Origin of the sequence: Streptomyces sp. NPDC048111 (assembly GCF_043202815.1) — a bacterium.
GTDB lineage: Bacteria > Actinomycetota > Actinomycetes > Streptomycetales > Streptomycetaceae > Streptomyces.
The window spans coordinates 1-55,365 of the sequence record NZ_JBIDBD010000002.1 but is presented as its reverse complement, the minus strand read 5'-3'; the positions used below and the strand labels follow the sequence as shown (position 1 = coordinate 55,365).

55 protein-coding genes (1 of these 55 only partly in view) are annotated in these 55,365 nt (G+C 72.6%); 31 read left to right on the top strand and 24 right to left on the bottom strand.

The annotated features are described in order from the left end of the window. On the top strand, window positions 1–1,082 hold the 3' portion of the coding sequence (locus tag ACGF3I_RS04985; protein ID WP_393129178.1) for an ABC-F family ATP-binding cassette domain-containing protein. The gene continues 523 nt to the left of window position 1, outside the view; 1,082 of the gene's 1,605 nt are visible here — the last part of the coding sequence; its start codon lies beyond the left edge, outside the window; the stop codon is at window positions 1,080–1,082. A gap of 62 nt (window positions 1,083–1,144) precedes the next feature. Here the strand turns inward: ACGF3I_RS04985 and ACGF3I_RS04980 are convergent, their stop codons facing one another. Next, complete coding sequence (locus ACGF3I_RS04980) at window positions 1,145–2,866, bottom strand: FAD-dependent monooxygenase (RefSeq protein WP_393129177.1); 1,722 nt, start codon at window positions 2,864–2,866, stop codon at window positions 1,145–1,147. 221 nt (window positions 2,867–3,087) lie between these two features. Here ACGF3I_RS04980 and ACGF3I_RS04975 point away from each other — a divergent pair, with 221 nt between their 5' ends. Both ACGF3I_RS04975 and ACGF3I_RS04970 read left to right on the top strand, forming a co-directional pair. Continuing rightward, window positions 3,088–5,454 carry an Orn/Lys/Arg decarboxylase N-terminal domain-containing protein gene (locus ACGF3I_RS04975; RefSeq protein ID WP_393129176.1) on the top strand — a complete coding sequence of 789 codons (2,367 nt, stop codon included), beginning with the start codon at window positions 3,088–3,090 and terminating at the stop codon, window positions 5,452–5,454. A 186-nt stretch (window positions 5,455–5,640) separates the two neighbouring features. After that, on the top strand, window positions 5,641–5,979 hold the full coding sequence (locus ACGF3I_RS04970) for an SCO0607 family lipoprotein (protein WP_393129175.1): 339 nt from the start codon (window positions 5,641–5,643) through the stop codon (window positions 5,977–5,979). Between the two features lie 78 nt (window positions 5,980–6,057). Here ACGF3I_RS04970 and ACGF3I_RS04965 read toward each other — a convergent pair whose 3' ends face one another. Next, the gene (locus ACGF3I_RS04965; RefSeq protein WP_393129174.1) at window positions 6,058–6,564 is read right to left on the bottom strand and encodes an SRPBCC family protein; all 507 of its coding nucleotides are present in this window, start codon (window positions 6,562–6,564) and stop codon (window positions 6,058–6,060) included. A gap of 188 nt (window positions 6,565–6,752) precedes the next feature. Between ACGF3I_RS04965 and ACGF3I_RS04960 the strand changes: the two genes are divergently transcribed. Together ACGF3I_RS04960 and ACGF3I_RS04955 are read left to right on the top strand one after the other, a co-directional pair. Then, a complete protein-coding gene (locus tag ACGF3I_RS04960) occupies window positions 6,753–7,151 on the top strand; it encodes a nuclear transport factor 2 family protein (RefSeq protein WP_393129173.1) in 399 nt (132 codons plus the stop codon). A 91-nt stretch (window positions 7,152–7,242) separates the two neighbouring features. Then, window positions 7,243–8,772 carry an immunity 49 family protein gene (locus tag ACGF3I_RS04955; RefSeq protein WP_393129172.1) on the top strand — a complete coding sequence of 510 codons (1,530 nt, stop codon included), beginning with the start codon at window positions 7,243–7,245 and terminating at the stop codon, window positions 8,770–8,772. A 21-nt stretch (window positions 8,773–8,793) separates the two neighbouring features. On the opposite strand, the gene ACGF3I_RS04950 is transcribed toward ACGF3I_RS04955, so the two are convergent. Further along, on the bottom strand, window positions 8,794–10,335 hold the full coding sequence (locus tag ACGF3I_RS04950; RefSeq protein WP_393129171.1) for an AMP-binding protein: 1,542 nt from the start codon (window positions 10,333–10,335) through the stop codon (window positions 8,794–8,796). A 351-nt stretch (window positions 10,336–10,686) separates the two neighbouring features. Then, on the bottom strand, window positions 10,687–11,160 hold the full coding sequence (locus ACGF3I_RS04945; RefSeq protein ID WP_393129170.1) for a hemerythrin domain-containing protein: 474 nt from the start codon (window positions 11,158–11,160) through the stop codon (window positions 10,687–10,689). Window positions 11,161–11,358: 198 nt separating this feature from the next. Between ACGF3I_RS04945 and ACGF3I_RS04940 the strand changes: the two genes are divergently transcribed. From ACGF3I_RS04940 to ACGF3I_RS04930, 3 genes are all read left to right on the top strand, one after another. Next, on the top strand, window positions 11,359–11,520 hold the full coding sequence (locus ACGF3I_RS04940; RefSeq protein ID WP_136215384.1) for a hydrophobic protein: 162 nt from the start codon (window positions 11,359–11,361) through the stop codon (window positions 11,518–11,520). 490 nt (window positions 11,521–12,010) lie between these two features. After that, window positions 12,011–12,829: a DUF2382 domain-containing protein gene (locus ACGF3I_RS04935; RefSeq protein ID WP_393129169.1), complete on the top strand. Its 819-nt coding sequence runs from the start codon at window positions 12,011–12,013 to the stop codon at window positions 12,827–12,829. Between the two features lie 211 nt (window positions 12,830–13,040). Further along, window positions 13,041–13,538: a DUF5709 domain-containing protein gene (locus ACGF3I_RS04930; protein WP_393129168.1), complete on the top strand. Its 498-nt coding sequence runs from the start codon at window positions 13,041–13,043 to the stop codon at window positions 13,536–13,538. 82 nt (window positions 13,539–13,620) lie between these two features. On the opposite strand, the gene ACGF3I_RS04925 is transcribed toward ACGF3I_RS04930, so the two are convergent. Further along, window positions 13,621–14,232 (bottom strand): endonuclease, encoded by a 612-nt coding sequence (locus ACGF3I_RS04925; protein WP_393129167.1) that lies wholly within the window; start codon window positions 14,230–14,232, stop codon window positions 13,621–13,623. Window positions 14,233–14,656: 424 nt separating this feature from the next. Between ACGF3I_RS04925 and ACGF3I_RS04920 the strand changes: the two genes are divergently transcribed. Both ACGF3I_RS04920 and ACGF3I_RS04915 read left to right on the top strand, forming a co-directional pair. Further along, window positions 14,657–16,135: a phenylacetate--CoA ligase family protein gene (locus ACGF3I_RS04920; protein WP_393129166.1), complete on the top strand. Its 1,479-nt coding sequence runs from the start codon at window positions 14,657–14,659 to the stop codon at window positions 16,133–16,135. Beyond that, window positions 16,132–17,163 (top strand): hypothetical protein, encoded by a 1,032-nt coding sequence (locus ACGF3I_RS04915; protein ID WP_393129165.1) that lies wholly within the window; start codon window positions 16,132–16,134, stop codon window positions 17,161–17,163. Before ACGF3I_RS04920 ends, ACGF3I_RS04915 begins: the two co-directional genes overlap by 4 nt. Window positions 17,164–17,227: 64 nt before the next feature. Here ACGF3I_RS04915 and ACGF3I_RS04910 read toward each other — a convergent pair whose 3' ends face one another. The 5 genes from ACGF3I_RS04910 to ACGF3I_RS04890 form a co-directional block, all read right to left on the bottom strand. Further along, window positions 17,228–17,620 (bottom strand): nuclear transport factor 2 family protein, encoded by a 393-nt coding sequence (locus ACGF3I_RS04910; RefSeq protein WP_393129164.1) that lies wholly within the window; start codon window positions 17,618–17,620, stop codon window positions 17,228–17,230. A gap of 171 nt (window positions 17,621–17,791) precedes the next feature. Next, complete coding sequence (locus ACGF3I_RS04905) at window positions 17,792–18,487, bottom strand: hypothetical protein (RefSeq protein ID WP_393129163.1); 696 nt, start codon at window positions 18,485–18,487, stop codon at window positions 17,792–17,794. Further along, window positions 18,480–18,986 (bottom strand): SigE family RNA polymerase sigma factor, encoded by a 507-nt coding sequence (locus tag ACGF3I_RS04900; RefSeq protein ID WP_393129162.1) that lies wholly within the window; start codon window positions 18,984–18,986, stop codon window positions 18,480–18,482. The genes ACGF3I_RS04905 and ACGF3I_RS04900 overlap by 8 nt, the downstream gene beginning before the upstream one ends. Before the next feature lie 58 nt (window positions 18,987–19,044). Then, window positions 19,045–20,034, bottom strand: a complete 990-nt coding sequence (locus tag ACGF3I_RS04895) for a L,D-transpeptidase (RefSeq protein WP_393129161.1) — start codon at window positions 20,032–20,034, stop codon at window positions 19,045–19,047. A gap of 219 nt (window positions 20,035–20,253) precedes the next feature. Beyond that, entirely contained in the window at window positions 20,254–21,537 is a 1,284-nt protein-coding gene (locus ACGF3I_RS04890; RefSeq protein WP_393129160.1) for a serine hydrolase domain-containing protein, read from the bottom strand. 453 nt (window positions 21,538–21,990) lie between these two features. Between ACGF3I_RS04890 and ACGF3I_RS04885 the strand changes: the two genes are divergently transcribed. The 4 genes from ACGF3I_RS04885 to ACGF3I_RS04870 all read left to right on the top strand — a co-directional run bounded on the left by ACGF3I_RS04885 (window position 21,991) and on the right by ACGF3I_RS04870 (window position 24,838). Continuing rightward, a complete protein-coding gene (locus ACGF3I_RS04885; protein WP_393129159.1) occupies window positions 21,991–22,470 on the top strand; it encodes a hemerythrin domain-containing protein in 480 nt (159 codons plus the stop codon). Between the two features lie 132 nt (window positions 22,471–22,602). After that, window positions 22,603–23,142, top strand: coding sequence for a hypothetical protein (locus ACGF3I_RS04880; protein ID WP_393129158.1), 540 nt, complete (start codon window positions 22,603–22,605; stop codon window positions 23,140–23,142). Between the two features lie 227 nt (window positions 23,143–23,369). Continuing rightward, window positions 23,370–23,858: a hypothetical protein gene (locus ACGF3I_RS04875; protein ID WP_393129157.1), complete on the top strand. Its 489-nt coding sequence runs from the start codon at window positions 23,370–23,372 to the stop codon at window positions 23,856–23,858. A 173-nt stretch (window positions 23,859–24,031) separates the two neighbouring features. Further along, entirely contained in the window at window positions 24,032–24,838 is an 807-nt protein-coding gene (locus ACGF3I_RS04870) for a VOC family protein (protein ID WP_393129156.1), read from the top strand. A gap of 105 nt (window positions 24,839–24,943) precedes the next feature. On the opposite strand, the gene ACGF3I_RS04865 is transcribed toward ACGF3I_RS04870, so the two are convergent. Next, window positions 24,944–26,779 carry an RICIN domain-containing protein gene (locus tag ACGF3I_RS04865; protein WP_393129155.1) on the bottom strand — a complete coding sequence of 612 codons (1,836 nt, stop codon included), beginning with the start codon at window positions 26,777–26,779 and terminating at the stop codon, window positions 24,944–24,946. A 318-nt stretch (window positions 26,780–27,097) separates the two neighbouring features. On the opposite strand from ACGF3I_RS04865, the gene ACGF3I_RS04860 reads away from it, so the two are divergent. Both ACGF3I_RS04860 and ACGF3I_RS04855 read left to right on the top strand, forming a co-directional pair. Continuing rightward, window positions 27,098–28,354 carry an ROK family protein gene (locus tag ACGF3I_RS04860; protein WP_393129154.1) on the top strand — a complete coding sequence of 419 codons (1,257 nt, stop codon included), beginning with the start codon at window positions 27,098–27,100 and terminating at the stop codon, window positions 28,352–28,354. 183 nt (window positions 28,355–28,537) lie between these two features. Further along, window positions 28,538–29,596 carry an alpha/beta hydrolase gene (locus ACGF3I_RS04855; protein WP_393129153.1) on the top strand — a complete coding sequence of 353 codons (1,059 nt, stop codon included), beginning with the start codon at window positions 28,538–28,540 and terminating at the stop codon, window positions 29,594–29,596. 108 nt (window positions 29,597–29,704) lie between these two features. On the opposite strand, the gene ACGF3I_RS04850 is transcribed toward ACGF3I_RS04855, so the two are convergent. Next, the gene (locus tag ACGF3I_RS04850) at window positions 29,705–30,892 is read right to left on the bottom strand and encodes a low temperature requirement protein A (RefSeq protein WP_393129152.1); all 1,188 of its coding nucleotides are present in this window, start codon (window positions 30,890–30,892) and stop codon (window positions 29,705–29,707) included. Window positions 30,893–31,041: 149 nt separating this feature from the next. Between ACGF3I_RS04850 and ACGF3I_RS04845 the strand changes: the two genes are divergently transcribed. Continuing rightward, window positions 31,042–31,551, top strand: coding sequence for a DUF664 domain-containing protein (locus tag ACGF3I_RS04845; RefSeq protein WP_393129151.1), 510 nt, complete (start codon window positions 31,042–31,044; stop codon window positions 31,549–31,551). A gap of 132 nt (window positions 31,552–31,683) precedes the next feature. Then, window positions 31,684–32,619 carry a YihY/virulence factor BrkB family protein gene (locus ACGF3I_RS04840; RefSeq protein WP_393129150.1) on the top strand — a complete coding sequence of 312 codons (936 nt, stop codon included), beginning with the start codon at window positions 31,684–31,686 and terminating at the stop codon, window positions 32,617–32,619. A 213-nt stretch (window positions 32,620–32,832) separates the two neighbouring features. On the opposite strand, the gene ACGF3I_RS04835 is transcribed toward ACGF3I_RS04840, so the two are convergent. Then, a complete protein-coding gene (locus ACGF3I_RS04835; protein ID WP_393129149.1) occupies window positions 32,833–33,093 on the bottom strand; it encodes a DUF3253 domain-containing protein in 261 nt (86 codons plus the stop codon). Window positions 33,094–33,144: 51 nt separating this feature from the next. Next, a complete protein-coding gene (locus tag ACGF3I_RS04830) occupies window positions 33,145–33,792 on the bottom strand; it encodes a type III effector protein (RefSeq protein WP_393129148.1) in 648 nt (215 codons plus the stop codon). Between the two features lie 126 nt (window positions 33,793–33,918). On the opposite strand from ACGF3I_RS04830, the gene ACGF3I_RS04825 reads away from it, so the two are divergent. Together ACGF3I_RS04825 and ACGF3I_RS04820 are read left to right on the top strand one after the other, a co-directional pair. Beyond that, a complete protein-coding gene (locus tag ACGF3I_RS04825) occupies window positions 33,919–34,353 on the top strand; it encodes an Hsp20/alpha crystallin family protein (protein WP_393129147.1) in 435 nt (144 codons plus the stop codon). 111 nt (window positions 34,354–34,464) lie between these two features. Further along, window positions 34,465–34,860 (top strand): DUF2267 domain-containing protein, encoded by a 396-nt coding sequence (locus tag ACGF3I_RS04820; protein ID WP_393129705.1) that lies wholly within the window; start codon window positions 34,465–34,467, stop codon window positions 34,858–34,860. Window positions 34,861–35,239: 379 nt separating this feature from the next. Here the strand turns inward: ACGF3I_RS04820 and ACGF3I_RS04815 are convergent, their stop codons facing one another. Then, a complete protein-coding gene (locus tag ACGF3I_RS04815) occupies window positions 35,240–35,635 on the bottom strand; it encodes a cupin domain-containing protein (RefSeq protein ID WP_393129146.1) in 396 nt (131 codons plus the stop codon). A gap of 181 nt (window positions 35,636–35,816) precedes the next feature. Here ACGF3I_RS04815 and ACGF3I_RS04810 point away from each other — a divergent pair, with 181 nt between their 5' ends. From ACGF3I_RS04810 to ACGF3I_RS04795, 4 genes are all read left to right on the top strand, one after another. Continuing rightward, a complete protein-coding gene (locus ACGF3I_RS04810) occupies window positions 35,817–36,755 on the top strand; it encodes a GlxA family transcriptional regulator (protein ID WP_393129704.1) in 939 nt (312 codons plus the stop codon). A 361-nt stretch (window positions 36,756–37,116) separates the two neighbouring features. Further along, entirely contained in the window at window positions 37,117–37,437 is a 321-nt protein-coding gene (locus ACGF3I_RS04805; RefSeq protein WP_393129145.1) for an STAS domain-containing protein, read from the top strand. A gap of 11 nt (window positions 37,438–37,448) precedes the next feature. Then, complete coding sequence (locus ACGF3I_RS04800; RefSeq protein ID WP_393129144.1) at window positions 37,449–37,808, top strand: hypothetical protein; 360 nt, start codon at window positions 37,449–37,451, stop codon at window positions 37,806–37,808. A gap of 197 nt (window positions 37,809–38,005) precedes the next feature. Further along, entirely contained in the window at window positions 38,006–38,776 is a 771-nt protein-coding gene (locus tag ACGF3I_RS04795; protein WP_393129143.1) for a maleate cis-trans isomerase, read from the top strand. A gap of 16 nt (window positions 38,777–38,792) precedes the next feature. Here ACGF3I_RS04795 and ACGF3I_RS04790 read toward each other — a convergent pair whose 3' ends face one another. Next, window positions 38,793–39,419 (bottom strand): TetR/AcrR family transcriptional regulator, encoded by a 627-nt coding sequence (locus ACGF3I_RS04790; RefSeq protein WP_393129142.1) that lies wholly within the window; start codon window positions 39,417–39,419, stop codon window positions 38,793–38,795. A 150-nt stretch (window positions 39,420–39,569) separates the two neighbouring features. Between ACGF3I_RS04790 and ACGF3I_RS04785 the strand changes: the two genes are divergently transcribed. After that, entirely contained in the window at window positions 39,570–40,508 is a 939-nt protein-coding gene (locus ACGF3I_RS04785; RefSeq protein ID WP_393129141.1) for an alpha/beta fold hydrolase, read from the top strand. A 252-nt stretch (window positions 40,509–40,760) separates the two neighbouring features. On the opposite strand, the gene ACGF3I_RS04780 is transcribed toward ACGF3I_RS04785, so the two are convergent. Next, window positions 40,761–42,059: a phosphatase PAP2 family protein gene (locus tag ACGF3I_RS04780; protein WP_393129703.1), complete on the bottom strand. Its 1,299-nt coding sequence runs from the start codon at window positions 42,057–42,059 to the stop codon at window positions 40,761–40,763. Window positions 42,060–42,621: 562 nt separating this feature from the next. Here ACGF3I_RS04780 and ACGF3I_RS04775 point away from each other — a divergent pair. Together ACGF3I_RS04775 and ACGF3I_RS04770 are read left to right on the top strand one after the other, a co-directional pair. Then, window positions 42,622–42,822, top strand: coding sequence for a DUF6229 family protein (locus tag ACGF3I_RS04775; RefSeq protein WP_393129140.1), 201 nt, complete (start codon window positions 42,622–42,624; stop codon window positions 42,820–42,822). Window positions 42,823–43,058: 236 nt separating this feature from the next. Beyond that, window positions 43,059–45,854 carry a type 2 lanthipeptide synthetase LanM family protein gene (locus ACGF3I_RS04770; RefSeq protein ID WP_393129139.1) on the top strand — a complete coding sequence of 932 codons (2,796 nt, stop codon included), beginning with the start codon at window positions 43,059–43,061 and terminating at the stop codon, window positions 45,852–45,854. Window positions 45,855–45,879: 25 nt separating this feature from the next. On the opposite strand, the gene ACGF3I_RS04765 is transcribed toward ACGF3I_RS04770, so the two are convergent. The 3 genes from ACGF3I_RS04765 to ACGF3I_RS04755 all read right to left on the bottom strand — a co-directional run bounded on the left by ACGF3I_RS04765 (window position 45,880) and on the right by ACGF3I_RS04755 (window position 48,404). After that, window positions 45,880–46,884: a MerR family transcriptional regulator gene (locus ACGF3I_RS04765; RefSeq protein ID WP_393129138.1), complete on the bottom strand. Its 1,005-nt coding sequence runs from the start codon at window positions 46,882–46,884 to the stop codon at window positions 45,880–45,882. A gap of 3 nt (window positions 46,885–46,887) precedes the next feature. Further along, entirely contained in the window at window positions 46,888–47,559 is a 672-nt protein-coding gene (locus tag ACGF3I_RS04760; RefSeq protein WP_393129137.1) for a HEAT repeat domain-containing protein, read from the bottom strand. 77 nt (window positions 47,560–47,636) lie between these two features. Next, window positions 47,637–48,404, bottom strand: a complete 768-nt coding sequence (locus tag ACGF3I_RS04755) for a polysaccharide deacetylase family protein (RefSeq protein WP_393129136.1) — start codon at window positions 48,402–48,404, stop codon at window positions 47,637–47,639. Window positions 48,405–48,736: 332 nt separating this feature from the next. Between ACGF3I_RS04755 and ACGF3I_RS04750 the strand changes: the two genes are divergently transcribed. The 3 genes from ACGF3I_RS04750 to ACGF3I_RS04740 all read left to right on the top strand — a co-directional run bounded on the left by ACGF3I_RS04750 (window position 48,737) and on the right by ACGF3I_RS04740 (window position 50,011). Then, window positions 48,737–48,958, top strand: coding sequence for a hypothetical protein (locus tag ACGF3I_RS04750; protein ID WP_393129135.1), 222 nt, complete (start codon window positions 48,737–48,739; stop codon window positions 48,956–48,958). 19 nt (window positions 48,959–48,977) lie between these two features. Further along, a complete protein-coding gene (locus ACGF3I_RS04745) occupies window positions 48,978–49,445 on the top strand; it encodes a hypothetical protein (RefSeq protein WP_393129134.1) in 468 nt (155 codons plus the stop codon). A gap of 239 nt (window positions 49,446–49,684) precedes the next feature. Continuing rightward, window positions 49,685–50,011, top strand: a complete 327-nt coding sequence (locus ACGF3I_RS04740) for a plasmid stabilization protein (protein WP_393129133.1) — start codon at window positions 49,685–49,687, stop codon at window positions 50,009–50,011. Between the two features lie 82 nt (window positions 50,012–50,093). Here the strand turns inward: ACGF3I_RS04740 and ACGF3I_RS04735 are convergent, their stop codons facing one another. Then, entirely contained in the window at window positions 50,094–51,557 is a 1,464-nt protein-coding gene (locus ACGF3I_RS04735) for an aminotransferase class I/II-fold pyridoxal phosphate-dependent enzyme (protein ID WP_393129132.1), read from the bottom strand. An 88-nt stretch (window positions 51,558–51,645) separates the two neighbouring features. Continuing rightward, entirely contained in the window at window positions 51,646–53,451 is a 1,806-nt protein-coding gene (locus ACGF3I_RS04730) for a glycoside hydrolase family 15 protein (RefSeq protein WP_393129131.1), read from the bottom strand. Window positions 53,452–53,714: 263 nt separating this feature from the next. Between ACGF3I_RS04730 and ACGF3I_RS04725 the strand changes: the two genes are divergently transcribed. After that, entirely contained in the window at window positions 53,715–53,942 is a 228-nt protein-coding gene (locus tag ACGF3I_RS04725) for a DUF6479 family protein (protein ID WP_393129130.1), read from the top strand. A gap of 34 nt (window positions 53,943–53,976) precedes the next feature. Here ACGF3I_RS04725 and ACGF3I_RS04720 read toward each other — a convergent pair whose 3' ends face one another. After that, entirely contained in the window at window positions 53,977–54,549 is a 573-nt protein-coding gene (locus ACGF3I_RS04720; RefSeq protein ID WP_393129129.1) for a dihydrofolate reductase family protein, read from the bottom strand. 269 nt (window positions 54,550–54,818) lie between these two features. Continuing rightward, window positions 54,819–55,190, bottom strand: a complete 372-nt coding sequence (locus ACGF3I_RS04715; protein ID WP_393129128.1) for a winged helix-turn-helix transcriptional regulator — start codon at window positions 55,188–55,190, stop codon at window positions 54,819–54,821. Window positions 55,191–55,365 lie beyond the last annotated feature (175 nt).

The following is a 55,365-nucleotide window of genomic DNA, read 5'->3' as shown; positions in this document are numbered from 1 at the left end:
TCGCCGGGCACGGCGGCACCCTGCTCCTCGACGAGCCCACCAACCACCTGGACGCGGACTCCGTCGCCTGGCTGCGCACCTTCCTGCGGGCGCACCAAGGCGGTCTCGTCGTGATCAGCCACGACACCGCGCTGCTCGACGCCACCGTCAACCGGGTCTTCCACCTCGATGCCACGCGGGCCACCGTCGACATCCACAACACCGGATGGGCCGCGCACCTCATCCAGCGCGACGCCGACGAAAGGCGTCGCCGGCGCGAACGGGCCAACGGCGAACGCAAGGCCGCGACCCTGCACGCCCAGGCCGACCGGATGAAGGCCCGCTCCGCCACCGCGGTGACGGCCCGGAGCATGGCGCGCCGCGCCGACCGCATGCTCGCCGCGCTGGAACCGGCCCGGCGCGCCGAGAAGGTCGCCAGGATCCGGCTGCCCGAGCCGGCACCCTGCGGCCGGACACCGCTCGGCGCCGTCAGCCTGGCCAAGTCGTACGGCGACCACCGGGTACTGACCGGCGTCGACCTCGCGGTGGACCGCGGCAGCCGTCTGGTGGTCCTCGGCCTCAACGGCGCGGGCAAGACCACGCTGCTGCGGCTGCTCGCCGGCCGCGAGCGGCCCGACGCCGGCCGCGTGGTGCACGGACACGGGCTGCGCCTGGGCTACTTCGCGCAGGAGCACGACACCCTCGACCCGGACCGCACGGTCCGCGAGAACCTGTCGGCGACCGCCCCGCACCTGGACGACGGCGAGGCGCGGCGCGTCCTCGGCGCGTTCCTGTTCGCGGGCGACGACGCCGACAAGCGGGCCGCGGTCCTGTCCGGCGGGGAGAAGACCCGTCTCGCACTCGCCTGCCTGGTGCACTCGGGAGCGAACGTGCTGCTGCTCGACGAGCCGACCAACAACCTCGACCCCGCGTCCCGCGACGAGGTCCTTGGCGCCCTGGACGGCTACCCGGGGGCCATCGTGATGGTCACCCACGACGAGGGCGCCCTGGACGCCCTGCGCCCCGACCGCGTCCTGCTGCTGCCGGACGCGGACGACGACCTGTGGAGCGACGAGTACCGGGAGCTGGTGGCCCTCGCCTGACAACTCCCGCCCCGGCCACCGCACTTGAGGCGCGGTGGCCGGGGCCGGGCCGCGTCACCGGGTCAGGCCTGCCCGGACAGCGCCGCCAGATAGCGGGTCAGGCCCTGCGGTGTGTCGGCGAGGCCGAAGCGGGCGCCGAGTTGTCCGTCCGGCCGCACGATGAAACAGGTCGGTCCCTCGGGTCGGTAGAGCCGCGCGAACTCGCCCGCCGCGTCGAGGTATCCCGGCACCGGGAGCGCCGCCGGCACCGCCGTCCCGGCTCCGTCGGCCAGGGCCGCACCCCGGGGAGCGACGACGGCGAGGGTGCGCGGACCGGTCCCTTCGAAGTCCGCGGCGCGAAGGGGGGTCGGGGCCAGGCCGTCCGCAGAGGCGAGCGCCGAGACGGCCTGATCGACGGCCGGGTCGCCCGGGTCCGGAAGATAGAGCAGGGCGACGTGTCCCGGGGTGCCGCGGAGGATGTCCAGCAGCCGGAACGGGTAGGCCGCGAGCGGCGAGGTCAGCCCCGCGCAGTCGGGGGCGCGGTCGCCCGGCTGGGGCGCGTCCCGGGGACCGTGGGCGGGGCCGGCGAGCGGCCCGTCCCGGTAGCCGACCAGGAGCTGGGCCTCGCGCAGGATCTGCGTGCGGGGGCTGTCGGGGTCCGACCCGACGCCGTGCTGGGCGTGCCGCACGGTCCGCCCGACCACCTCCTCGCCCACCGGACGGCGCTCGGCGTCGTATGTGTCGAGCAGGGCGGGGCCCGCCGACCCCCGGACGACCAGGGCGATCTTCCACGCCAGGTTGCAGGCGTCCTGGATGCCGGTGTTCATCCCCTGGGCGCCGGTCGGCGGATGGATGTGGGCCGCGTCGCCGGCGACGAAGACGCGCCCCTCGCCGTACCGGTCGACGATCCGGTGGCTGATGCGGAACGTCGAGGACCAGCGCAGGTGCGAAACCACGGCCGGCGCGGGTGCCAGCCGGTCGACCACCGCCTGGATGTCGGACAGCGAGGGCCCTTCGCCTCCCGTGATGCCGTGGCTCACACCGTCGGCCGGCACGGAGGGCGCGGTGGCGTCCGCCGGGGCGGCGCGGGTGGGCACCGGCATCGACAGGCGGTAGCGGTGGGAGCCGGGCAGCGGGACGCACACCAGCACGTCGTCGACCGAGCCGTCCGCGGCCAGGTGACTCGACCGCACGCTGAAACCGGGCGGCAGGTCCCAGTCCGTCTCGACATCGGCCAGCATGTAACCCAGCGGGAAGGCGCCTCCCTCGAAGGAGAGACCGAGCCCCTTGCGAACGGTGCTGTGCGCACCGTCGCAGCCCACCACATGGCCGACCCGGATCTCCTCGTCGCCGCCCGAGGCGCTATGCAGCTCGGCCGTCACGCCGTCGGCGTCCTGACGGAACGACAGGAGTTCGGTCTCGCGTTCAATGCGCGTGCCCAGGCCCGCCAGGTACTGCTCGAGGAGCCGCTCGGTCTCGTACTGGGGCAGCGCGGCGAAGCCGTACGGCACCTCCGGCGGCACGTCGAGGACGATCCTGGGCCGCTCGTCGCCGTTGACGTAGGTCAGCTGCCCGCGAATCGGCGTCGCCGCCTCGATCACGCTGCGCGCCAGGCCCATCCGGTCCCAGATCTCCAGGGTGCGGGGCTGTATCCCCACCGCCTTCGCGTACGGCAGCCGGGCGGACAGCCGGTCGACGAGGCGGACGCGCACCCCGTGCCGGGCCAGCTCGGCGGCGGCGCTGAGGCCGACGGGACCGGCTCCCACGACCAGTACGTCCGTGGTGGTGCTGCGGGTGTGTGCCACGGGTGCCTCCCGCTGGTGGGCCCCCCGCTGATGGCCCCCGGACCACTCGCTTTCATTGTGACCCGCCCGTCCGTCGGCTGCGAGACGGCGGCGACCGCCCGGGAGACGGCGTGCCGCCGCCTACCCGTCCGGGTGGTTTATCCGCCTTCGTGCGTGTCCCTCCTGTTCGCGCACGATGCTGTGCTGCGTAGACGTGCGGTGCGACACGAAATGGTGAGGTCATGGCGAACGGAAGTGTCCTGCTGGCCCTGCGCGATGACCCGCCCGACGGCGGGGCGGACGCCGAGCAACTACGCAGAATCGGGGCGGAGTTGGAGGCGCGTGGTCTGCATGTGCGCTGGGCGCGCAGCGCCGAGCACGCCTGCGCGGTGCTGCGCACCGAAGCGAGCCTGACCGCCGCGGTGGTGGCCTGGGAACTGCCCGGCCGCGACCGGCGGTCCGACGGCCCGGGCGGCCCCGGCGCCGGGGACGTCGATCCGGCCGGGGCGGCCGTACTGCGGCAGATCTCCCGCCGCTTCAAGGACCTCCCGGTGTTCCTGGTCATGGCGGAGGACTCCCCGCACGGTCTCGACAGCCTTCCGCTGTGGGTCGCGGAGGACGTGGTGGGGTACATCTGGCCCCTGGAGGACACCCCGTCCTTCATCGCCGGACGGGTGGCCCACGCGGCGCGGGCGTACCAGGAAGCGGTGCTCCCCCCGTTCTTCAAGGCGCTCCGGCGGTTCGACGACGCCCACGAGTACTCCTGGCACACCCCCGCGCACTCGGGCGGCGTCGCGTTCCTGAAGTCGCCCGTGGGCCGGGCCTTCTTCGACTACTACGGAGAGCGCCTCTTCCGCACCGATCTGTCCATCTCCGTGGGGGAGTTGGGCTCCCTCTTCGAGCACAACGGCCCGATCGGCGACGCGGAACGCAATGCCGCCCGCATCTTCGGCGCCGACCGCACGTACTTCGTCCTGCACGGCGACTCCACCGCCGACCGCATGGTCGGCCACTACAGCGTCACCACCGACGAGATCGCCCTGGTGGACCGCAACTGCCACAAGTCGGTGCTGCACGGGCTCGTCATCTCCGGCGCGCGGCCGGTGTACCTCGTACCGACCCGCAACGGCTACGGGCTCGCGGGCCCGCTCCCCGCGAGCGAGACCGCGCCGGGGGCGATCGCCGCCCGGATCGCCGCCCACCCCCTCGCGCCGGGCGCGGTCTCACCCGACGCGCAGTACACGGTCATCACCAACTCGACGTACGACGGCCTGTGTTACGACACCGTGCAGACCGCCCGCGCGCTGGCGCCCAGTACGCCCCGGCTCCACTTCGACGAGGCGTGGTTCGCCTACGCGCGCTTCCACCCGCTCTACGCGGGCCGCTACGGAATGGCCGTCGGACCCGACACGTTCGAGGGCGGGGAGCGTCCCACCGTCTTCTCCACCCAGTCCACGCACAAGCTCCTCGCGGCGCTGTCCCAGGCCGCCATGGTGCACGTCAGGTCCTCGCCCCGGGCGCCGGTCGAACACGACCGCTTCAACGAGGCGTTCATGATGCACGGCACCACCTCTGCCCTGTATCCCGCCATCGCCTCGCTCGACGTGGCCGCGGCCATGATGGACGGATCGCAGGGGGAGTGGCTGATCAACGAGGCGGTCGTCGAGGCCGTCCGGTTCCGGCAGGCCGCCGTGCGCACCGGGCGCCGGATCGCGGCCGCCGGTGACCGCCCGGTGTGGTTCTTCGGCGTGTGGCAGCCGGAGTCCGTCACCGACCCCGCCACCGGGGCCCGCGTCCCGCTCGCGGACGCCTCCCCGGCGCTGCTGGTCTCGGACCCCGCCTGCTGGGAGCTGGAGCCGGACGCCGAGTGGCACGGGTTCGCGGGCCTGAGCCGGGGCCAGTGCATGCTCGACCCGATCAAGGTCACACTGACCTGTCCCGGAGTGTCGGCCGCGGGCCGGGCCGAACCGTGGGGCATCCCCGCCCGCGTCCTCACGTCCTACCTCGCCGAGCGGGGCATCGTGGTGGAGAAGACCGACACGTACACCACGCTGATCCTGTTCTCCATGGGCATCACCAAGGGCAAATGGGGCACCCTGATGGACGCCCTGATGGACTTCAAGGCCCTGCACGACGCCGAGACCCCGCTGCGGCAGGTACTCCCCGAGCTGGTCGAGCGCCATCCCCGGCGGTACGGCAGCACCACCCTGCGCGGGCTGTGCCAGGAGATGCACGAACACCTCACCCACGCCGACCTCATCGACGCCCTGGACACCGCCTTCCGCGATCTGCCCACCCCCGTCGTGCCGCCCCAGCGCTGCTACCAGCAGCTGATCCGGGGCGGTACGGAACGGGTGCGCCTGGCCGAGGCGGCGGGCCGGGTGGCTGCCGCCATGGTCACCGTCACGCCGCCCGGCATCCCCGTCCTGATGCCCGGAGAAGCACTCGGTGCCCCGGACGGGCCGGTGCTGCGCTACCTCGGAGCCCTGGAGGCGTTCGACCGGGCCTTCCCCGGCTTCCACAGCGAGGCGCACGGCGTGGTCATCGACCCGGACACCGGCGACTACCTCATCGAGTGCGTACGCCGGGAGACCCCGCCCGCGCGCTGACCGGGCCCGGGCCTTGCCTGCGGCGCGGTGATTCCGGTGGTGCGAAGGTTTTGGCCCAGGACGAAGGGCCCTGCCGACGGGGGAGGCGGCAAGGCCCTTCAAGAATCAACAATACGCTGTCTCGGATGGTGGGCGACACCTGGGGCAGGGTCGCTACAGGCGACCACCACTCACCGGGAGGCCCCGATGCGCCAGCCCCACCATCCCGAGCCCGCGAGCCACACCTCGTCCGGTCCCCGTGGCCGCGGACGTCCGGCAGCCCTGCTGCTGGGCTCGGCGGCCGTCCTCCTCGCCCTCGCCGGCTGCTCCACCCAGGACGCCATCTGCGGCGGCGGGCAGTACCCCGTCCTGAACGTCGGCTCGGCGGGCAAGGCCTGCGTGGACGACGACCAGGAGCCGCCGCAGGGCTATGTCCGCTACCCCAAGGGCAAGGTGCCGGAGCACGTGGGGGACAAGTGGGACACGTACTGGCAGACCCATACGCTCGACAAGAGCGGGCGCACCGTCGGCATCACGGGATCCTGAGCGGCGCCGGGCACCCGAGCACCCGCCGGGGCGGGCGGACACCCACTGAGGCGGGCGAGGCCCGCCGGGGCGGGCGAACTACCGGGCCACGCCCTCCAGTTCACGCTTGAGGTTGCCCAGCGTCCGGTCGATGTTGCGGACCTGGAACGCGGCGAAGGTGCTGCCTCCGGTGGCCACCCGGTCGAAGACCCCCGCCACGAACGCGGGCCACGCCGTGCGGTCGTCGGTCCATGTCTCGGTCACCCGCGTGCCGCCTTCGACCGGCTTGAAGCGGTACTCCCACGTGGCGATCGGCCCGCGTACCGCGGGCCGGCTGAGCCCGATCGCATGGACGCGGAAGGCGAAGTGGGTCCCCGGCTCGGCCGCGGTGACGGTGCACCGGGTCACCCACCGGAACGGACCGCGTTTGTTGCGCCCGACGAACGACGTACCCGCCACGGCGGGGTCGGCGCCGCCGTCACCCGTCGTGCCCAGGTTCTCCGGACTCCAGCGGCCCATGTCGGACGGACGGCTCACCGCCCGGTACGCCTCGTCGGGCGGGACGCCGATGACGATGCTCCTGCTCACCGTGAACACCCGAGTCATGCGGCACTCCTCCACCGGCCCCACCGAAGCTACTGTCGGGTAGGGAGTCTGGCACGGCCGGCCCGGCTTGGCCATGGGCGGGCGGGGGTGGGACGTCGGCCGGGGCCGGTGCCGACCGTCGCGCGGGCCCGGGCGGCCCTCGTGCGGAAGCGGGTGCGACCCCTTGCCCCTCGGCGCATGATGAAGGCATGACCGATCGTGACGACTTCCTGGAGTGGGTCAGGACCGATCTCTACGAAGCGGAGCGCGCCCTGCACGACGGAGACCCCGCCCCCCGCCGCGCGCTCTGGTCGCGCGAGGAGCCGGTGAGCATCCTGGGCGCCTGGCGCAATGTCCACGGCCAGGAAGAGGTGGGCGAGCTCTTCGTCGCGCTGGCGCGGGGCTTCTCCGATCTCGTGTCGTACGCGTTCGAGCTCACGGCCTGTGACGTCATGGGCGACATGGCCTACACGGCCGGCTTCGAGCACATCACCACATCCGTCGACGGAACACCCCGGACCTACACGCTGCGCGCGACCCAGGTGTACCGACGCGAAGACGGCGCGTGGCGCGTGGCCCACCGCCACGGGGACACCGTGGTCGAGTAACTACCCTTGTTGCGCGCCGAGTTGAGGGAGTCATGGCCCTCGATGCAGGGGGCGTGCCCGAACCCGACCTGACGTCTCGTAAAGTTGCCGGATGTCAGCACAGCATGTCAACGAGTCCGGTCGGCAGGGCCCCGTCGAGGGCGAGGAGAGCATCGAGGAGCTGCTGCGCGGCGCGCACGCCCGGCTGCTCCCCGTCGAGTCGATCACCAGCGAGATGGCCGCGGCGCTGACGTACGCCCGCGTGGTGGCCGAGGGGCTCGTGTTCGTCTACGCCCTCGACCGGCCGACCAGTGTCCGCGTACTCACCGACTGGGACGTGGAGCGCGTGGGCATCGAGACCCTCGGCCGGGCGGCCTTCGCCAACCTGATGCGGGTGCCCGTCACCCACGAGGTGGTCCCCGCCGAAGGGGGCGTGCTCCTGCACAGCGTGTACGGCGACTCGCACTTCGTCTCCAGCCAGGCCCTCCACCTGTCCGAGGCCGTCCGCCACCTCACCGGCGCGTCACTCCCGGACGACGGCGCCCTGGTGGTGATGCCGAGCCGGCACCACTTCGTCTACCACCCGATCGTGGACGGCTCCGTGGTCGACGGCCTCAACAGCCTGGCCGCCTACGCGCTGGGTGCCTACGAGGACAGCGGAAAGGGCGCGCTGTCGCCGCGCGTCTACTGGTGGCACCGCGGCGGCCTGGTCTCGCTCTCGGAGATCGACGCCGCCACCCGTACGTTCTCGATCGATCCGCCCGAGCAACTGCTCGACGTGATGCGGGGCCTGCTGCGCCTGGACCGGTCCGGGCGCCTCGCCTCCCGTACCGCATCGCAGACTCCCCGTGCGCCCGAACTCGCGCACACGACCGCCGAGTTGATACCCGGCCTCGCCCAGGACCCGGCCGGGCTCGGCTCGGCGTTCGGCGCGGCCGTCGCGCTGGCCCACGCCCGCTGCGCCGACGACCCCCGCGCCGCGGGCATCGACACCTGGGACGCCTGGGCCACCGCCGTGCAGCTCGGCGCCGCGTGGTTCACCGGCGCGAGGCCCCAGGAGTGCCACCTCGGCGAGGGCCTCGTCGTCCCGCTGCCCGCCCTGCGGGCGGAACCGCCCGCGGACGCCCGGGCCTGGCTCGACGCCCTTTACCTCGCGGTGGTGTGCCGTCAACGGGACCGCATCGAGCGGCTGTGCCAGGTGCCGATCGAGCGGCTGCGCGAGGACGACTCGGCCGATGAGTACGTACTGCACTGGATCGACACCCTGCAGTCCTTCTTCTCCGGCGCCCCCATGGACGACACGGTGCGACGGCTCCTCGCCACCATGCAGGCGTCCGTGCCGGACCAGGTGCGCCGCGCGCCCATGGATTACGTGAACCAGATCGACTACCACCCCGTCGCGCTGTTCCACCGCATCATCGCGGCCGACCACGCCGCCTTCGCCGAGGCCCTCACCGAAGCGCTCAAGAACCACGCCGACTACTGGGGCGGCTCCGCAGCGCCGCGCGCCCAGGTGGCACTCGGCCCGCTGGCGATGGCGAGCCTCGCCCACGACCACGACATCCCGGTCGACCCGGCGCAGCCGCATCTGCCCACTTACCTTCTCAACCGGGAACGCCTGGAGGACATCCCCGTCGGCTGAGGAGGTGCGAGCGGGCCCGCGTCAGGCGGCGAGCCGCGATTCGGCCTGCCGACGCAGCCGCTTCTTGTCGGGCTTGCCCGCGTCGGTCAGGGGCAGGGCGTCGACGAAGTCGATGGCGGCCGGCTCGTACATGGCGCCGCGTTCCTCGCGTACGAGCTCCCGCAGGCGCGCCGCGTCGACGGTGCTGCCGGGCACGGCCACGACGGTGGCGTGGACGCGCTCCATGCGGTCCGCGTCACGCACGCCGAACACGGCGCTCTGCAGGACCTGGGGGTGGGAGTTGAGCAGGTCCTCGAGTTCGGTGGTGTACACATGGCCGCCGACCACCACGATCATGTCCTTGAGCCGGTCGACGACCGTCAAGTAGCCCTCGGCGTCGAGGAATCCGATGTCCCCGGTGTGCAGCCACCCGTCCCGCAGCACCTCGGCGGTCAGCTCGGGCTGCTTCCAGTACTCCTTCATGAGCATGGCGGAGCGTACGCAGATCTCGCCGTGTTCGCCGGGCAGGAGGTCGCGGCCCGCCTCGTCCCGGATGGCCACCTCGACCCCGGGCAGCACCTTCCCGGCCGAGCGCAGCCGGTCCGGGCGCAGCGGATCGTGGTCCTCGGGCGTCAGGACGCTGATGCCGCCGGCCTCGTTCTGGCCGTAGAACTGCAGCAGCACGGGTCCGAAGCGCCGGACGGCGTCGGCTATCCGGGCCGGTGACGACTGGCAGCCCCCGTACGCGATGTGGCGCAGCGAGGAGGTGTCGCGCACGGCGGCGCCGGGGTGGTCCATCAGCCGGTACAGGAGCGGCGGCAGCAGGAAGAGGTGGCTGACGCGCTCGCGCTCGATGGCGGCCAGCGCGGCGCCGGGCTCGAAGTCCTCGTGCAGGACGACGCAACCCCCCTCGCGCAGCGCGGCGTCGGCCATCATGCCGGCGGCGTGCGCGAGCGTCGTGCACACGAGCAGGCGGGGCGGGCGGGTGTCGGCGTCGGGCGACGTCCCGCGGAAGGCGCGCATCTGCTCATGGGTGGTGCAGATCCCCTTGGGGTGGCCGGTGGTGCCGCCGGTGTGGCGGATGGTGCACACGTCATCGGGGCGCGCCTCGTCCGCCAGCGGCTCGGCGGACTGTTCGGCGGCGAGTTCGAGCAGGTCCGTACCCGCCTTCGCCGGGCCGAGCACGAGTACCCGAGCCACCGGGGCCAACTCGGTTATCTCCAGGGCGCGTTCACCATATCGAGGGTCGACGATCAGGGCGCGGGTCTCCACGTCGCGGACGATCGCCGCCTGGGAATCGGCCGAGAGCTTGTTGTAGAGGTGGTTGACCCGGCAGCCCATCAGATGGGCCGCGTAGCGCGCGGCGATGGTCTCCGGCAGGTTGCCGCACAGCAGGGTGACGGTGTGGCCGCGGCCGACGCCCTGGGAGCGCAGCGCCCGTGCCAGGCGGTACACCAGATCGCGGAACTCACCAGCCGTGACCCGGCGTTCCTGGTGCACCAGGACTTCACGTCCCAGGTCGCTCGCCAGAGCGTCGAGGTTCTCCGTCACGTAGGTGCGGAAGGTCTGGGTGTCGGTCGACATGGTGGCCCTTCATATGGTTGCTACAGGCAACCAACGCTAACGCAAAGCCCCCGGGTCGCAGCCAGGAAGCGAACCCGATGTGACCGGAATTGAACGGTGGATCCGGTGGTGGCGCAGGGGGTGTGCGGAGGGGGCGGCGGTGCCTGTCGAACCGCCAGAACGCCTTGCTCGCCGCTCATTTCGCCGCCCGTGGTGGTCTCGCCCGTCCCGTACGCGACGGGGGAGCGGGCGCGAGACCTCCTGCGTTCGCGTCCGGGAAACTGTCGAGAACCTTGCGCTGAGCGGCGCCGGCGCGTGCGGGAAGCGCGGTCGCCGGCCGGGGCGGCGGGGCCGCCGCCCCGGCCCGAGGGGCTACTGGTCGGCGCTCGGCACCGCGAGGGGGTCGCCGGGCGCCTTCTTCTTCGCCGCCTCCATCTCCTCGCCGAGTTCGGTGAGCCGCTTGCGCCCCATGGCCTTGCGGACCTCGGGGAACCATTCCTTCTCCTCCTCCTCGACGTGGTGCCGGACGTTCTCGATGAGCACCGTCATCTTCGCGTCGAAGCGTTCGTCGTGCGGGTCGAGGTCCTTGAGTTCGGAGAGGATCCAGAGCATGACGTGGTGTTCCTCGACGCTCTCCAGGACGTCGTCCTTGGTGTCGGGGTCGGCCGAGCGGGCGGCCGGGTAGAAGATCTTCTCCTCGATCCAGGTGTGGGTGGTGAGTTCCTCGATCACCCGGTCCGCGATCTTCCGCTTCTCCGCGTGGGCGTTCTCCCCTGCCTTCTCGAATTGCTTGAAGAGCTTCTCCACCGTCTTGTGGTCTTCCTTGAGCAGTACGATCCCGTCCACTTTTCCTTCTCCTCCACCCAGGGCTGCGGGCGACTCGTTTCGCCCGGGATCACCTGTACCCGCGATGGGCCGACCCTTGCCCACTCGGACGGGTGGCACCCGTCCGCGAGCCCGCGGGGAGCGTCAATAAATTCGACATAAAGTCGCGTGCATGTGCCGGTGGATGCGGGGCACCCGGAGCCTTGGAGGTTGATAAACATGGTTCCCCTGCTTCTCGTTCTTCTGCTCGCGCTGATTCTCTTCGGTGCCGGTTTCGCGGTGAAGATCCTCTGGTGGGTCGCCATCGTGGTGCTGGTGCTGTGGCTCATCGGCTTTGTCGCCCGCCCCAAGGGCGGCAGCGGTCGCTGGTACCGCTGGTAGCGAAAACCGCGCTTCACCTCAGATGGCTGTGGGCCCCCGTCGAAATCGACGGGGGCCCACAGCCGTGCCCAAAAGCGCCGTCTCCATCGGCGTTTTCCTTTTGGCGTGTGCAATTCCCGTATCTCCGGGTACGCGATGCGGTGCCGGGGTGGTTGCCGGCGCCGCAGTCGGGAACCGGTTGCCTCCAAGGGCACGGCAGCCGCTCCGGCGTGACGGGGTGAGGACGCCTCCCCCGTTCGGCTCAATCCTCCGGAAGTCCCCGAGGCGCGTGAGCGTGCCGGTGGGGCCCGCGACCGGGGCCCCCGGCCCGGCCCGGGGCCGATGCGCCCGAGTTGCCCCGGCGGCCCCTATGGGGCGGGGTTGGAAGCAGTGCCCCGCCCGCCCCCTCCCACGTGACCGCGGCCTTGCGGCCGATGTGGTGTCCGCGCGGGAGCGGAGTGGGGCGCGACAGGCATCAGCCGCGTTCCACCACGAGTGAGGAGTGATCGGTATGGGTATGGGCGACAGCTTCCACCGCCCCGAGGACCTGCAGGGCCTGGTGGCCTACGACCCCGAGGGCGAGAAGATCGGCGGGGTCGAGCAGGTCTATGTCGACGACGCGGTCGGCCGCCCTGAGTGGGTCACGGTGAAGACCGGCCTGTTCGGCACCAAGGAGTCCTTCGTGCCGCTCGCCGGCGCCCGCCGTGAAGGCAACGCCCTGCACGTCGCGCACGCCAAGAGCGTGGTCAAGGACGCGCCGCGCCTGGAGGTCGACCAGCATCTCGACGCCGACGAGGAGCGGGAGCTCTACCGCCACTACGGCGTCGACGGCCACGCCAAGCGCACCCCCGGCCCCGGCGGAGCCGCCGGCAGCGTCGACGTGCCCGGCAACGCCACGGGCACCGACGTCCACGCGCGCTTCGCCGGCGACGACGAGGCCCTGGTGCGCTCCGAGGAGCAGCTGCGGGTCGGCACCGAGAACCGGGAAGTGGGCCGGGCGCGGCTGCGCAAGGTCGTCGTGACGGAGGACGTCACCACGACCGTCCCGGTCAGCCACGAAGAGGTCCGGGTGGTGCGCGAGCCGATCCGCGAGGGCGACCGCGCGCGGGCCGACATCGGTGAGGCGGAGGCCGAGGTGACGCTCCACGCGGAGCGGCCCGTCGTCCGCAAGGAGGCCGTGCCGGTCGAGCGGGTGCGCCTGGAGACCGACAAGGTCACCGAGCAGAAGGAAGTGTCGGACACCGTCCGCAAGGAGCGGATCCAGTACGAGGACGGCAAGGGCAAGGACGAGCGCAGGCCCGGCGAGGGCCGGGGCGACCGCCGCCGCTGAACCGGGCACCTCGTGTGACCCGTGGTCCCGTCGGCCCCGGCCCGGTACGCACCGGCCGGGGCCGACGGCATGCGGGGCCGCCGGACAGGGTGTGAACTGGAAGAACGTGGACAGGCGTTCCGTGCGGGCCCCGTGCGACCAGCGGGGCCGGCCTGCCACCCACGGCCGTGGGCGGCACGGATGGCGCAGGTATGTGGGAGGAGCGGGTGTGATGGCAGCCGACGACGAGCGCGGGGACGACGTCTACCAGCCCGATGGCGGCGACGAGGTCACCGAGGACACCGGCATCCTCGACCCCGAGGACACGCTGAACGACCGGGGCGCCGACCCGTACGACGAGGGCTGGTCCCCGCCCGAGCGCCCCCTGGCCGTGGACCACACCGGCACCACCGCCCGGGAGCAGCACGACCGGGAGTCCCTCGACGAGCGACTCGCCGAGGAGGTGCCGGAGCCGGGACCCGATCCCCTGGACGAGGCCGACGGGAGTGCCGACGCGGAGATCGAGGACGCGGCCTTCGACGACGCCGAGGTCGGCGATCGAAGGGCGGGGCGGCTCGTGGCACCCGACGAGGGGGCGCACGAGGACGCGGAGAAGGACATGCTGGCCTCCGACATGGGTATCGACGGCGCCGGAGCCTCGGCGGAGGAGGCCGCGGTGCACCTGATCGAGGACGACGAGAGCGCGTGGCCCGAGGGCGAACGCACCTGAACACCAGGTGCGGCATACATGATTGATGGAGCCCCCAACTGGCCTGGTCAGCAGGCGAGTTGGGGGCTCCTTCGGCTCTGTCTCAGTGCTTCAGGCCGGCCCGCACCAGGGCCGAGGCCAGCCGGGGGAGTTCCCCCGGTGCGACCAGTCGGGCCAGCCCGCCGGCGGTCGAGGGAAGTCCCAGCGAGGTGGCCGCATCGAGGGCGCGCTCGTCGAAGAAGGGGCGCAGCTCGGGCCAGAGACCCTGGGCCTCGCGGCAGAAGATGCCCGCGCCGACCGGTCCGATCCTGGGCACCTCCCGCAACAGCTCGCGCACCCGCGCCGGATCGCCGTCCGCCTCCTCGCGCAGTCGGCGCAGATCGCCGCGCCAGCGACGCAGGACCACATCGGCCCCTTCCAGGAGGGCCGTCGCGGTGCTCTCGTCGTAACGGCGGTAGTGCGCCCGGCCGAGTGCGTCCACGATCGTCTGCCAGTCGGTGGTGGCCGTCGCGCGGGCGGTGCGCAGGGGGAGGCGGAACAGCTCGCGTGCGGCGTCGGTCGCGATGTCCGCCTTGATCCGCGTCGAGCACAGCACGGCGAGTACCAGCAGCTGGTAGAGCGGGGCGGGCTTGTCGCGCAGGGTGATGCCGGCCTCTTCCGCGTAGCTGCGGCCGTGTTCGCGCAGCAGCGCGGCCAGCTTGTCGTCGGTGTTCATGGGTGTCCCGCTCCCTCGGTGCGTGGCCGCCGTCATGGGAGTTGCCTGCCCGCGACGCCCGCGGGCCACGCGGTGTCCCGCCGTCCGCCGGCACATCGACCCGTTCGGACGCGGGTGCGGCAGCCGTGAAGAGACAGTGGTTGACGCGTGCACATTTCATGCGCACGACACCTGGTGAAGCTCTCCCCAACGCCCCTAGACTGCCGCTGCTCACCGGCCGAAACGACCGGAAGCTCAGCACCGCGCGACGTGGCCGGCACCGAGCCGCCGCCCGACGAGGGAGGAACCGACATGGTCAAGCACTACCTCAAGTACGCACTGAGCACGCTCTCGGCCGCGATGTTCATGCACATGTCCTGACCCACCGCGGCCCCGGCCTGGGCCGGGCGACACACCGTCCCGGTCCAGGTTCCAGGAGGCCCATGTGTTCGGCACCGCCCTCAGTCAGCTCCGGTACGGCATGGCGGTCCTGCGCAACCGCCGGATCCGCCCGCAGGACCTGGAGCGCATCGCCCGCGACCTGGTCGCCACGCTCGCCGAATTCGGCGAACCCGGCGAGGACTCGGCGCTGCTGCCCGGCCAGTCGGGACGCAGCGCGCAGATCGACCCCGAGGTGCGCCGCACCGTCACCCGCCGCAGCCTGCGCGCCACCGCCCGCATCGCCGTGCGCCACACCGCCTACTACCACCGCGTCTTCGCCGAACTCGGCCTGGATCCGGACGAGTTGGACGAGACGGGCTACGCCCGGGTGCCGGTGACACCGAAGAAGGCGCTCCGCTCCATGCCCACCGCCTTCGTCTCGACGGCGGCCGTGCCCGCACTGATGGCCCTCACCACCGGCACCAGCGGCGCACCCACCGCCGTCTGGTACTCGCGGGCGGAACTGGACACCACCATCGCGCTCAGCACCATCTCCGCCGCCCTCGGCCTCGGACTGCGCCCCCGCCACACCCTCGCCTACGCCGGATGCTCACGCGCCACCCTGCCGCTGCTCAACGCGGCCGAGTCGGCCACCCGGGTCGGTGCCTCCTTCGTACAGTTCGGCACCATCGACCCCGCCATCGCCCTCGACCGGCTCGCCGCCCCGCTCGGACTGCCGGGCAAGTCCCCCCGGATCACTCATCTGACGGCCTCGGCCTCCTACCTCGCGACCCTGGTGGAACGTGCCGAGCGCGACGGCTGGCGGGCGTCCGACTTCGGCCTCGAAAGCATCGGAGTGGGCGGCGAAGTGCTGTCCGGGCCCCTGTGCGCACGGGCCGAGGCGGCCTTCGGCGCGCCGGTGTCCACCTCGTACCTGATGACCGAGACCCTGCCCTCCGGCGCCACCCCGTGCACCGCCGGGCACCTGCACCACACCCGCGAGTTCGGCCACCTGGAGGTGCTCGACCCGATCACCTGGGAGCCCACGGCCCCCGGTGCCACCGGCATGATCGTGCACACCCCGTACGTGCCGTACCGCGACTGCACCCTGCTGCTGCGCTACGCGACCGGCGACCTCGTACGGCTGCCCGCCGACGAGCCCGACTGCGAACTGGCCCACACACCCGCGACCTCCGCCGTCCTCGGCCGCTGGAACGGGCCGCTCAGCGTCCACCTCCCCACCCGGGCCCTGCTCGACCTGATCGAGGCGGAACCCGAAGTCCCGCTGCCGGCCCGGTACGCGCTCACCGGCGACCCGGAGACCGGAGTGCGCCTGCACCTGGTGGTGCGCGCGCTGCCAGCGCCGGGTCTGCTCGGCCGGCTGGAGGACCGCGCCACGGCCGCCGGGCTGCCCCTGACCGCGATCGTCCTGTACGACGACCGCGCTGACCTGCCGGCCGCCACACCCGTCCGCGCCGACCTGCGCGAGCACACCTTCGAGTCCGTGCCCACGGCCGGCATCCGCACCGGGAGCGGCAGATGAACCCCCTCGCGCTCACCGCCCTCAGCCTCTGCACCGCCGCCCTGATCGGCGGGGCGGCCCTCTACCTCGCCAAGGTGCCCATGCCCCGGCCACCGGTCGGCGTCTACGCAACGGGCGACATCGTCTTCCTCAGCGTCGGCGTCGTGGTCGCGCCCCTGCTCTATCTCGCGCTGTCGGGCGCCGCCGTGTCCGCGGTGTTCGGTCTGGTGCTCGGTCTCGCCGTGCAGTTCACCCTGGCACCCGTGTGTGGGGCGCGCCGGTCGTGGGTCCTCGCCCTCGGCGCGACGGCCGCCACCGTCGCCGCCGCACTGGCGGACCGGCCGGTCGCGGTCCGGGTGTGCACGGACGTCCTGCTGGTCGTCGCCGTCGTCGGGGTCACCAACCTGTGGGCCCAGAGCGGTATGCGCCCGGTCCATGTGGCGAGCCTCGCGGCCGTCCTGACCGGCTATGACCTCCTGGCCACCACCCTGACCCACGTCACCGCGGACTTCGCCGCCCAGGTGCAGGGCAGGCCCTTCGCCCCGATGTTCGCGCTGACCGGCGGGGCCGAACCGGTCGCCGTCGGCCTCGGCGACCTGCTGCTGCTCGTCCTGTTCCCGCTGGTCGCGGCCCGCGCGTTCGGACGCCGCGCCGGCCTCGTGGCGGCGGTCGTCGGGGTGGGCGTCACCAGCGCCGTCAGTCTGCTCTTCGCGCTCGGCGCCCTCACCTCGGGCTTTCCGCTGCTCACCCTGCTCGGACCGCTGATCGTGGCCCAGCACCTGCTGTGGACCCGGCGCTACGAGGAGCGCCGTACCGTCGCCTGGCGCGCGGGCGAGCCGGTGGTGGCCCGGGCGCGCGGCCAACAGGGCGGGCCCGCGCCGGAGTTGACCGCCGCTCTCGCCGTTCCGGTCCCGGACGGCCTCGCGGAGGGCACCTGGATCGCGGTCGGCGGGGGCCGGGTGGTGGCCACCGGGCCGACCCCGGGCCTGACCCGCCGCGCGGCAGGGCGTCAGGCGCCGGAGGTGCCGGTCGTCGTGCGCATGGTGTGAGTCGTGCGCGGCAGCGCTGCAACTCTCGTCATCCGTACACCATGTGACGAGACATCAGCCAGGGTCAGCGGGCGCTGCCGAGGTCGCGGTCGGCGTCGCTGCCCTGGAGCATGAGGGTCGTCTCCTCGATGCGACGGAAAAGGCCCTCGGGAGTGAGCGAGGCGAAGACGTAGACCTCCATGGCGACGGTGCTGCCGTCGTTCTTGGTGATGTGGCAGGTGTGCCGGTCGGCGTACTTGTCACCGTCGTACAGCTCCTCGTGCACCTCCACCCGACCGTCGGCGACGATGCCCCGCAGGTGGCCGATGTGGTCGAGGAACTCGGCGCGGTCGGCCCATGCGCCGTCCGTGCGCTGGCGGTAGTCGGGGGCGAAGTGCCGGTCGGCGGCCTCGTCAAGGGTGATGTCACGGTTGAACAGGAGGTCGTTGAGAGCGGCCTCAATGCCGGTGCGTGCCATGGGAGTTCCTTTCGCGGGGCACTGCTGAGAGTGCGGAAGCGGAGTAGCAGATGCGTGCGTCTCGCACGCTTCGCTCTAACGGTAACACTGGATGCGTGCGAGATGCACGCTATTTTTTGGCGCGCTCGTGGACGCCGAGCCGCTGAGTATCCCCAGCGGGTCGCCCGTGCCTCAGGAGCCGCCCTTGACGGGCTGGCGGTCGATGCACGCCGCATTGCTGAGCGGCTTCTCGGACTGCTGCCCGCCCGCGATGCGCACCTGAGCGCCGACCTGCACCGCGTCGTACACCGCACGGCCCGAAGCGGGGGCGACACCCACCGCACCGAGGATGTGGTCCTCGCCGACATCGGGAAGGTCGGCGGGGGTCAACTCGAAGAGCAGCAGGCGCTGTTGGTTCGCGCGGTCGGTGAAGGTGACCGCCCAGTTCCTGGGACCGGCCCGCCCGACGCCGATGTCGTTCGGCGCCAGGTTCACCACCGGGTACTTCGCCGTCACGGTGACGGCCCGCTCGCCGATCGGACAGTGCGGCTCCGGCGCGCTGATGGCGAAGCTCCGCCCCTGGACGGTCAGGGTGTGGGCGTCCAGGTCGATCAGCACCTGCTGCACGGGCGCCGGAGTCGGGACGGACGTGGTGGCGGGCCGCGGCGCGGTGGAGCGCGGAGTGCCGAAGGCGAGGAAGACGGCGGCCGCGCCCGCGAGACCGGCGGTGGTGAGCAGGGCCCGCCGGGCCCGGCGGCGCCGTACCGCGCGCCCCCGGACCAGCGCTCCGGCTGCCGGAGCCGGAGTCGCACTCCGCGCCGCCAGGGAGCGGAGCCGGTCGGACAGCTCCGCCTCGGACAGGCCGGACGTCGGCGGGCGATCAGACACAGGATTCCTCCGTGGAGTGGGGTTCCTCGCTCGTCAGATGCACGGCGAGGGCCGAACGGCCGCGCGTCAGACGCGCCTTGACGGTTCCGGTGGGCGCCCCCGTCTCCGCGGCGATCTGCTCCACGCTCAGATCGCACAGATGGTGCAGCACGACCGCCGTGCGCTGCGCCTCGGGCAGACGGCGCAGCGCGGCCACCAACGCCACATGGTCGGGGCTCGGCTCCGGCACCGCACGCGGCGCCGACTCGCCCCGGACCAGCTCCCACCAGTGGCGCGTCCGCCGCCAGCGGCTCATCGCCAGGCGGTGCGCCACGGTGCGCAGCCACGCCTCGGGCGCCCTGTCGCCCGACAGGACCGAGGCACGCCGGTCCCAGGCGCGTACGAACGCCTCCTGAACGACGTCCTGGGCCTCGGCGTGATCGCCGGTGAGGGCGTACAACTGGCCGACCAGACGCGGGTACGCGGCCGCGTAGAAGAGGTCGAACTCGTCCTCGGTCACGCTGTCGTGCTCTCTTCTTACGGGGCTGGGCGCAGGCGGTGCGGCGGGACGCGGGAGCTCACGCGGTCGCCGTCTCCCCCGCCGCACTGTGCTGGAGCCACTGCTCCCACGTCAGGTTCCAGTCGCCGTAGCCATTGCCCGTGGCGACGATGTCCTTCTTGCCCCCGGTCACGGTGACGACGTCGCCGGCCCGGACCTGCTCGTAGAACTTCCTCGCCGTCCCGTCCGTGGCGAGACCGACACAGCCGTGGGTGACGTTGTGGCGGCCGGCCTCGGTGTCGGCCCGCTGGTTCTGGTGCACGTACGTCCCCGACGTCGTCAGGTGCACGGCCCAGAAGTAGTCGCCGTTGTACGCGTCACCGAGGCCCACGGTGCGCGAGTCCATGTGCACCTTGGGCGCCTTGTCCATGACGACCATCGTGCCGTTCCAGGTGTCGAGGCCGGGACGGCCCGCGGTGACCGGGATGCGCGTGGTCCGGCCGTCCGCGCGCACGGTCATCATGTGCGCGTCCACGTCGACCGAGGCGATCAGCGACCGGCCGACGGTGAACTGGCGGACGGCGTGCGAGCCCAGGTGCAGGGTGACCTTGGTGCCGGGCTGCCAATAGGTGGACTTCGGGCGGAAGTCGACGCGCTGGCCGTCCCGCAGGTTCTGGTCCTTCACCCAGCTCCACGCGCCGGGCGTACCGGAAGAGGTCTGCACCCGCAGCCAGCTCTCCACCGCCTTGCGGTCGGCCGCACGCACCGGCGTGCTGAACGTGACGGATATCGGCATCCCCACGCCGACCGTCTGCCCATCGGCTATGTGCACCTGCGCCTTCGCCAGCGCGGCGGGCTCGGCCGGGCCCGTGGGCGAGGGCGACTGCGTGCCCGTTCCGCCGCCGTCCTTGGCGTTCGCCGGCGCCGCCGCCGAAGCCGCCGTGTCCGGAGCGTCGGCGGCGGCACCCGAACCGGCCGAACAGCCGACGACCGGAAGCAGTGCGAAACAAACCGTGACGGCGGCGCCGAGCCGGCCGGCGGTCCGGCCGGCTGAACGGTGCTGGTGCATGGGGTCCCCCAGGTGAAGTGCGGTGTCGCCTCCTATACGCCTGGGAAGGCCGCATGGTTGCACCCCGTCCGAACTTTTCTGCGAGCCGCGCGCGGCAGCGTGTCGCGCCGTGGGCCGCGTCGGCCGGACGGCCGTGATCCGGCCCGGGGCGCGACAGCCGCGGAGGCGGCCGACCCGTCCTACCGAAGCCCGCAGAAACGGCCCGCGGACGCACCCGTCCTACCGCGTCGGAAAGAGCTTGGCGAGCAGGAACTTGGTGATCTCGTCGGCCGGCGCCGTCCCGTCCGGTGACTGGTTGAGGTTGACGAGCACGACCACCGTCGCGCGACGCTCGGGGTCGTAGCCGACGAAACTGTTGTAACCGGGGATCTGACCGTCATGGCCGATGAACCCCTGGACGTCGGCGATGCCGAGCCCGTACGTCGGCCGACCGGGCTCGTCGGAGGTGGGCACGAAGTGCAGCCGCTCGCGCTGCATCTCAGGGCTCAACAAGGTCCCCTCGGCGAGGACGGGAGCCCAGCGCCGCAGGTCGTCGACCGTCGAGACCGCGGCGCCCGCGGCCCCCGCCCACGAGGCGTTCACCTGGGTCACGTCGTACGGGTTCCCCGCCGACCAGTCCGCCCACGCGGCGTCCTTCCCGGTCAGCACCGGAGCCGTCAGACTCGCGACGTTGCTGATGAACTCATAGCCCCGCGCCCGCGGTTCGGGGATCGTGCGGTCGGGATCGAAGCTGGTCTCGCGCATACCGGCCCGGTCGAAGATCCGCTCCTTGAAGAGACGGCCGAGCGGCCGGCCGGTGAGGTGCTCGGCGATCAGCCCGAGCAGCACGTAGTTCGTGTTGGAGTAGTGCCAGCCCTCGCCCGGCGGAAAGTACGAGGGATGGGCGAACGCGACGTCGAGCAGCTCATCGGGCGTCCACTCGTCGGCGGGCCGCTGGTCGAGCCGCCGGTTGAAGCCCGGGTCCTCCGAGTAGTTGTACAGGCCGCTCGTCATCTGGAGCAGCTGACGGATGGTGATGCGCCGGCCGTCCGGGACGTCGGGACGGAACGACGACACCCGGTCGTCGAGCGAGAGCCTGTGCTCCTGCACGAGCTGCAGGACCACCGTGGCGGTGAACGTCTTGGTGATGCTGCCGACCCGCATGTGCTGATCGGCCCTGACCGGCGCACCCGTCCTCAGGTCGCCGGTCCCCAGAGCAGCGGTCCACGTGCCCCACTCGGGCGTGCTGACCGAGACGACGGCGCCGGGAATGCGGGCCCGCTGCATCATGGCGACGAGGTCCGGCGCGAGCTGCCGCGGCGACGGCGCGGTGCGCGCCGCACGCGGGCCGTCCGCGACGCCGGCCGAGTGGGCCGCGGGCGCCGCGGCGGTCAGTGGCAGGACGGAGGCCAGCAGCAGCGCGGCCCACGGCCGGGCTCGGCGGGACCGACCCCGCGGGGGGCGCCGGAGCCCCCTCGCCGGGGAGGGGTGGGGTCTGGCGGGCGCCAGGGGATCGGTCTGCATTCGTGGCATCCAGGTCGCCTCGGTGAAGTGGGTGCCCATGGTGTAGCACCGGGCCAGGAACGCCGGACCGGCTTGCGCCGTCGGTGGGCGTGTTCGGGGGCGGGGGAGACGGAGGTGCGGCGTGCGGGGGCCGTCACCGGTTCGGCGTGTGGTGCCTCGCCGTGGACGTGGTGGTGCCAACTGCCGCTCGGTGCAATGAAGTTGATACGGGCCAAGCTCCGCCTGCGGGTCGGCCTTTGACGGGGGCCGGGATGTGGCATGCCCCTCCGCCTCGGCGGTCCGCTTGCTGAGGCGCGTCGAGGGCACGCGGGACGTCGGCAGGGTCGACAGGAGTGCGGAGCGGTGACATTACGTAGTGGGCGGACGACGGACGGAGAGCCCGGAATGTGGTGCATGATCGCCAGGTCTGCCGGGTATGTCACGGAAGTGAATCCTGAGCCCCAGGGAGCCGCCATGTCCAACGACGCCATCGTGATGCTCAGGGAAGGCCACAAGGAACTGAGGCGACTGATCCACGCCTACCGGGCCGACCGCAGGCCCGAGAAGGTGGAGCAGTTCCTGCGCGTCCTGACGGTGTACTCCTACATCGAGCAGGAGGGCATGTATCCGCGCGTATCCGTCCTGGCCCCCGAGACCGAACAGGCCGTCGTCGAGTTCCGCGAGGAGCACCACATCGCCGAAGTGCTCGCCGCCGAGCTGCACGACATGAACCCCGGAGGCCTGGTCCACGACGCGAAGGCCCGTCTCCTGATGGACATCGTCGAGCGCCACATGAACGCCGAAGAACGGGACTGGTTTCCCCGGGTCCGTGCCGCCGTGGGCCGCAAGGAACTGCAGGAGATCGGCGCCTGGATGGGCAAACTCGCGGAACGGGCCCCGCAACGGCCGCGTCGCCGTGCTCCGCAGAGCGCCTGGGACGCGGTGGCGGCCTGACGGGCCGTTCCTCACGCGCTCCGTCCGGGCCGTGCGTCCGCACCGCGGAGCGCGCATGACACTTTGACCACAACTCGTCGTGCGGGGCGGCGAGACGTGCGCGCTCATAGGGTCCTCGGCCATACTGCGCCCGTGGAGCAGCGATCAGAACACCAGTACATGCCCCTGGGTGGCGCCGCGACGGATCCGGCGTACATCCCCGGACTCGTCCCGGCCCCCGCGGCGGCGCCCAGGCCGGCGTCCGCCGACGGGTCCGACGCGGATGAGGCCGACGCCGGCCCGGTGACGGCCGGTGACGAGCGCGCCGAGCCCGGAGCGGATGCGGCCCCCGGCGACGACTCGGACGTCGACAAGGCCGAATCCTCCGAGGACGCGGACGAGCCCGGCGCCGACGGCGGCCCGGTGTGCGACGTGTCCGACCGGCAGGGCTCCTTCCTCGCCGACCGCCGGGGAGTGCGGATGCGGCTGGGCGAGGAGGAGGCCGACTTCCGGTGGGACGAGATCAGCGCGGTCGAGTACCGGACGCCGCGCTGGTCGCGCCGGTTCGAGATCGTCGTCTACACGCCGAACCACCGCTGGTTCACCCACGACATCGAGGCGCCCCACCGCGCCGACCTCCGGGCATGGGGAGAGCGGCTCGACGCGGTTCTGGACGCGTACTTCGAGGAGTAGGGCCCCGTGCGCGGGGCCCATCGAGGGGTCTGTCGGGTGCCCGGAGCTGTGACGGCTCCGGGCACTCGGCCCGAGGCGCCGTGGGGCCGTGGGGCGTTCCGGGCCGAAGTGCGCAGGGGCACCCGGACGGGACCCGTTCTCGCGGCACGCCGTCACATGACGTGACCGCGTGGTCACCCCTGGCAGACTGTGCGGCGCTCAGCCCCCTCACCACAGGAGACCCAGCCGTGCTGCTCCGTACCATCGCCAGGACGATCGCTGCCCTGGCCCTGGGCTTCGGCCTCGTCGGCGTCGCCGCCACGCCTCAGGCGTACGCCACCGACAACGTGCCGTGCCACAGCCCCGCCAAGCGCGATCTGACCGACCCGAACTCCGGCCATGTATGGCGGGGGACCGAGGTCAGGTTCTGCAACCTCACCCAGGGCCATGTGCCGGTCTACGCCGGCCGCTCGGCCGGGGCGGCCGTCGTGGGTTACCTGGAGCAGGGCGGGGCGGCGAACTGGTTCGTCACCGAGATGAAGGGCGGGGACTTCCACCGGGGCCGGGCCGCCAACTACTGGTGGGCCAGCACCAAGGCCGACAACGGCCGGTGGGGCTGGGTGCCGGAGGTGTACTTCGCGGGCGGCGGCAACTACGAGGACGACGCCGGCCTCCTGATGCCGGGCGGCTACACCTGCGCCAACACCTGCGCCCCGGTGCCCTTCTGGGCACGGTGAGCGGCGCTCCACGTCACGAGCGGTGAGGCGCGGGGCGGTCGTGCTCGTGCGGGTGCTCCGGACCAGTGCTTGACTGGAAGCGAGGTCACGACGGCGGCGGGTCGATACGTGTCGGCCCCGGCCGGCGCCACCCCACCCCGCGGGGCCCGACCAGTCCGTCCATGGAGGCACCGATGCCTACAGTCAATGGCCCGTACACGCCCGGCACCCCCTGCTGGGTGGAGTTGATGGTTCCCGATCAGCAGGCCGCTCTCGACTTCTACCGCGATCTGTTCGGCTGGGAGGCGGAGCCCGGCTCGCCCGAGACCGGCGGATACGCGGTGTGCAGGTACAAGGGCGAGCCCGTAGCCGGAATCATGGGGGCGATGAACCCGGACGGCAGCATCCCCGACCCGATGCCGCCGACCGTCTGGACCACGTACATCGCCACCTCGGACCTCGGCGCCACCCAGCAGAGGGTCACCGACAACGGCGGCCAGGTGATGGTGCCGGGCATGGACGTCATGACGCTCGGCCGGATGGGCGTGGTGAGCGACCCCACGGGCGCCGTCTTCGGCCTCTGGGAGGCCATCGACTTCAAGGGTGCGGGCATCGCCAACGAACCCGGCTCCTGGATCTGGAGCGAGCTCAACACCAGTGACAGGGAAGCCGCTTCGGCCTTCTACTCCGCTGCCCTCGGCATCGGGACCACCGCGGTCGAAGGTGCGGACGGCTATTTCTCGCTCACCGTGGACGACCGCGCCATCGGCGGTACCCAGGCACTCTCCGGCATCAAGGGCCTGCCGGACGGCACGCCGTCGCACTGGTTGACGTACTTCGCCGTCGACGACACGGACAGTACCGTCGACGCCCTGGTCAGGGCGGGCGGCGCCGTTCTCATGCCGCCCTTCGACATGATGGCCGGCCGGATGGCCGTCGTGGCGGACCCGCAGGGCGGCGCCTTCGCCCTCATCAACGTGAAGCAGCCCGACGCCGGGTGACCCGCGTCCCGAGGCGGTCGGCGTCCGGCTGCTGACGTCCGCCCCGCCGCCGGAACCGTCGCACCCGTCGGCCCCCTCGGCGCAGAGGGGGCCGACAACGCCCGCCTACGGACGGTGAGTTGAGGCGGTCCATACCGCACGGAGCGTCAGCGTCTGTTCGGCCGCCGTGCGCGCCCCGCCGACCGTGCTGCCCGTGGTGTCGGTCCACGCGCGGGCCGGTGTGGTCTCGGCGAGCCGGTTCGCAGCCGAGGACAGTCCGATCACCAGCCCGCTGTACCGGTTCACCAGGCGGTACGTGCCCGTCGGTGCGCCGGAGGAGGTGGTGTTGGCGAGGACGAACCACTGCTGGCCCGCCGTCGGTCCCGAGGCGGGCGCCGCCGTCACGCTCGGCCTGGCGGCCCAGGCGCGCCCCGCCGTCGAGGACGAGTCCACCCCCAGAAGGCGTCCGGTGGAGGCGTTCGCGATCCGGTACGAGCCGTCACCGTTGGGGCTGAACACCCAGGCCGCCAGGGACGAGCCGCCCGCGGACGACCGCGAGGTGGTCGCCGAACCACCCGCCACCTGGGCCAGGAAGCGCCCCGCTCCGCTGCCGATGGTGTACGCCCTGCGCGGGTCGACCGGGGCGGGGGCGGCGGCGCTGCTGGTCACGGTGGTGTCGTAGTACTCGCCGTCGGAGCCGCCGGAGCAGAAGAACGAGCAGTACGAGCGGAACGTGCGGCCCACGATCGTGTTGGTGGTGCGGCTCACCGGGTCGAGCAGCCAGCGGTACCAGGAGCCGGAGCGGTAGTCCCCGGAGTCGCCGATCAGCCGCCACTTCTGGGTGGCGAGGTTGTCGGTGACGTAGAAGCGCTGCTTCTCCGTGCCGTCCTGCTTGAGCGTCTCGGGCTCGCCGATGTAGAGGCCGAGGTGGGCGTCGTAGGCGATGTTCATGGTGAGCAGATCGGACTTGGCGGGCAGGGTGCCGGCCGCCCGCTGCTGCGCGACGGTTCCCGCGTTGGCCGGGGCGTAGTCGTGCGCGACGGGCGTGTAGCCCGTGGTGTGGGTGGCGTCGACCGGCTCCATGTTGCTCTCCAGGCCGCCGACGCCGGGCTGGGACCAGGATCCGTCGTACCACTTCCGCCAGGAGCCGGGTGCCATCTTGCCCGACATCGGGGCGCGCGCCACATGCGCCCGGCTGCCGTCCGTCCAGCCGCCGGGGACACCGCCCTTGGGGATGATCCGCGAGTTGTAGTAGACGTAGAAGTAGCCCGACGCGGCGTCGACGAACAGGCGCGGGTCGCCGTTGCCGTAGTCGTACGTCTCGTGCGCGAAGGCCGTGGAGTCGCCGCGCGCGGTGCTGTACGGCGAGGTCAGGACATGGCTCCGGATGCTCCAGGTGCGGCCCTGGTTCGTGGAGACCGCGTAGTCGATGGCGTCGTAGTGCAGGCCGTCGCCGAACGGGCTCGGGGTGAACTCGTTGTGCACCAGGCCGTACCAGTCACCGGTGTCCGGGTCGACCCAGACGCCGAGCAGGTCGCAGTAGTTGGGCTGGGCATAACTGGATCCCGCGGGCGCCCGGGTGGCCTCGCGGCCGGTCGGGCCGTTGTTGCAGCGCCAGGTCGTGTCGTTGTTGCGGTCCTGGGTGTTGGCCGGGTTCACGGCATCGCTCAGCGCGCTCGACCGCGTCGCGGAGTCGAAGTCCTTGCCGGTGTAGAACGTCCAGGCCCGGTCGTCGTCGGCGGCGTACAGCGAGTGGGCCGACTGGTAGTAGAACGTGCCGTCCTTGTCGATGTAGGGCGCCGCCGGGGTGTCGTCGGGGTTGCCCCACGGCCCCTTCGCGCCGATGGCGACGGTGTACGCGGGATCCTTGGCCTGGGCGGGGGCGGTCAGCAGGGTGCCGGACAGCACGGCGGCCGTCGCGACGAGCACGCCGGTGATCTTCGTCCTGATGCGGGCGGGCACGGGTACTCCTCTCGGAGCGGGCCGTCCGCGCGGCGGCGGCCCGGCGGGGCGGGCGTCCCGGCCCGCCGGGGAAGGTGAACTCGGCGCGGGACGGGGAGAGTTGTGCGGGTGTGTGCGCGGCAGCGGATTAGTTTGAATAGAATCCGAACTAATGCAGAGGCTGTCAAGGCATCCGTCACGGATCGGTGCACCCGGTGATGCCCGACCGGTGCGCGGGCCATCATGAGGGCGTCGCCGCACCCCGGGCCCGACGTTGTGCCGCATCCGGCGCCTGCGGTGCCGCTCGGGCCGGACGGCCCCAACCGAGAGGGAGGACCAGTGCCCCAGTCGCGAGCGGCGTCGCCGTCGCACAACGAACCGTCCTGGGCGGCGGAGTCCCGCGACCGGGGAGCGATCCGGCGCACCAACCTCGGTGTGGTGCTGCGCCTGTTGCGCGACGCGGGGCCCCGATCGCGGGCCCGTATCGCCGCGGACGCGGGCCTGCCCAAGCCGACCGTCACGAGCCTGGTCGCCGAGCTCGTGTCCCTCGGCCTGGTGCGCGAGGGCCCCGCGCGTCGGGAGGGCGCCGTGGGGCGGCCCGGCGCCGAGGTGCGGCTGCACGGGCACGCGGTGTGCGGGATCGGAGTGGAGATCAGCACCAGTTACGTCCAGGTGGTCGCATTGGCCCTGGACGGCGCCGAGCTGTACGAGCACCGGGTCGCCGTGGCCGTCGCCGAGGCGGGCCCCGAGACGGTGCTCGACCTCGCCGCGCGCGAGCTGACCACCTGCCGAACCGCCGTACAGGCACGCGGAGTTCGACCCGCCGGGATCACCGTCGCGGTCCCGGGCGTGGTCGACTCGGCGAACGGCGCGGCGCGGTACGCACCCGGCATCGGCTGGCGCGACGTCGCCGTCACCGACGGGCTGCGCACGCGCCTGGGCGGGCCGCCCGTTCCGCTGACCCTGGACAACGACGCCAAGCTGGCGGCGCTCGCCGAATACGCCTCGGCGCGCGCCGATGACGTGCACGACATGGTGTGCGTCACGGGGGAGCGGGGCGTCGGCGCCGGTGTCATCAGCGCGGGCAGGCTGCTGCGCGGCGCCCAAGGGTTCGCGGGCGAGGTGGGGCACATGCCGCTCGACCCGGAGCGCCGCCCGTGTGCGTGCGGACGGCGCGGCTGCTGGGAGACGATGGTCGGGCTCGACGCCATCCTGCGGCTCGCGGCCGACGAGGACGACGCGCTGCACGACCCGGCGGTGGAACTCAGGGATCGTCTGGACCTGTTGCGCACCCGCGCCCGCGCCGCCCACCCGCGCACCCTCGCCGCGATGGCCCGGGTCGCCGACGACCTCGGGCTCGGAGTGGCGCTCCTCGCCGACGTGCTCAACCCCCGCGTCGTCGTCCTCGGCGGCTACTTCACCCACATCGGCGACCTCATGATCGAGCGGGTGCGCGAGGTGGTGCACGAGCGCGTCATGGCTCCGGACGCCGGCGGCTGCGACGTGCGGCTCTCCGCCTTGGGCTTCGCCGCCGCCGCGCGCGGCGGGGCACATCTCGCGCTGGGCCCGGTGTTCGAGGACCCGGCGGGGGCCTGAGGCGTTCGGCATCCTGCGGGGAGGGAGCGGGCGGTGGACGCGCCGCCCGCCGGGGGGCCGCCCCGCGCATCCGATGCGGTCACGCGGGCCGTGCGGCGGCCTGTCGGCCCGGCCGGTGGAGGGTCCCGGTGCGACAGTGCTGGTCGAGGCAGTCGGGCCGAGTGATGAGGAGGGCCGGCGAAGATGGGGCTGACCAGTACGCCGTTCCTGGTCCTGTTGATCGTGCTCACCTTCCTGGCGATGGCCGGCACGCTGCTCCTGTGGGGCCGGGTGGGCGGGCCCTGGTGGCTGCGCTGGCCCGTCCGCGCCCTCATGCTCGTGCTCTGTCAGGTCACGGCCATCACCACCGTCGCCACCGACATCAACAACAGCTATGGTCTGTACGCCAGTTGGGGCGACCTGCTGGGCACCGGCACCGCGGACGCGGCGGCCATGACCGGGCCGCCGCCCCAGCGCGCGAAGTTCGGCGAGCCCACCAACGGGGTGCGCAGCACCTATTTCCGTGGGCCCCGTTCCCACCTCGCCGGGCACGTCCTGGTGTGGACGCCTCCGCAGTACGACACCCGGGCGGACCGTGCCACGCGCTACCCCGTGGTGATGCTGCTGCACGGGGTGCCGGGAGCGCCCGAGTCCTGGGTCGAACAGGGCGGGATGCCCGGGGCGTTCGCGCGGTCCGTGCAGCAGGGGGCGGCCCGTCCGGCGATCCTCGTGATGCCCGTCGTCGACCCCGGGGGACAGGACACCGACTGCACCGACACCCCGCAGCGCAAGGTGGCCCGCTGGCTGGTGGACGATGTGCCGGCGCTGATCGCCCACCACTTCCGCACCCTGAAGGGGCCCAGGGGGATGGGCGTCATGGGCATCTCGACCGGAGGTTACTGCGCCGCCAGGCTGCCCCTGCAGTACCCGAAGACGTTCGGTGCCGGGGTCGCCCTCGACCCGGATCCGCTCTCCGGCGACCCCGATGTGCTGACGGACCCCGTACTGCGCGAGCGCACCAGCCCCCTGTGGCTGGTGGCGCACGACCCGCCGGGGACCGCGCTGTACCTGGCGACGTCCCGGCAGGACCGCGACAGCCCGCCGTCGTACATCGAGGAGTTCGCGAAGGCCGCCGCGGGCACGGACGTGAAGGTCACGACCCGGATCGTGCCGCAGGGGGGCCACAACTGGGGCACCTGGGTCACCCTCTACCCGCAGGCGATTCCGTGGTTGAGCGATCGGTTGGACGCCCCGCGCCGCTGAACCGTCTGTCCGTCCGCCGAGCGGGTGTCGCTCGCGCGCTCCGCGACCCGGCCGGCCGCGTGCCCGGGTCCCCTGACGGCGTCGGTGCCCGGCCGCGAGGCCGGGCGGTCAGGCCCCGCCGGTCGTACGGGCCCGGGTCGTGTGCCACTTCGACAGCTTGGCCAGCAGGAAGACGAGCGCCGCCGTGCAGGCCACCGCTCCCCACGCGGGCAGCAACAGCGCCGCGGGCAGCAGCATGCCGAAAGTGAGGACCAGACAGGGGCCGTACCAGCCCAGCACATTGCGTACGCCGTCGCCGTAGCGCAGCGAGATGGCCGCGTTCGCGGTGTAGAAGGCGAGGACCCCGCCGCACAGCGCCCAGCGGGCCCCCGCCGGCAGCACGTCGTGGGGCGCCGAGACGGCGGTACCGAGGGCCGCGGCGAGCACCGTGATGCCGCAGACCAGGACGAACGGCAGGTACATGACGGTGTCGCGCATGATCTGCGTGGCCCGTCCCGTCTGGGCCCGGCTCAGGCCCCGCGTGGCGCTGCCCGTGCCCCACAGGAAGAAGATCATGGCGAGTTCCGCGGCCACGACGAACGACAGCAGCGCGGTCACGCCGGAGGCCGCGGTGAAGTGCTCCTCGAAGGCGGCGACCACGGTGAAGATGCTCTCGCCGAGCACGATCACCACGAACAGCCCGATCCGCTCGACGAGGTGTTCCACCGACATCCGCTCGTACGGGGCGGTGCCCATCCCGGCCCGGACCGCGAGCAGCACCACCTCCAGGGCGATGGCCACCCCCCACACCGCGAAGCGGGCCGCCCCCGGCAGCACGGCCGACACCGCCCACAGCGCCGCCGGCACCAGGCAGTAGAGCACCGGCCGCCACAGCGGCAGCGGGGTCCCGGGGCTGCGGGCGTGGCGGAACCAGATGAGGAACAGCACCAGGCGCACCCACGCAGCCCCGAGCGCGTACGCCCAGGCCCGCTCGGCCAGGCCCGCCGGCGAGGCCGCCGCCATGAGGCCGAGCGCGGGCATCGCGGCGAGCAGCATCGCCTGCACCCGCGACGAGGCCGAGCCGAACAGGTTGACCGTCACGCTGAGGTTCACCCACGCCCACCAGGCGGGGAAGAACAGCACCAGGAACTTTCCGAACTCCGTCGGCCCGGGGTCCCCGTGCAGCACATGCGCGAGCACACTCACCGTCACCACGAAGACCAGGTCGAAGAACAGCTCGAACCATCCCGCGCGGTGTTCCTCCGCCGCGCCGCCGGCGCCCGTGTCCTCGGCCGGCCTGCCCGTCACATCGCTCACGGACCCCACTGTGCGAGGTGCGCGCGAGCGCGGCGCCCGGGGCGCGCCGATGGGCACCCGGTGAGCCGCCCGTGCGGGTGGCGCGTGACCCCGCCGCGCCTGATGCGCAACGCCCCGCGCGCGTGCGGCCGGTGAGGGAGGATGGGCCCATGAATACTGCAGAGCTTCTGGCGGACGCGTTCGGACGGGTCCAGGAACAAGTGCACACGGCGGTGGAGGGGCTCTCCGCGGAGGACCTCGCCCACCGGCCCGACGAGGAGGCGAACTCCATCGCCTGGCTGGTGTGGCACCTCACGCGCGTCCAGGACGACCACATCGCGGATGCCGCGGGCCGCGACCAGGTATGGCTCTCGGACGGCTGGTCGGACCGGTTCGGCCTGGCGCTCGATCCGGAGGAGACCGGATACGGGCACACGAGCAAGCAGGTGGCGCTGGTCAGGGGCGTCACCGCCGACCAGCTGCGCGACTACTACGACGCCGTGCACGAGCAGACCCTGTCGTTCGTGCGCGGCGCCGACGACGCCGCGCTCGACCGCGTCGTCGACGAGCGGTGGACGCCGCACGTCACCCTCGGCGTGCGACTGGTCAGCGTGATCTCCGACACCTTGCAGCACGCGGGCCAGGCGGCTTATGTCCGGGGCCTGGTGGAGCGCCGCTGACGGCTCGCCGTCACGCACGACGGCCGTGCCGGGGCGCCCCCCTCAGGGAGAGGGGGGCGCCCCTCGGCATGGAACGAGCGGCAGCGGACACCCGGTCATACGGCGCCCTTCCACCCGAAGAGAGAGAATCACGTGCCCCCATCCTCACGCCCGGCCGCCGACCGGCGGCCGCGCGCCGCCGCGGTGGCCGGACGGCTGCGCACCGCCGCACGGGACACGGCGGTGGCCGTGTGGAACGACAACCTGTCCGACTACGCCGCCTCGTTGACGTACTACGCCATCCTCGCCCTGGTGCCCGCCCTGCTGGTCACGGTCTCGGCCATCGGCCTCGCGGCCCCGGAGGCGACCGGCCTGCTCATCGACGATCTCACCTCCTACGCCCCGGCCGCGTCGGCGAGCGTCCTGCGGGACGCGCTGCGGCAGATGACCGAAGCCGAGTCGACGGTGTGGGTCCTGGTGGTGACCGGCGCCGTCAGCGCGCTCTGGTCGGCGTCGAGCTATCTCGCGGTGTTCCGCCGCGCGCTGCACGCGATGCACCGCATGCCCGACAACCGGCCCCCGCTGCGCACGGCCCACACCATCATCGCCACCGCCCTCCTGCTGCTCGCGCTGCTCCTGACCGGCTCGGCCCTGATCGTGCTGTCGGGCCCGGTGGCCCGCAGGGCCGCCGCTCTGGTGGGCGCCGGCGGCTTCGGAGGCTGGGGGGCGCTGCGCTGGCCGGTGCTGCTGTGCGTGGTGACGATCCTGGTGCTGGTGCTCTTCCACACGGGTCCGGCGGAGGCCCGGGGGGTGCGTCGGGGGCTGCCCGGCGGCGTGCTCGCGGTCCTGCTGTGGAGCGCCGCGTCGGCGCTCTTCACGCTCTACGCCGACCACATCGCCTCCTACACCCGTCTGTACGGGTCGCTGGCGGGTGTGGTGGTGTTCCTCGTGTGGCTCTGGTTCACCAACCTCTCGCTGCTGATCGGCGGCCAGTTCAACGCGACCCTCGCCCGCACGGCGCCTGCGGGCCGGGAGGTGCCGCGCCCGGGTAAGCCCACCGCGTCCACCACGGCGACCGACCTCGGCTGAGGGAAGGGTGCCGCTCCCGCACTGGGTGAGCCCTGGGCGGCGGATGCCTTCAACTCGCCCTGCGCCGAACCCTGTTGAGCGACGCGGGCGCGGGGCCCGGGCGCCGGGTGCCGTGCGGTGGGCGCTGGGAGCCGGGCCCGGCCGCCATGCGTCCGATGCCGTGCGGCGGGCGCCAGGAGCCGGGTCTCGGGAGCCGGGCTCCGGACCGTCGGGTCAGCGGATATGGCGGATACGGATCGGCCCGCGCGCCTTGTCCGGGTCGACCCGCCGGCCGCCCTGGGTGATCTCCACCTCGCCCGCCTCGACCAGGCCCCGGGCCGGTTCCATCAGCGCGCGCCAGCCGTCGTCGTCACCCTCGTACGCCGCCCGCGCCGCGTCGGAGGGGCAGATCGTCGCGTCCGGGGCACGGGACTCCAGGAGTTCGAGGATGGTGCGTGCCAGGCGTTCTTCCGTCTGCCGTGCGTTCTGTGTCACCGCGCCAGTGTCACCTCCGCAGCCCCGGGAGCGCGCGTGGGCCCGGGCCGTTCAGCGGGGCTCGCCCGCCGTCCGGCGGAGCTGGTCGGTGTGGTGGGTGAGGGCGTCGACGCGGGCGGCGAGGTCGCGGTGGCCGGCCGCGAGGTGTGCGCGGACAGCGGTGAGCGGCGCCAGCAGGCGGGCGGCGTCGTCCTCGGCGAGCGCGGCGGTGAGGTGACCGACGGCGGTGCGGGCGCCCGCCGGAAGGTCGGTGAGCCCGGTGATCCGACCGGCGAGCCCCCGCAGGTCGGCGGCGTTGGCGCGGGCCCAGGCCGTGACGGAGCGGTCGGCCGCGCGGCGGTCGCGGGTGGCCTGGACGCGCTGCTCGCCGGTGGCGCCGGGCGCCCCGGGGCGTACCCGCAGATAGCGCCGCTCGGCGGCCTGCCGGCTGGCCACCCCGAGCGGCTGGGCCAGCTCCGCCCAGCTGGAGCCGGCAGCCCGGGCGGCCTCGATCAGCCCGGGTTCCCAGCCGGCGAGCTGATCGCGCAGTTCGCGCAGGAGGAGCAGCGCGGCCAGGGCCTCGTCGGAGCTGGCCGGCCGGTCCGGGGGAGGGGCGGCCTGGGGCGTCCGGGCGGTGCGCACGGCTTCGTCGATCGCGTGCAGCGCGGCTGCGGCGGCCAGGAACGACGTGGGATCGCCGGACTCGGGAGTGGCGTTCATGGACCCTCCGGGGGGGTGTCATCGTTCGGGCGACAGCTTGCTTGTCATCGTTTGGATGACATGTTACAACGGTGTCGAAGCAAGCGCATTGGCAGCTCATGCCAGACCAGTGGAGGTGTTTTCGCGATGTTGATGCGCACCGACCCGTTCCGCGAACTCGACCGGCTCGCCCAGCAGTTGACGGGTGTCTCGGGCACCTGGAGCAGGCCGTCGGCGATGCCGATGGACGCGTACCGCGAGGGCGAGGAGTACGTGATCGCCCTCGATCTGCCCGGCGTGGCCAAGGAAGCGATCGACATCGACGTCGAGCGCAACATGCTGACGGTCAAGGCCGAGCGGCGTCCCCTGGTGAAGGCCGACGACGTGCAGATGGAGCTCTCCGAGCGCCCCCTCGGCGTCTTCTCCCGCCAGCTGGTGCTGGCCGACACCCTGGACACCGAGCGCATCTCGGCCGACTACGAGGCGGGCGTGCTCACCCTCAGGATCCCGATCGCGGAGCGCGCCAAGCCTCGCAAGATCGCCATCGGCGGGCAGCCGGACCACAAGCAGATCCGGAGCTGAGCGACTCCGCCCCCGTGCGCCCGCACGCCGTCACGTCATCAACCCCCTGAGCGAGAAAGGCAACCACCCCCGATGACCACGCTGGCTGAATCCGCCGTCGCCCGACCAGTCATGACGCTGCGTCAGATGGTGGAGAGGATCCGGTATGAGGGCGCCTATCCCACCTGGGAGCGGGCCGAGGAGGTCACGCGTGCCGTACTGGGGACCCTGGGGCGTCAGCTCACCGGTGAGGAGCGGGTCGACCTCGCGGCCTGCCTGCCCGTGGAGGCGGCCCTCGTCCTCTCCGGGCAGATCCCCGGAGCCGAGCCGCTGACCGGCTGGGGCTTCGTCAAGGAGCTGGCCGCCCACACCGGCGGCACGCCCGCGACCGCCCGGTGGGACACCGGAGCCGTCCTCGCCGTCGTCGGCCGGCTCGCGGGCCCGGAGCTCCTGGACCGGATCATCGACCGGCTGCCCTCGGGATACGCGCTGCTGTTCGGGCGCCCCGAACTCATCCAGTCCGCCTGACGTCATCGGACCCCACGCGAAAGCCCGGCCGCCGCATGCGGCCGGGCTTCATCGTCGCCGCCCGGGCCGGCCACCGTGCACCGATCGCCCTCCCGGGCCACCCGTGCGTGCCGGTCGGCGCGGCGCTCGACATCGCGTGCCGCGCGGCCGTGGCTCTGCGGGCTGCCGCTGACCCGGGCGGCCACGACACCGTACGGCGGATGCCGACGCCGTTACGGGGCGCTGGTTGTTCGTCGCGTCCTTCGGCATGGCCTGCGCGTGACGGCCTGCGGCGGCCGCACGTCCGACACGGCGGCCTGGGGCACCTTCCGGGCCGAACCCCGGTCCGCCCGGGTAGGACGCCGTCGCTTCGTCCGCGCGAAGCCCGGCCCCCGTCCGATCACGGGATGAGCTGGTGCCCGGTCGTCGCGTCCACGTGCTCCGGCACCTCGTCGTGACGATCGCCGACCGTCGGCGTGCCTGTCGGCTCGAACATCAGGATGGACGCCCCCGACGGGGCGGCCGGCCGGTGCGGGGTACCCCGGGGAACGGTGAAGACCGAGCCCTGGGGGAGCCGGACGACCCGCTCCCCGGCCGGTTCGCGCAATGAGATGTGCAGCTCTCCGTCGAGGACGAGGAAGAACTCGTCGGTGTCGTCATGGACGTGCCAGATGTGCTCGCCCTCGACCTTGGCGACGCGGACGTCGTAGGTGTTCACGCGCGTGACGATGCGCGGGCTCCACAGGGCGTCGAAGGAGGCCAGGGCGGTTCGCAGGGAGATCGGTTCGCTGGTCATGGGCCCAGCCTCCGCCGAAGTGCTCGTTCGCCGTGAGTGCTAGGAATCGCACATGGCGAAACGATCCTCGCAAGCGGCGCGTCCGGCGGCGCCACGCCCGACGGCGTCCCACCCGGGCGCCCCACGCCCGACGGCCCCACCTCCGACGGCCCCTCACTCGACGGCCCCGCACCGGGTCGTCCTGATCGTGGACGAGAACTCCAACCCCTTCGAGCTCGGCTGCGCGACCGAAATCTTCGGGCTGCGCCGACCCGAGATCGGGCGGGACCTGTACGACTTCAGGCTCTGCTCCCCCTCACCCCGCACCCTCATGCGCGACGGGTTCTTCACGCTCACGGGGGTCGCCGAGCTGGCCGCGGCCGATGAGGCGGACACCCTGATCGTGCCCAACCGGCCCGATGTCGAGGTGCCGAGGCGCCGGGCCGTCCTCGACGCGATCCGGCGTGCGCATGCGCGTGGGGCGCGCCTCATCGGCCTGTGCAGCGGTGCCTTCACGCTGGCCGAAGCCGGGGTGCTGGACGGGCGGCGGGCCACCGCGCACTGGCAGTGGGCGGACGCGTTCCGCGCCCGCTTTCCCGGTGTCCTGCTCGAATCGGACGTCCTGTTCGTGGACGACGGTGACATTCTGACGTCGGCGGGCAGCGCGGCGGCGCTCGACCTGGGGCTCCATGTAGTGCGCCGCGACCACGGGGCGGAGGTCGCCAACTCCGTGAGCCGGCGCCTCGTCTTCGCCGCTCACCGGGACGGCGGACAGCGGCAGTTCGTGGAGCGCCCCCTGCCCGACGTGCCCGATGAATCCCTGGCCCCCGTCCTGAGCTGGGCCCAGGCGCGGCTGAACGCGCCGCTGACGGTGGCCGGTCTCGCGACCCGCGCGGCGGTCAGCCCCGCCACGCTGCACCGCCGGTTCCAGGCCCAGCTGGGCACGACACCGCTCGCCTGGCTCACGGGCGAACGCCTCGCCCTGGCCTGCCGGTTGATCGAGCGGGGCGAGTCCCGGTTCGATGTGGTCGCGCGCGCCAGCGGGCTCGGCACCACGGCCAACCTGCGGGCGCTGATGCGCCGCGAGACGGGGCTCACCCCGTCCGCGTACAGGAGCCGGTTCGGCCCCGGGGCCGGCTGACGGCGGGGCCTGTCCTGCTCGGGCCGTGCGGGTCCCGCCCTGCGCGTGGTGGGCGTGCGCGGGTGAGGTGGGCGCGTGTGGGGTGTGCGCATGTGGGGTGTGCGTGGGTGGTGCGTCGATACACGACAGAGTTTTCGTGTAATTCTTGACGTAGGCCAAAAGGGGCTGCATCCTGAGGAAGGCAGGAGTACCTGTGTGTGCCGGAGACATGGGAGCGGATGTCATGCCCGAGCAGGGGCCACTCCCACGGGGCTTCATGGCGGACGTTGCGCGCGGGGTTCACGCACCCGGTGCGCACCCAAGTGATGTGCACGCGCGCGTTGTTGAGCAGTCCGCAGGGCCTGCCCCCACAGGGCGGCCGATGCTGCGGATCACTTCGCGCGCCGGCGGCGGGCGGGTGGACGTGACGGTCGGCGGCGAACTCGATTTCGACACCGCGCCCCAGCTGTACGACGCGCTCACGGCCGCCCTGTGCCAGGCGGCCGGCGGCGTCGACCTGGACCTCGACGCCGTCTCCTTCTGTGACTGCAGCGGCCTCAATGTCCTGTTGAGGGCGCGCTACGACGCCCTCGACCAGGGCAAGACCCTCGTACTGCGCTCCGCCGACCCCGGCGTGGCCCGGCTCCTCGGCCTGGCCCGCGCCCTCCCCCTGTTCGCTCCGCCCGAAGCCGCCTGGGAATAGAATCTGGTCTCATGTCGAAGCCTGACGAACTGCTCGTGAACGTCGCTGCCCTGGTGGAGTCCGGGCAGAGCAACCAGATGTCCCTGACCGTGGTCGCCGGTGGTGCGGTGATCACCGGCCGGCTCGCACCCGAGGCCGTATGGCGGCAACGGGTGTCGGAGGTGCTGACGGACTCCGCCCGGCTGGGCGAGTTCGCCACCGTGTTCACCACCGCGACCTCCAAGGAGGGGCCGCCCACCCATCTGCACTTCCATGTGGCGCGGATCCTCCAGGGAGCCGTAGGCATCCCCGAGACGGGCGGTATGTACCGCGTCGCGATCAAGGACGTCAGTGCCTGGACCGTGGGGGACTTCAGCTACTCCGACCACTGAGGCCGCAGGCCACCCCGACCGGCCTCCCCCGCGTACCAACCGTGCGCGGGGGACCCGAGCGGCCGTGGCGTACGCAGGCGTGCACTGCCCGCCGGGCCTGCCGCCCCGCACCTTCGCCGGCCGGCGACACCATCGCGTAGCACGCGGGGCACGGCCCTGCCACAGTGGAGGAACGGCCCCGCCGAGAGGAGCACATCATGTGGCAGCCCGACGGACGGGACGTCCGAGTCCGGCTCGGCATCGTGACCCCGCACGCCGACGTCGGCCCCGAGTCGGAACTGCGCGCGATGGCCCCGGCCGATGTGGGCCTGCACACGGCCCGGGTGCCGTTCGGGGCGATGGGCCCCGGCGGTGCGATGGACCCGACCATCCCGCTCGCGCCGGTACGCGCCTTCGCCGAGCCACCCGCTGTGGACGAGGCCGTCGGACACCTCGCCGAGGCGCCGGTGGCGGCCATCGCCTTCGCCTTCACCAGCTCCGCGTATGTGCTCGGCCCGGACGGCGAGGAACGCATGCTGGCCCGTCTGACCGAGCGCGCCCGGGGACTGCCGGTGGTCGCCACCTGCCACGCCGCCGTCGAGGCCCTGCGCATCCTGGGCGCGCAGCGGCTCGCCCTCGTGGACCCGCCGTGGTTCGACGCGGAGTTGGTCGGGCTGGGGCGCGCCTACTACGAGGACTGCGGCTTCCGGGTGGACTACGCCGCGCTCTGCGAACTGCCCAGCGGTCAGACCCTCATCGAGCGCCAGGCCCTGTACGACTGGGTGGTGGGCCACGTGCCCGACGCGGCGGACGCGGTGGTGATCGGCGGCAACGGACTGCGCGCGGTGGGGGTCGTCGAAGCCTTGGAGGCGAGCCTCGGGCGGCCGGTCCTGACGGCGAACCAGGTGCTGCTGTGGGCCGCGCTGCGCGCGGCGGACGCGCGGGCGGACGAGATCACCGGGTACGGCCGGGTGTTCCGGTTCCGGTAGAGGGCGCGGGTTCGGGTCAAGTCCCTTGCTCGGTAGGGGAGTTCGTGGTGAACACGCGGTCCAGGTGGTGGTGGAGGACCGCGACGGCCGACTCCGGTTCGCGCTGGCCCACCAGGATGCTGGTGCCCAGGGTCGCCGTCATGGCGAGCAGACTGATGGCCTCGATGCGGGCGTCGGCGCCCGCATCGGCCAGGCCCGCCTCCTGCGCCTGTTCGAGGAGCCCGGTCACGGCGTTTTCCGCGGCGTCGGGACTGTCGACGAACCGCTGCGAGGCGAGGGCCCCGTCGGTGACGGACAGCATCGCGTAGGAGCTGTAGAGCAGGTGGAAGGTGCGGCTCTCCTCGTCGGTGGGCAGGGAGGTCAGCAGGATGGCCTCGATCGTCGCGCGCGGCCCGGGGTCCGGGCCGGCGGCGGCCAGCCGGGCGCCCACCCGCGCGGTAAAACGGTCGGTCAGATGCTGGAGGCCGTGGAAGAGGAGCTTCTCCTTCGTCTCGAAGTAGTACTGCACCAGGCGCAGTGACACCCCGGCCTCGGCGGCCACCTCGCGCATCCCGACGGCGTGCAGCCCCCGCCGTCCCGCGACCTTGATCAGCGCCTCGGCGATCTGGGCACGCCGTTCCGCGTGGTCGACGCGTTTGGGCATCGTGTGTCTCCCGTGTCCGGTTCCTGGGTGCTGGGCCGTGGTCCGCGCTCGGCCGGCGCGGCCGGTCCTGCGGAACATCTTCATGGTACCGCCGTATCATCATCATGGTACGGTCGTATCACCAAGAACGGATCTTCCCTGGAGGTGCCCGTGCCCAAGAGCCCGCCGCATGTTCGCCGTGACGTCGGCCGCTATGTCAACGACAAGCTGCGCGACCGGTACTTCGCCGCGTGTGACGCCCTCTACGCCCTGGGCGCGCCGGCCCGTTCCGAGGCCGATGTCGAAACGAGCTTCGGCACCACACACGTGTACCGGTACGGGCCGGCCGACCCGGCAGCCGAGTCCCGCACACCGGTCGTGCTGATCCACGGCTCGGGCGGCTGCTCCGCCCAGTGGTACCCCAACACTCCCGCGCTCAGCGCCGAACGGCCCGTCTACGCCTTCGACACCCCGGGCGACCCCGGGCGCAGCGTTCAGCGCGAGGCCATGTGGCAGCCCGAGCGAGCCGCGCAGTGGATGGACGAGACGCTGGACGCCCTCGGCCTCGACCGGGTCCACCTCGTCGGCTCGTCCTACGGCGGCTGGCTGGTCATCAACCAGGCGCACCTGCGGCCCGGCCGCCTCGCGTCGGTCACCGCACTCGATCCGGGCGGCCTGGAGAAGGTGGGCCTGCGCTTCTTCGTCTGGATCTTCGTCAGCCTCTTCGCCACCTTCGCGCCCAAGGCCCTGCGCCCGCGCCTCGCCGCCTGGCTGGAACAGCCCGTCCTCGTGGTGCCCGAACTGCGGGCGTTCGTGCGGGCGGGGGTGAGGGCGTTCCGGATCCGGCGCCCGGCCCCGCTGCCGCTGTCCGACGGCGAACTGGGCACGATCCGGACGCCGTTCCACCTCATCATGGGCAAGCGCAGCCTCCTCGTGCACCCCAAGCGCCAACTGGAGCGCGTGCCGCGGCTGATACCCGGGGCGCGGGCCGAGATCATCGCCGCGACCGGCCACGGCCCGCAGATCGACCACCCGGACCTGGTCAACGCGCGGATGCTCGGCTTCATGGCCGACGTCGACGCGCACGAGCCCGCCACCACCGACGCGTAGCCGCGCGCCGCCTGCTGCGTGCACCGTCTCCGGTGTCATCCAGGACGGGGAGGGCGCGGTCGCCCTCACGGGCGGAGAGGCGTACGCCGCGCGCCGGCTCGTCGGGTGCGACGGCGGACGCAGTGTCGTACGCAGGCACTCCGGGTTCGCATTCGCCGGTACCGAACCGCAGTTCACCGGCTACGCGGGGCGCCGGCCCCGGGGCGCGGGGGCGGTTGCGGTACGCCGTCGGCCGGCCCCGACCGGTCCGCGTCAGGCCGGTTCGGGGCGGGCCTCCGCGCGCAGGACCGGTACGGTCGCCGGGCTCCAGGCGCGGGTGGTGCGCACATAGCCGAGGATCACGGACAGCATCGCCAGGACGACGAGCGGTCCGAACACCCATGGGTGGGCGGCCATGCGCATCGGCAGCCACCGGTACGAAGCCAGGAGCAGGGTGAAGACCACCGTGCCGTGGGCGATGAACCGCAGACCCGAGCGGTCCCAGCCGCGGTCGTACGTGCGCAGCGTCATCTCGACGGTGAGCGCGAACACCACCCCGGCGACCAGGTCCACGCCGTAGTGGTAGCCGAAGCCCAGCGTCGCGCTGAGCGTGGCGACCAGCCAGAACGTCCCCGCGTAGCGCAAGGGGCGCGGACCCCTGCGGGAGTGGATGAAGATCGTGGTGGCCCACGCCGTGTGCAGGCTCGGCATGCAGTTGCGCGGGGTGATCCCGTCGTACAGGGCGGGGTGCGGAACGGCGAGCGGGGGCGTCGTGTGGGGCCACAGATTGGCCACCGCCCACTGCGCCCCGCCCGTCCCTGACGCGCCGGGTCCGTAGGCGAAGACCGGCCCCACCACCGGGAAGACCATGTAGATGGCGGGGCCGAGGAGGCCGATCAGGAGGAAGGTGCGCACCAGGTGGTGGCGCGGGAAGCGCCGCTCGGATGCCACGTCGCGCAACTGGTAGAGGGCGACGACGATGGCGGCCACCGCGAGCTGCGCGTAGACGAGCCCGAGCGCGTTGCCGGCGAGCGGCCCGGCGGCGTCGAGTATCCGCCCGGCGAGCCAGGACGGGTTGCCCAGCGCGTGATCGGCCATCGCCACATACGGATCGAGCACGGTCGGGCGGGTCTTCGACGTGACGAGGAGCCAGGTGTCACCGATCTTGCGACCGGTCACGAGCAGCAGACCGAGACCGACGCCTTTGAGGAGCAGGGTGCGTTCGGTGCCGGTGCGGCGCGTGAGCGCGATCACCGCGCAGCCCAGCATCACCCACAGCGCGCCATTGCCGAAGAGCCGGTCCCCGGGCACCTGGACGCCGAGCACCCACCGCGTCAGCAGCAGGACGAGGTCGGCGCCGACGGCGACGCCCGCCGCGATGAAACGCTGCCGCCAGGTGAGCACGACCATCATCAGGGCCAGGCCGCCGTAGAGCGGCCCCGGCTTCGGAGGGAAGATCACCTCCCGTGCCTGGATGGTGAGCGGTCCCGGGACACCGGCCCACCGCCGCGCGAAGACTTCAAGGGCGACCAGGAATCCGAGGGTCAGCACACCCGCCGTCGTCCAGAGCAGCACGCGGGGCTCTCGGCGGTGGATGGCGGCGATGTGGTCGCGTATTCGCCTGAATCTCGTCGAATCTATCGATATCAATGGTTTTGCCGATGTGTTGGGTGACGCGGGTCGAGTAGGTCACCCCTCGTGCGGCACGGTGTGGTTCTCCGGTGGGAGAGGGGTGGTGCGGGTCATGGTCGAAGGCTCGATCATGCCATCGGCGTCGTACGGCGGATCTGGCGGGCACCCTTTTGTCCCCGGGGCGGGTCCTGGTTTCGGAGTGGGCCGCCGTTTCGGAGGAGCGGCCCGGCGGTCACTGGCCTGAATTGCGTTCAGCGCGTTGTCGGCGCGGGGGAGTGCGGACCGCCCTCCCGCCGGGCGGCCTCGGTCGACGGCCCAGGTGCCGCCGTGCTTCGCCGGGGCCCCGGGCGGCGCGGACGCGTCCGGTGCGGCCCGGCGGATACGTGTGGTGCGCATCTTCGACCACATCACTTTGGCTGGATCGCTCGCCTGCCGGTGGTGCGTCCATCGCCATACTCGGGGCTGGGCGATCCGTCCCGACCCCTTCGTTCGGAGGCCGCTGATGCCGCAACCGAGTGTTCCTGCAAGCACCGTGCTCAACGCATGGCTGTCGGGTGCCGAAAGCGCGTACGGCCAGCTCAACCCGGCCGGTCCGCTCTATGTGGGCGGCGCCGCCGCCGAGACCGCGCTCACCGATTCCAGTGACTCCCTCTACGGCTTCTGTTCCAGCCCGAGCGGGTCGCACGGCAGCTGGTGCTGCTGATCGTCGCGGCGCATCCCAGGGCCCTTCGCGGAACGACCTCTCGCGAAGGGCCCGCCGCTCGACCGGCCGCCGCGCTCCGCGCGCGGGACCGATGGCCGTGACCGCCCGTGCGGTCGGGCTCCCTTCAGGCGCCTTCGCGGCGCGAACTCGCGGTGGGACGAGGGCAGTCGATGGTGGGCGGACCGAGGCCGGGAACAGCACAGGACACGGAACACTTCGCGCGGCCGGTCCGCGCGGTGGCTCGCCCCTGGCGCGACCAACTGGCCCGTCAGATAGCTGAGTTGACGACCATCGCGCCCGCGGAGCGAGAGGTGATCCTGGAGGCCGGGCACACCCACCTGGTGCGCTCGCTGCACGCGAAACTGGCCCGGCTGTTCCTCATCGAGCTCCATGCGCTGCGGCTCACCGGCGGCGCGGGCGCCGACGCAGCCGGTCAGGAAACGTGGGACGCCTTCATCGAGCAGGCCAGTGCCGAGGACTACCTGGCGGGGCTGGCCGGACGGTATCCGAGCGTGGGCCCCAGAGTCGCCGAGGTGGCGCGGCTCTCGGTGGCGGCCACCGTCGCGTTCGCCCAACGCCTGGCCCAGGACCGTGAGTTGCTCGCCACCCTGCTGGGCGGCCCCGCCGGCGAGGTGCGGGCCGTCGAGTTCGCGGCGGGCGACTCGCACCGGGGCGGTCTCACGGTCACCCGTGTCGACCTCACGGGCGGCACCGTGATGTACAAGCCACGGCCCTCGGAGGCGGACGTGGCGCTGGGCGCCCTTTTGGACGACGTGTTCGCGGACCTCCCCGGGGCCCCGCCGCCCGACCGGCGCATCCGGGTGCCCAGGACGCTGGCGCGCGAGGGTTACGGCTGGGCCGAGTTCATCGGGCACCGCTACTGTGCCGACGAGGCCGAACTCGCCACGTTCTACCGGAACATCGGTCACTGGCTGGCCGTCCTCCGCTTCACCGGCGGTACCGACATGCACGCCGAGAACATGATCGCGGCGGGGCCCGTGCCGGTGATCGTGGACGCCGAGACGCTCTTCGACGCCCCCGCGCCCTTCCCGCCGAGCCGCCGGGGCGACGCGGTGGACGTGGCGGCGGCCGCGATCCGGCGGACCGTGCTGCGGACCGGTCTGCTGCCGGTGCGCGGCACCGGGTTCGCGCTCGGCGGCGTCGACATCTCCGGCATCGGAGCGCTCCCCGGACAGCAGCCCCTGATCCCGCACCCCGTGATCGCGGACGGCGGCACCGCCGCGGCCCGCTTCGAGGTGGACCTGATCGCCATGCCCGTCGCGGGCAACCACCCCGCCCGCACCCCCGTCCTCAGCACGTACTGGGACCGCGTCCTGGCCGGCTTCCGGGAGATGACGGCCCAGCTGCGCCGCCCGGGGAGCGACCCGTACCGGCTGCTGCGCCGCTTCGAGGGGGTCAGGGCCCGGCGGATCCTGCGGCCCACCCAGGCGTACGTCGACATCGGCCGCATGCTGTGGCACCCCGCCTCGCTGCACGACGATGCGGCGGCGACCGGACGGGCCCGCGACATCCTGCGGCGCAACGCCGACGCACTGCCCGGCGCCCCGACCGATCGCGCCGCCATCGACGCCGAGATCGCCGATCTGCTGGTGGGCGACGTCCCGATGTGTGGATTCACCGTGGACGCGGCGGCCGTACGGGCCACCGTCGAGGACTGGCGCAGCGCGGACCTGGCGTTCGAGGAGTCGGTGATCCAGGACGCGCTGGTGGGCGCCTATCTCAACGAGCGCACCCTGCCCGCGCGCACCCAGGCCGCCGCCGACCGCCCGCACGCCCGCGACCGCGAGGCCCGGCGCCGGGCGCTGGCCGCACAGATGGTGCGCCGGCTGTGCGACGGCGCGGTGCGCGGCGAGGACGGCACGGTCACCTGGATCAGCCCCGTGTTCACCCCCGCCGGCTGGTCGATCCGGGTCCTGCCCGCCGACCTGTACACCGGCCAGGGCGGTGTGGCGCTGGCCCTCGCCGAGTACGACCGTGAGGTGCGCGCCGGACGGGCCGACGAAGTGCCGGGCGTGCGCGAGGTGTGCGAGGGCGCGCTGCGCGTCCTGGTCGCCACCGAGGACCTGACCCCGACACCGTCGGCGGGAGCCTTCAGCGGGGCCGCGTCACAGGTGTGGACCTGGCTGGCCCTGCGCCGGGTGCTGGGCGACGACCGGCTCCTTGAGCGTGCGGCCGCCCGGGCCCAACTCCTCACCCGGGGGCGGCTGGTGGAGGACGACATCGAGGTGGACCTCCTGAACGGCGCGGCCGGCGCGATCGTCCCGCTGCTCCAGCTGGCCGCCGCGACCGGGCAGGACCGCTGGCTCGACGGTGCGGCGCACATCGGCCGGCGGCTGACCGGGCTCGCCGTGCGTGACGGCGCGGGTGCCCGGTGGCCGACCCGCCTCAACCCCGAGGGGATCGGCGGCTTCGCGCACGGCGCCACCGGCATCGGTTGGGCACTGGCCCGGCTCGCCCTCACGGACGCCGGATCACCGGCCGAGCGCGTCCAGTGGCGCCGGCTCGCCGACCGGGCCTTCGCCTTCCAGGAGTCCCTGTACCAGCCCAGGGAAGGCAACTGGCTCGACGTCCGCATCGGCGCGGAGGAGGACTTCTTCACCAGCTGGTGCCACGGCAGCACGGGCATCGGTGTCGGCATGCTGGACCTCTACGGGCGCACCGGCGATCCGGCCCACCTCGACATGGCCCGCCGGGCCGCCCGCGCCGGCGCCGGCGAGGGCTTCGGATGGAGCCACACCCTGTGCCACGGAGACCTCGGCCTGTGGGAGTTCCTCACCTCGATGACGTCCGCCGGATCCGCGCCGCCGGGACGTCCGGGCGCCGCCACCGACATCGACGCCGAGCGCCTCGACGGCGAGATCCTCTCGGGTCTCGAACAGCGGGGCCCCGTCGGGGGCCTGGCCCGCGAGGCGTTCTCGCCGAGCCTCATGTCGGGCCTGGCGGGCGTCGTGCACACCCTGCTGCGGATGCACCCCGACGCGCGGCTCCCCAACCCCCTGCTCCTGGACTGAGAAGGGGGGGCGCGGCCACGGCCGGTCAGGGTGTCGCGCGCACCTGGAGCAGGTAGGTCGCGGTCACCGCGACGGCCCGGTCCTCGTCGTGCGACAGCTCCTGGAGGGCGTGCGCCACGCGCGTCCCCGGCACGGCGGCCATCGCCTGCGTCAGCCGGCCACGGGCCGGGGCGCCGGTACCTGGCCGGGCGACGCGGTCGATGAGCCCGGACGCGATCCGCTCCGCGAGCACCGGGTCGGCCGCCAGCACGCTCAGCGCGTCGGCCGCGTCGATGTCGTTGCGTCCCTCCGCGATCATGTCGAGCAGCACGGGCACCGCCTCGGCCACGCCCCGGGCCCCCAGTGCCAGCGCCGCATGGCCGCGCACCACCACGTCGTGGTGGTCAAGGGCCTCGCGCAACCGTGCCGCCGCCTCGTCGCCCGGCATCTCGGCGAGCGACAGCACCGCGCGTTCGCGCACCGCGGGAGCCGGTGAACCCAGACCGGCCGCGAGCAGCGCCGCGCCGTCCGTGCCCGCTCGCGCGAGGGCCCACTGGAGGGCCCCGGTGACATTCGGCTCGGTCTCGGTGAGCACCGCCTCGACGAGCGCCTCCACCGGGACCGGCACCTCGTCGCCCGACGAGAGCGCCGCACGCTGACGCGCGCTGGCGCTCGTGGAGCCGAGCCCCTTGAGCAGAGCCACGACGTGGAGGACGTCCTCCCAGTCGCTGGGCTCCGCCGCGTCGATGCGCAGCAGTCTGGTGAGCAACTCCCTTTCTGCGGCGATGCGTTCACGGGTCCGGTCGATGAGGTCGCCCACCAGAACCGAGGGCGCGAAGTCCGGATCGTCGAGCGCGCGCCCGATCTCCCGCAGCGAGAGCCCCACCGAGCGCAGGCTCTCGACGTGGAAGATCCGCCGGATGTCCTGAGCGCGGTACTCGCGATACCCCGACCCCGTACGACCGGAGGGCCGCACCAGACCGAGCGCCTCGTAGTGGCGGAGCATACGGGCGCTGACCCCGGAGCGCCGGGCCACCTCACCGATCAACACGTTCTACCGTTCCTCCCGTGGGGGCCCGCCGAGTGCCACGACGCGCTTCGCCTCCTCGATCGCGTCCTCGAATCCGGTGTCCGGGTCCCGCAACAGCCGCCGGGTGGCGAGCGCGTGGGCCCGGACCAGCGGTTCGGGGGCCGTGATCGCGGCCTGCAGCGCGGGCACTATAACCTCGCCCAGATCGACCAGCGCACGGCTGAGACTCAACTGTGTCCCGCGCCCACCGCGCCCCAGCTGTGCCACCAGTGCCGAGGCCAGGGCCGGTTCCGATCCGTCGGGCACGAACAGGACCGCCGTACGCCAGGCGCTGCGGGCCACCTCGTCGTCGGTGTCGGCCAGCAGCTCCGGGGTGAGCACCGACCAGGCCCGCCGGTCGTTGATCTTGGACAGGGTGTGCAGCGACTGGCTCCGCGCCTGAGCGCGCTCCGAGCGCGTCTGCGCCGCGAGCCGGGGAAAGGTGAGCGACACCGGGTGGCGGGTCAGCGCCCAGGTGAGCATGTCGCGGACGAAGAACTCCGGCTCGACGGCGCACCGTTCGACCAGGGTGTCCACGTAGCGCGGGTCGGGCGCCGAGCCCACCGCCATGGCGGCCCGCAGCCGCACGGACGAGCGGTCGTCCTCCAGCGCGCGCAGTGTCCGTACCGTTTCCGCGTCCCGCTCTGTGATCGTCATCGAGACCACCTCCTGGACACGCAGTGAAGACCTTGTCACCGTGACAAGGTCAACCGGCGAAGGCGGCGCGGCGCGGCTCAGCGCACCGGGAAGCCGAAGGTGTGGCCCTGCTGCTTGAGGCGGGGCAGGAGGCGGCGCAGGGCCTCAAGGGTCTGCGAGCGATTGCCGCCCGCGTCGTGGAACAGCACGGTCGGTCCCCCGTGCAGCTCCTTCTCGACGGTGGCGACGATGACGTCCACGCCCGGCCGCTCGAAGTCCTTGCTGTCGACGTTCCAGCCCAGCGGGCGCATGCCGCGGGAGGCGGCGAGATGGCGGCTGTACGGGGTGAACGCCCCGCCCGGCGCCCGGTAGTACATCGGGCGTACGCCTCCGGACGCCTCGGTGATCATGCGCTCGGCGTCGAGTATCTGCTGTGACTGGTAGCTCTCGGGTCGCTTGTCCATGCCGGTGTTGTGCGACACCGTGTGGTCGCACAGCCGGTGTCCTGCGGCCACGACCTTCTTGACCAGATCGGGGTGGGCCTTGGCCTGGGTGCCCACCATGCAGAAGGTCGCCTTGACCCCGAACTCCTGTAGCAGGGCGAGCACTTGGGGCGTCCAGGTGGGGTCGGGGCCGTCGTCGATGGTGATGTTGAGACCGCGCGGGCCCGCGTCCGACGCGTGCGCGATGGTCTCGTCGACGGGCTTGATGTCCGGTGCGGCCGACGCCTTGGGCTTGGCGTCCGAGCCGTCGGCGGAACCCGCCTGCGCGGTCCACACCGAGGCGCCGGTGGCGAGGATCGTCACACCGAGGGCCGCGCCGACCAACTTGCCGTACCAGCCCCGCCCGCCGTTGTGCCGTGCCATGTCCGCCCCTTTGCGCGCAGTCCGTCGTTGGTCCCTCGTCACCTGGCATGACGACAACCCGGGGCCGGGGGATCCCGCTGTTACGAACCACGGACAATTCTCAGGTGACTTGGCCGAAACGCAGGGTGTCCGACAGCGTGCGCCCACCCCATGCAGTCGGCGTCGGGCGGGACGTGACGGGTGGCCGTGCGGGCGATGGCCGTACGGTCGCTGCGGCACGTCCCTGCGCACTTTGACGAAATTAAGTACGCATCAATTCATCTTCCGCGCACGGAAGTTGATGCATACGGTCGCCCCTGACAGTTGATCCACCCATGTCAAGGAGGGACATCATGAACCCCAACCTTCGTGCCGCGGCAGCCACCGCGGCCCTCGTCACCGGGCTCCTCGCCGCCGGTGGCACGGCCGGCGCCGCGGAGAGAACCGACGCCCAGAACCTGTCGGCGCACATCCAGAAGGCCGTCGTCGCCGAGCAGGGCCTCGGCACGACCGGCGGGCCCATTCTCGGCCTGATCCTGACCACGCCCGACGGCGCCGACTCCACGGCCTCCTGACGACACGGAGGTGCGCACCATGGACCCTCACGGCGAAGCCCCCGTCACCTGGTGCCCGAGCGGAGACGCCCACCGTCCGGAATCGGTCGTCCTGGGCGTCAGGTCGGGAGAACACGGCCAGGTCGTCTACCTGGACGAGCCGCTGCCGGCGGCGGACGTGCTGCCGAGCATCCCCGAAGGCATCGCACCCCACCGGGTGCTCCGCTTCGCCTCGCACTGCACGTCCGCCTGCGCGAACCGGGTGGGCGAGGACTGCGGTCTGATCCAGCGCATCCAGACCCTGCCCTCGGCGCACGACACGGGCGCCGTGCCGCGGTGCCACCTCCGCGCGCGGTGCAAGTGGTGGCACCAGACGGGAGTCGACGCCTGCCACCGCTGCCCCGCCCTCGCCACCCTCAACCCGGCGGACGACCGGCTCGCCGCCCTGGTCGCCGACCCGGCCACGACCGTGGAACAGCTGGAGGCCTGGATCGCCGAGGCCGGATGAGCCGAGGCGCGGCCGAATGAACCGAGGCGCGGCCGAATGAACCGAGGCGCCGCACACGGCTCTCACGGCACGGGCGGGACCGGCGGGCGCACCACCACTCGCTCGGGCTCGCCCGCGTCGCGGTCGTCGGCCGACGGGCGTGGACTGGAGGTCACCGCGCACGGTGCCCCGGGCACCGCGGCGGGCGGGGGCGGTCCAGCAAGGGGCCGCTCGTACGGCTGATGGTCAGGAGTTGTGTGATGCCCCGAGGTTCAAGTCCCAAGCGGGAGCGGCAGTACGAGCACATCAAGGAGAGCGCGGAGGAGCGCGGTGCCTCGCCCAAGCGGGCCAAGGAGCTCGCCTCCCGCACGGTCAACAAGGAGCGGGCCCGCTCCGGCGAGTCGAAGACGGCGAGCAGGGCGTCCACCCAGGACCGCAAATCCGCTTCACAGCGCGGGGGCGAGCGCTCGCACAGCGGCTCGCAGGGGCCGACCAAGGACCAGCTGTACGAAGAGGCCAAGAAGCGCAACATCGACGGCCGCTCCACGATGAACAAGCAGGAACTGCGCAAGGCCCTCGGGCGCTGACGCGACGTACGCGACATCAGGAAGCCGGCGGGCCCGAGCCCGCCGGCTTCCCCGCTGCCCGCGAGCGGCGCGGCCATGACGGCTATGCGGCGACGACCCGCACGCTCTTCACCTCGGTGTCGACGGCGTCCGGCACGACCATGCCCGCGTCGACGCCCGTCCGCAGGTACCTCAGGACCTCGGCGTCGAGGCGCTCGCCCGGCAGGACGGCCGGGATGCCCGGCGGATACGGCGTCAGCATCTCGGCGCTGACCCTGCCCTCCGCGCGCTCCCAGGGGACCTGCTCGGTGGCGGCGAAGAAGGCGTCGCGGGGCAGGAGTTCCTGCTGGAGGCGCAGCCGGGCCGGTGGCGGCACCTCGATGTGCGGGGCGGGGCGCAGGTCGGCGGCGCGGGCGGCGACATCACGCAGCGCCGCGAGCAGCTTGCTTGTGGTGGCCCCGTCGTCGGCGTGGGTGAGCTGGGCGCTGGCGCGGCGGTGGTCCGAGAGGTGCAGGTTGACCTGGTGGTGCTCGCGGATCCAGTCGGCCACGCGGTATCCGGTGGTGCCGAGGCCCGTGATGTCGATGATCACCTGGAGCGGGTCCATGTCGGCGGCGCGCCCCGGTCCGCAGAAGTCGTCCCTGCCGTGGACGTGCAGCCCGTCGATCGTGGCGATGCGGGCCCGTACGTCCCCGACGAGCGCGAGGGCGTCGTCGTACAGCGGCTTCCCGTGCTCGACCATCTGGCGGCGCCAGCCGTCGAGCGCCGCGTAGATGAGCACCGAAGGGCTCGTGGTGCCGAGCAGATCCTCGCGGCTCTTCAGGACCTCCGGCTTGATGAGGTCGCCCTGGAGATGGAACACGGAGCCCTGTTCCAGGCCCGAGCCCATCTTGTGGACCGAGGTCACGCAGACGTCCGCCCCGGCGTCCATCGCCCAGGTGGGGAGGCCGTCGTGGAAGGGCAGGTGCGCTCCCCACGCCTCGTCCACGATGACCGGCCTGCCGGCGGCGTGACACACCTCGGTGATGGCCGCCAGATCGGCGCACGTTCCGTACGGGGTGGGGCTGGTCACCAGGGCACCGCGGGCATCGGGGTGCTCCGCGAACGCGGCGGCGAAGGCTTCGGCGGACGGCGGGTGGGCCAGGTGGCGCTCGGCGTCCCACTGCGGGTCCACCCACACCGGACGGATGCCGGACAGGATCAGCCCGGACACCACGGACTTGTGCGCGTCCCGTCCCACCAGGAGCTTCTCACCCGGCCCTGCGACCGACAGCATCGCGGACTTCACCGAGAGGGAGCTGCCGCAGGTGGAGAAGAACGTGTGCTCGGCGCCGACCGCGTCGGCCATCAGCTCCTGGGCCGCCTCCAGCACGCCGTGCGAGGAACGCCGGTCGTCGAGCCCCGATATGGCCAGTACGTCCGAGACGAAGACGGCGTCCCCGAGCACGGACCGCACGCGTGGATCGGCGCCGCGGGCCTGCTTGTGCCCGGGCGGTGTGAACGGCGTCTGACCGCTCTCGTGATAGGCCGACAGCGCTTCCAGAACGGGTGCCCGAGAATGATCCATGGAAGCCGCCTGCCCGACCCCGCCCCGTCGGAAACCGGACGGACCGGCCGTGCCGCCACACAGGCGACGCCTGCGCGCCGCGACCGGCTCAGCCGTCCCGCGCCGAACGTCCCGCCTGCACCGGGGGCTTCGCGAGGGTGGCCGCGGTCTCCAGCATGAGGGCGTGGACGAAGGCCTGGGGCAGGTTTCCGCGCAGCTGGCGCTGGCCGATGTCGTACTCCTCGGAGAACAGTCCCGGCGGCCCGCACGCGGCCCGGTTGCGCTCGAACCAGCGCAGCGCCTCGTCCTGGCGCCCCTGCTGGTGCTCGGCCAGCGCCATCAGATGGCCGCACAGCAGGAAGGCGCCCTCGGCCTCGGCGAGCGGGCGCTGGTCGTGGCGGAAGCGGTAGGCGTAGTGGTCGTGCGTCAGCTCCGTCGTGTACGCGCGCAGGGTGCGGGTCGTGCGCGGGTCGTCGGCCGCCAGGGCGCCGCGCAGGGGAGGGATGAGCAGGGCCGCGTCGAGGGACGGGTCGCACGGTGAGCGCTGCCAGCGGCCCGACGGATGGAGGCTGGTGGCGGCCGCCTCGCTCAGCATGGTGTCCGCGAGCCGGCGCCAGTCGGACGAGCGGCGGTGCGCGGGTGCCGCGTCGGCCAGGGCGCGCAGCCCCGCCGCGCAGATGAGACGGCTGTGGGTCCAGTGCCGGTCGTCGAGTTCCCACACTCCGGCGTCCTTGTCGTGCCGGCGCCTGGCGACGGTACGGGCCGCGATCTCGGCGGCCCGCCAGCCGTCGGCATCGAGCCGGCCGTACCGGTGTGCCGCGGCGAACAGCAGCAGCGCCTCGCCGAACGCGTCGAGCTGGAACTGGCGGTTGACCCACTTGCCGACCCGCCGCCCACCGCCCGGATACCCCGGCAGGCGCAGCTCCCGCTGGTCGGGCACGGGATCCCCGGCAGTGGTGTAGGCCGGCGCCATGCGCGGCCCGTCCTGGTGCAGGCGCGCGGCGACGAAGCGTACGGCGTCGTCGAACAGGCGGTGGGGGCCCGTGGCGGCGACGGCGTGCCCGGCGTAGCACTGGTCGCGGATCCACACGTACCGGTAGTCGTAGTTGCGTCCGGCCTCGGCCCGCTCGGGAAGGCTCGTGGTCGCGGCCGCCACCATCCCGCCGGACTCGCTGGTCAGGCCGCGCAGCACGGTGTACGCGTGCCGAGCGTCCGCCGGGGCGAGGGTGGCGTCGAGCGAGGGGACCGCCTGGGCCCAGGCGTCCTCCGTCGCGCTCCACAGTGTGTCGGCGTCGCAGCGTTCGGCGAGCCTGCGGTCGGAGAGTTCGAGGACGAGGTCGTGGCTCTCACCGCCGTGCAGGGTCAGCTCCGCGTGCAGGCCGTCGGCGCGCAGGCCCTGCCGGACCGGACGGGCGTCCGGCGCCCCGGTCCACCGCCACCACAGGGATCCGCTGCGGGCGCTCCAGGTGCCGTCGTCACCGCGGCGCGGCCGGTGCGGCCGGGCCTCGCCGAAGTCCGCCGCGGGGCTCAGGCGGGCGGTGACCCGCGCCTGCCCTTCGACGGCGTGCAGGCGCCGCAGCAGGATCACGCGGTGCGGATCCGCCGGGAAGGCGAGCGCCTCGCGGCACTCCACGATGCCGTCCTCGGTGGTCCACCGGCTGCGCCAGATCAGGCTGCCGTTCTCGTAGAAGCCGCCCCAGACGTACCGTCCGTGCGGGGTGATCGCGTACTGGCCGGGGCCGCCCATCAGGGCGTTGAAGACGGCGCCGGACTCCCACCGCGGCGCGCACAGCCAGGCCACGTCGCCGTGCGGCCCGATGAGCGCGCCCCGCTCGCCGTCGGCGATGAGGGCGTACTCCCGCAGGACCTGCGGGGCCGGCACATCGGAGGAGGCCGGGACCGAACGAGTGCGCATCACCTGTGTTCACCGTCCTCGCACGCGCTGTTCTGTCGCACTGCTTGCCGCTCGCGTGCACTCGGAAACGTCCTGTCAGACTACGTCGCCCCCTCGGTTCGCGTACGGGACCGCGCTGCCGCGGGCGCCGCTCCTTCGGCCCCGCCTCCGCGTGCGGGATGGGGCGGCGCTGCCGACACTGGGGTGGGCACGCGCCGTGTGCCGCGGCTGACCGGCCGGTGCGTACCGCCCACGGCACCCACAGCGCCAAGGAGAACGAACGCATGACACTCACCGATGCCGCACCCCAGGTGGTCGCCGTAGGGCACACCGCCGCGCTGCTCATGATCATCGTGGGCGCCGTCGTGGTGGTGGGACTGCTGGCGATGTTCTGGACCGGGCGGCGGCGGGCGGCTCGGATGTCCCTGCCGCCGACGCACCAGCCCGGCGAAGACTCCTGGCAGACGCCGGAGGAGTCCCAGGGGCGGCCGGGGGAGCGGGAGGGTGACTGAGGCGGGCGGCGTCGAGTGAGCGGTCGGCGTGCGTTCAGCGGACGACGTCGAACACGTTCTTCTGGAGGCCGTTGGCGTATGCCTCGTGCTCGACCAGCTTCAGCTTCTGGGTGTCCTTGTCCGTCGTGCTGAACAGCCGCTTGCCCGCACCGAGCAGCAGGGGGAAGACGAGCAGGTGGTAGCGGTCGATCAGACCGGCGTCCGAGAGGGCGTGGTTCAGGGAGGCGCTGCCGTGGACGATGATGGGGCCGCCCTCGGTCCGCTTCAGCGCCTCGACCTCGTCGAGTGAGCGCAGGATCGTGGTCTGCCCCCAGTTCGCCACCAGGTCGTCCGCGGTGAGCGTGGTGGAGACGACGTACTTCGGCATCACCTTGTAGTCCGCGAACTCCTCCATGTCGGGCCACACCGGGCTGAAGGCCTGGTAGCTGACCCGGCCGAGCAGCATCGCGGAGGCCTCCTTCTGCTCCTGGCCCTTGATGGCGAACGCCTCGGGCAGGAACTCCACGTCCTTGAAGGTCCAGCCCGCGTTCCGATACCCGGCCTCGCCGCCCGGGGCTTCCACGACCCCGTCGAGGGAGACGAAGGCGGTGCTGATGAGAGTGCGCATCTGGGGATCCTCGGGAGTCTCGGTGTCTCGGATGTCTCGGGTGTGGGTCCGGCTTCCGGCTCCGGCTCGCGGTGTCGGCCTCCGGCCTCCGTCGGTGCCTTCGGTTGCGCGATTGGACCACAGCCGTACCCGCCGCGCACCGACACCCGTACAGACCGCGTGTCCCGGGAAAACTCATCGGTCATGGCCGACCGGTCACGACGCTCGCTGGGCCGACCGGTCACGACTCACGGTGGGGCGATCGGTCGGGGTCAGGGGCCGGCCCGGACCTACTCCGTTTCGCGCGGAGGCATGCGCTCGGTGATCCGGTTGAACAGGTCCCTCAGCGGGTCTCCCAGGGCGTCGCCGAACTCGGTGAGCCCGTAGGTGACTTGGGGCGGTGTCGTCGGTTCGACCTCGCGCCAGACCAGGCCGTCCTTGACCAGCGCGCGCAGGGTCTGCGCCAGCATCTTCTCGCTGATGCCCTGGATGCTGTCGCGCAGTTCGTAGAACCGGAGGCTGTTGCCGCGCAGGGCGATCAGCACCCAGATGCCCCACCTGCTGGTCACATGGTCGACCACGTCGCGCGCCGGGCAGTCGGTGTGAAACACGTCATACCGCTTGCCGCTCTCGACCCGTGTCATCTGCGCGCCTTCCGTCATGTCCGGAGCTTACCTCTGGGTATGTCCTTACGGAACGTAAGTCCCGGCTCCTAACGTCAACTTCCGCAACACACAACGCACTACTGATCTTTTCGTAAGTTCGGTGGGTGTGCTGGCGGTGTAGGTGGGAGGCTGTCGGGATGGCTTATCAACCTTCGCCTTTGACCGCCGGATC

Excerpts from the sequence above, each read along its gene's own strand:
- ACGF3I_RS04975 (WP_393129176.1), top strand. The coding sequence starts at position 3,088 with ATGGCGAACGGAAGTGTCCTGCTGGCCCTGCGCGATGACCCGCCCGAC.
- ACGF3I_RS04970 (WP_393129175.1), top strand. The coding sequence starts at position 5,641 with ATGCGCCAGCCCCACCATCCCGAGCCCGCGAGCCACACCTCGTCCGGT.
- ACGF3I_RS04965 (WP_393129174.1), bottom strand. The coding sequence starts at position 6,564 with ATGACTCGGGTGTTCACGGTGAGCAGGAGCATCGTCATCGGCGTCCCG.
- ACGF3I_RS04960 (WP_393129173.1), top strand. The coding sequence starts at position 6,753 with ATGACCGATCGTGACGACTTCCTGGAGTGGGTCAGGACCGATCTCTAC.
- ACGF3I_RS04955 (WP_393129172.1), top strand. The coding sequence starts at position 7,243 with ATGTCAGCACAGCATGTCAACGAGTCCGGTCGGCAGGGCCCCGTCGAG.
- ACGF3I_RS04950 (WP_393129171.1), bottom strand. The coding sequence starts at position 10,335 with ATGTCGACCGACACCCAGACCTTCCGCACCTACGTGACGGAGAACCTC.
- ACGF3I_RS04940 (WP_136215384.1), top strand. The coding sequence starts at position 11,359 with ATGGTTCCCCTGCTTCTCGTTCTTCTGCTCGCGCTGATTCTCTTCGGT.
- ACGF3I_RS04935 (WP_393129169.1), top strand. The coding sequence starts at position 12,011 with ATGGGTATGGGCGACAGCTTCCACCGCCCCGAGGACCTGCAGGGCCTG.
- ACGF3I_RS04930 (WP_393129168.1), top strand. The coding sequence starts at position 13,041 with ATGGCAGCCGACGACGAGCGCGGGGACGACGTCTACCAGCCCGATGGC.
- ACGF3I_RS04925 (WP_393129167.1), bottom strand. The coding sequence starts at position 14,232 with ATGAACACCGACGACAAGCTGGCCGCGCTGCTGCGCGAACACGGCCGC.
- ACGF3I_RS04915 (WP_393129165.1), top strand. The coding sequence starts at position 16,132 with ATGAACCCCCTCGCGCTCACCGCCCTCAGCCTCTGCACCGCCGCCCTG.
- ACGF3I_RS04910 (WP_393129164.1), bottom strand. The coding sequence starts at position 17,620 with ATGGCACGCACCGGCATTGAGGCCGCTCTCAACGACCTCCTGTTCAAC.
- ACGF3I_RS04895 (WP_393129161.1), bottom strand. The coding sequence starts at position 20,034 with ATGCACCAGCACCGTTCAGCCGGCCGGACCGCCGGCCGGCTCGGCGCC.
- ACGF3I_RS04890 (WP_393129160.1), bottom strand. The coding sequence starts at position 21,537 with ATGCAGACCGATCCCCTGGCGCCCGCCAGACCCCACCCCTCCCCGGCG.
- ACGF3I_RS04885 (WP_393129159.1), top strand. The coding sequence starts at position 21,991 with ATGTCCAACGACGCCATCGTGATGCTCAGGGAAGGCCACAAGGAACTG.
- ACGF3I_RS04870 (WP_393129156.1), top strand. The coding sequence starts at position 24,032 with ATGCCTACAGTCAATGGCCCGTACACGCCCGGCACCCCCTGCTGGGTG.
- ACGF3I_RS04855 (WP_393129153.1), top strand. The coding sequence starts at position 28,538 with ATGGGGCTGACCAGTACGCCGTTCCTGGTCCTGTTGATCGTGCTCACC.
- ACGF3I_RS04845 (WP_393129151.1), top strand. The coding sequence starts at position 31,042 with ATGAATACTGCAGAGCTTCTGGCGGACGCGTTCGGACGGGTCCAGGAA.
- ACGF3I_RS04830 (WP_393129148.1), bottom strand. The coding sequence starts at position 33,792 with ATGAACGCCACTCCCGAGTCCGGCGATCCCACGTCGTTCCTGGCCGCC.
- ACGF3I_RS04825 (WP_393129147.1), top strand. The coding sequence starts at position 33,919 with ATGTTGATGCGCACCGACCCGTTCCGCGAACTCGACCGGCTCGCCCAG.
- ACGF3I_RS04820 (WP_393129705.1), top strand. The coding sequence starts at position 34,465 with ATGACGCTGCGTCAGATGGTGGAGAGGATCCGGTATGAGGGCGCCTAT.
- ACGF3I_RS04815 (WP_393129146.1), bottom strand. The coding sequence starts at position 35,635 with ATGACCAGCGAACCGATCTCCCTGCGAACCGCCCTGGCCTCCTTCGAC.
- ACGF3I_RS04805 (WP_393129145.1), top strand. The coding sequence starts at position 37,117 with ATGCTGCGGATCACTTCGCGCGCCGGCGGCGGGCGGGTGGACGTGACG.
- ACGF3I_RS04800 (WP_393129144.1), top strand. The coding sequence starts at position 37,449 with ATGTCGAAGCCTGACGAACTGCTCGTGAACGTCGCTGCCCTGGTGGAG.
- ACGF3I_RS04795 (WP_393129143.1), top strand. The coding sequence starts at position 38,006 with ATGTGGCAGCCCGACGGACGGGACGTCCGAGTCCGGCTCGGCATCGTG.
- ACGF3I_RS04790 (WP_393129142.1), bottom strand. The coding sequence starts at position 39,419 with ATGCCCAAACGCGTCGACCACGCGGAACGGCGTGCCCAGATCGCCGAG.
- ACGF3I_RS04775 (WP_393129140.1), top strand. The coding sequence starts at position 42,622 with ATGCCGCAACCGAGTGTTCCTGCAAGCACCGTGCTCAACGCATGGCTG.
- ACGF3I_RS04760 (WP_393129137.1), bottom strand. The coding sequence starts at position 47,559 with ATGACGATCACAGAGCGGGACGCGGAAACGGTACGGACACTGCGCGCG.
- ACGF3I_RS04755 (WP_393129136.1), bottom strand. The coding sequence starts at position 48,404 with ATGGCACGGCACAACGGCGGGCGGGGCTGGTACGGCAAGTTGGTCGGC.
- ACGF3I_RS04750 (WP_393129135.1), top strand. The coding sequence starts at position 48,737 with ATGAACCCCAACCTTCGTGCCGCGGCAGCCACCGCGGCCCTCGTCACC.
- ACGF3I_RS04745 (WP_393129134.1), top strand. The coding sequence starts at position 48,978 with ATGGACCCTCACGGCGAAGCCCCCGTCACCTGGTGCCCGAGCGGAGAC.
- ACGF3I_RS04740 (WP_393129133.1), top strand. The coding sequence starts at position 49,685 with ATGCCCCGAGGTTCAAGTCCCAAGCGGGAGCGGCAGTACGAGCACATC.
- ACGF3I_RS04735 (WP_393129132.1), bottom strand. The coding sequence starts at position 51,557 with ATGGATCATTCTCGGGCACCCGTTCTGGAAGCGCTGTCGGCCTATCAC.
- ACGF3I_RS04730 (WP_393129131.1), bottom strand. The coding sequence starts at position 53,451 with ATGCGCACTCGTTCGGTCCCGGCCTCCTCCGATGTGCCGGCCCCGCAG.
- ACGF3I_RS04725 (WP_393129130.1), top strand. The coding sequence starts at position 53,715 with ATGACACTCACCGATGCCGCACCCCAGGTGGTCGCCGTAGGGCACACC.
- ACGF3I_RS04720 (WP_393129129.1), bottom strand. The coding sequence starts at position 54,549 with ATGCGCACTCTCATCAGCACCGCCTTCGTCTCCCTCGACGGGGTCGTG.
- ACGF3I_RS04715 (WP_393129128.1), bottom strand. The coding sequence starts at position 55,190 with ATGACGGAAGGCGCGCAGATGACACGGGTCGAGAGCGGCAAGCGGTAT.